At 29.2% G+C, this 49,155-nt stretch carries 38 protein-coding genes and 7 pseudogenes; 41 read left to right on the top strand and 4 right to left on the bottom strand.

Annotated features, from left to right (window positions below; translation table 11 throughout):
* The 16 genes and pseudogenes from HGAG_RS10530 to HGAG_RS11935 form a co-directional block, all read left to right on the top strand.
* The coding region (locus tag HGAG_RS10530; protein ID WP_019117943.1) for a recombinase family protein at positions 1-1,389 on the top strand (1,389 nt) is incomplete at its 5' end.
* Between the two features lie 25 nt (positions 1,390-1,414).
* The gene (locus tag HGAG_RS03490) at positions 1,415-2,170 is read left to right on the top strand and encodes a hypothetical protein (protein ID WP_019117942.1); all 756 of its coding nucleotides are present in this window, start codon (positions 1,415-1,417) and stop codon (positions 2,168-2,170) included.
* Positions 2,171-2,777: 607 nt separating this feature from the next.
* On the top strand, positions 2,778-3,431 hold the full coding sequence (locus HGAG_RS03480; protein WP_019117940.1) for a response regulator transcription factor: 654 nt from the start codon (positions 2,778-2,780) through the stop codon (positions 3,429-3,431).
* Positions 3,419-4,291 (top strand): sensor histidine kinase, encoded by an 873-nt coding sequence (locus tag HGAG_RS03475; protein ID WP_019117939.1) that lies wholly within the window; start codon positions 3,419-3,421, stop codon positions 4,289-4,291. Before HGAG_RS03480 ends, HGAG_RS03475 begins: the two co-directional genes overlap by 13 nt.
* 89 nt (positions 4,292-4,380) lie before the next feature.
* A complete protein-coding gene (locus tag HGAG_RS03470) occupies positions 4,381-5,058 on the top strand; it encodes an ABC transporter ATP-binding protein (RefSeq protein WP_019117938.1) in 678 nt (225 codons plus the stop codon).
* Entirely contained in the window at positions 5,021-7,522 is a 2,502-nt protein-coding gene (locus HGAG_RS03465; protein WP_019117937.1) for an FtsX-like permease family protein, read from the top strand. Before HGAG_RS03470 ends, HGAG_RS03465 begins: the two co-directional genes overlap by 38 nt.
* A gap of 13 nt (positions 7,523-7,535) precedes the next feature.
* Positions 7,536-7,795, top strand: a pseudogene (locus tag HGAG_RS10525) (hypothetical protein).
* A 167-nt stretch (positions 7,796-7,962) separates the two neighbouring features.
* A pseudogene (locus HGAG_RS12480) lies at positions 7,963-8,025 on the top strand (23S rRNA methyltransferase); the annotation flags it as partial.
* A 638-nt stretch (positions 8,026-8,663) separates the two neighbouring features.
* A complete protein-coding gene (locus HGAG_RS03455) occupies positions 8,664-9,185 on the top strand; it encodes a hypothetical protein (protein WP_019117935.1) in 522 nt (173 codons plus the stop codon).
* 300 nt (positions 9,186-9,485) lie between these two features.
* The gene (locus tag HGAG_RS12290; RefSeq protein WP_019117934.1) at positions 9,486-9,608 is read left to right on the top strand and encodes a hypothetical protein; all 123 of its coding nucleotides are present in this window, start codon (positions 9,486-9,488) and stop codon (positions 9,606-9,608) included.
* A gap of 309 nt (positions 9,609-9,917) precedes the next feature.
* On the top strand, positions 9,918-10,220 hold the full coding sequence (locus HGAG_RS03445) for a hypothetical protein (protein WP_019117933.1): 303 nt from the start codon (positions 9,918-9,920) through the stop codon (positions 10,218-10,220).
* A 634-nt stretch (positions 10,221-10,854) separates the two neighbouring features.
* Entirely contained in the window at positions 10,855-11,505 is a 651-nt protein-coding gene (locus HGAG_RS03435) for a response regulator transcription factor (protein ID WP_019117931.1), read from the top strand.
* Position 11,506: 1 nt separating this feature from the next.
* Complete coding sequence (locus HGAG_RS03430) at positions 11,507-12,367, top strand: sensor histidine kinase (RefSeq protein ID WP_019117930.1); 861 nt, start codon at positions 11,507-11,509, stop codon at positions 12,365-12,367.
* A gap of 52 nt (positions 12,368-12,419) precedes the next feature.
* A complete protein-coding gene (locus HGAG_RS03425; protein ID WP_019117929.1) occupies positions 12,420-13,100 on the top strand; it encodes an ABC transporter ATP-binding protein in 681 nt (226 codons plus the stop codon).
* A pseudogene (locus tag HGAG_RS10520) lies at positions 13,093-15,529 on the top strand (ABC transporter permease). Before HGAG_RS03425 ends, HGAG_RS10520 begins: the two are co-directional and overlap by 8 nt.
* Positions 15,530-15,623: 94 nt before the next feature.
* Positions 15,624-15,804 (top strand): annotated as a pseudogene (locus HGAG_RS11935) (hypothetical protein).
* 485 nt (positions 15,805-16,289) lie between these two features.
* On the opposite strand, the gene HGAG_RS03415 reads toward HGAG_RS11935, so the two are convergent.
* Complete coding sequence (locus HGAG_RS03415; protein ID WP_019117928.1) at positions 16,290-17,777, bottom strand: helicase HerA-like domain-containing protein; 1,488 nt, start codon at positions 17,775-17,777, stop codon at positions 16,290-16,292.
* Positions 17,778-18,348: 571 nt separating this feature from the next.
* Between HGAG_RS03415 and HGAG_RS11930 the strand changes: the two are divergent.
* Positions 18,349-18,657, top strand: a pseudogene (locus HGAG_RS11930) (GNAT family N-acetyltransferase); the annotation flags it as partial.
* Positions 18,658-19,092: 435 nt separating this feature from the next.
* Here the strand turns inward: HGAG_RS11930 and HGAG_RS03405 are convergent.
* Positions 19,093-20,085 (bottom strand): helix-turn-helix domain-containing protein, encoded by a 993-nt coding sequence (locus HGAG_RS03405; protein WP_019117925.1) that lies wholly within the window; start codon positions 20,083-20,085, stop codon positions 19,093-19,095.
* Between the two features lie 160 nt (positions 20,086-20,245).
* Here HGAG_RS03405 and HGAG_RS03400 point away from each other — a divergent pair, with 160 nt between their 5' ends.
* From HGAG_RS03400 to HGAG_RS03380, 5 genes are read left to right on the top strand one after another with little or no spacing between them, the layout of a single operon-like run.
* Entirely contained in the window at positions 20,246-22,000 is a 1,755-nt protein-coding gene (locus tag HGAG_RS03400) for an ABC transporter ATP-binding protein (RefSeq protein WP_019117924.1), read from the top strand.
* The gene (locus HGAG_RS03395; protein WP_019117923.1) at positions 21,984-23,705 is read left to right on the top strand and encodes an ABC transporter ATP-binding protein; all 1,722 of its coding nucleotides are present in this window, start codon (positions 21,984-21,986) and stop codon (positions 23,703-23,705) included. The genes HGAG_RS03400 and HGAG_RS03395 overlap by 17 nt, the downstream gene beginning before the upstream one ends.
* Positions 23,706-23,715: 10 nt before the next feature.
* Complete coding sequence (locus HGAG_RS03390) at positions 23,716-24,300, top strand: MptD family putative ECF transporter S component (RefSeq protein ID WP_019117922.1); 585 nt, start codon at positions 23,716-23,718, stop codon at positions 24,298-24,300.
* Positions 24,300-24,989 carry an energy-coupling factor transporter transmembrane component T family protein gene (locus HGAG_RS03385; protein WP_019117921.1) on the top strand — a complete coding sequence of 230 codons (690 nt, stop codon included), beginning with the start codon at positions 24,300-24,302 and terminating at the stop codon, positions 24,987-24,989. The genes HGAG_RS03390 and HGAG_RS03385 overlap by 1 nt, the downstream gene beginning before the upstream one ends.
* Positions 24,983-26,347 (top strand): ABC transporter ATP-binding protein, encoded by a 1,365-nt coding sequence (locus HGAG_RS03380; RefSeq protein WP_019117920.1) that lies wholly within the window; start codon positions 24,983-24,985, stop codon positions 26,345-26,347. Before HGAG_RS03385 ends, HGAG_RS03380 begins: the two co-directional genes overlap by 7 nt.
* 58 nt (positions 26,348-26,405) lie before the next feature.
* Here the strand turns inward: HGAG_RS03380 and HGAG_RS11255 are convergent.
* A pseudogene (locus HGAG_RS11255) lies at positions 26,406-26,814 on the bottom strand (relaxase family protein); the annotation flags it as partial.
* A gap of 947 nt (positions 26,815-27,761) precedes the next feature.
* Between HGAG_RS11255 and HGAG_RS03370 the strand changes: the two are divergent.
* Both HGAG_RS03370 and HGAG_RS03365 read left to right on the top strand, forming a co-directional pair.
* Positions 27,762-28,685, top strand: coding sequence for a tyrosine-type recombinase/integrase (locus tag HGAG_RS03370; protein WP_019117918.1), 924 nt, complete (start codon positions 27,762-27,764; stop codon positions 28,683-28,685).
* Between the two features lie 26 nt (positions 28,686-28,711).
* A complete protein-coding gene (locus tag HGAG_RS03365) occupies positions 28,712-29,707 on the top strand; it encodes a hypothetical protein (RefSeq protein ID WP_019117917.1) in 996 nt (331 codons plus the stop codon).
* Here HGAG_RS03365 and HGAG_RS03360 read toward each other — a convergent pair.
* Entirely contained in the window at positions 29,700-30,422 is a 723-nt protein-coding gene (locus HGAG_RS03360; RefSeq protein ID WP_019117916.1) for a methyltransferase domain-containing protein, read from the bottom strand. The genes HGAG_RS03365 and HGAG_RS03360 overlap by 8 nt on opposite strands.
* A gap of 1,158 nt (positions 30,423-31,580) precedes the next feature.
* Here HGAG_RS03360 and HGAG_RS03355 point away from each other — a divergent pair.
* From HGAG_RS03355 to HGAG_RS11540, 17 genes and pseudogenes are all read left to right on the top strand, one after another.
* Positions 31,581-32,009, top strand: coding sequence for an ArsR/SmtB family transcription factor (locus tag HGAG_RS03355; protein ID WP_019117915.1), 429 nt, complete (start codon positions 31,581-31,583; stop codon positions 32,007-32,009).
* Positions 32,010-32,083: 74 nt separating this feature from the next.
* Positions 32,084-33,328 carry an MFS transporter gene (locus HGAG_RS03350; protein ID WP_026074040.1) on the top strand — a complete coding sequence of 415 codons (1,245 nt, stop codon included), beginning with the start codon at positions 32,084-32,086 and terminating at the stop codon, positions 33,326-33,328.
* 298 nt (positions 33,329-33,626) lie between these two features.
* The gene (locus HGAG_RS03345; RefSeq protein WP_019117913.1) at positions 33,627-33,902 is read left to right on the top strand and encodes a hypothetical protein; all 276 of its coding nucleotides are present in this window, start codon (positions 33,627-33,629) and stop codon (positions 33,900-33,902) included.
* A gap of 85 nt (positions 33,903-33,987) precedes the next feature.
* A complete protein-coding gene (locus HGAG_RS03340; protein WP_019117912.1) occupies positions 33,988-34,665 on the top strand; it encodes a hypothetical protein in 678 nt (225 codons plus the stop codon).
* Between the two features lie 78 nt (positions 34,666-34,743).
* On the top strand, positions 34,744-35,511 hold the full coding sequence (locus HGAG_RS03335) for a hypothetical protein (protein WP_019117911.1): 768 nt from the start codon (positions 34,744-34,746) through the stop codon (positions 35,509-35,511).
* Positions 35,512-35,522: 11 nt separating this feature from the next.
* Positions 35,523-35,717, top strand: a complete 195-nt coding sequence (locus HGAG_RS03330) for a hypothetical protein (protein WP_019117910.1) — start codon at positions 35,523-35,525, stop codon at positions 35,715-35,717.
* Between the two features lie 424 nt (positions 35,718-36,141).
* Positions 36,142-36,738 carry a hypothetical protein gene (locus HGAG_RS03325; protein WP_019117909.1) on the top strand — a complete coding sequence of 199 codons (597 nt, stop codon included), beginning with the start codon at positions 36,142-36,144 and terminating at the stop codon, positions 36,736-36,738.
* A gap of 19 nt (positions 36,739-36,757) precedes the next feature.
* Positions 36,758-39,208, top strand: coding sequence for an InlB B-repeat-containing protein (locus HGAG_RS03320; protein WP_019117908.1), 2,451 nt, complete (start codon positions 36,758-36,760; stop codon positions 39,206-39,208).
* A gap of 165 nt (positions 39,209-39,373) precedes the next feature.
* Positions 39,374-40,327 carry a DnaJ C-terminal domain-containing protein gene (locus tag HGAG_RS03315; protein WP_019117907.1) on the top strand — a complete coding sequence of 318 codons (954 nt, stop codon included), beginning with the start codon at positions 39,374-39,376 and terminating at the stop codon, positions 40,325-40,327.
* 12 nt (positions 40,328-40,339) lie between these two features.
* The gene (gene clpB, locus HGAG_RS03310; protein WP_019117906.1) at positions 40,340-42,919 is read left to right on the top strand and encodes an ATP-dependent chaperone ClpB; all 2,580 of its coding nucleotides are present in this window, start codon (positions 40,340-40,342) and stop codon (positions 42,917-42,919) included.
* 245 nt (positions 42,920-43,164) lie between these two features.
* Complete coding sequence (gene nrdD / locus HGAG_RS03305; RefSeq protein ID WP_019117905.1) at positions 43,165-45,285, top strand: anaerobic ribonucleoside-triphosphate reductase; 2,121 nt, start codon at positions 43,165-43,167, stop codon at positions 45,283-45,285.
* Between the two features lie 657 nt (positions 45,286-45,942).
* A complete protein-coding gene (gene nrdG, locus HGAG_RS03300; protein ID WP_019117904.1) occupies positions 45,943-46,443 on the top strand; it encodes an anaerobic ribonucleoside-triphosphate reductase activating protein in 501 nt (166 codons plus the stop codon).
* A gap of 27 nt (positions 46,444-46,470) precedes the next feature.
* Positions 46,471-47,058 (top strand): LemA family protein, encoded by a 588-nt coding sequence (locus HGAG_RS03295; RefSeq protein ID WP_019117903.1) that lies wholly within the window; start codon positions 46,471-46,473, stop codon positions 47,056-47,058.
* Between the two features lie 7 nt (positions 47,059-47,065).
* Positions 47,066-47,869 carry a TPM domain-containing protein gene (locus tag HGAG_RS03290; protein ID WP_019117902.1) on the top strand — a complete coding sequence of 268 codons (804 nt, stop codon included), beginning with the start codon at positions 47,066-47,068 and terminating at the stop codon, positions 47,867-47,869.
* 186 nt (positions 47,870-48,055) lie between these two features.
* Positions 48,056-48,355 (top strand): hypothetical protein, encoded by a 300-nt coding sequence (locus HGAG_RS03285; protein ID WP_019117901.1) that lies wholly within the window; start codon positions 48,056-48,058, stop codon positions 48,353-48,355.
* Positions 48,289-48,834, top strand: a pseudogene (locus HGAG_RS12475) (hypothetical protein); the annotation flags it as partial. The gene HGAG_RS03285 and the pseudogene HGAG_RS12475, both read left to right, overlap by 67 nt.
* Positions 48,835-48,906: 72 nt before the next feature.
* On the top strand, positions 48,907-49,155 hold a 249-nt coding region (locus HGAG_RS11540), incomplete at its 3' end, for an albumin-binding GA domain-containing protein (protein ID WP_026074039.1).

Raw genomic sequence — 49,155 nt, 5'->3', positions numbered from 1 at the left:
TTACTATTAACAATATTAAGTTCAGTAGCTCAACAAGAAGTAGAAAACACCTCAGCCCATGTAAAAAAAGGACTGAAAATGAAAATGGAAAAGGGGGAGCTTATTGGCTTTCAAGGTTGCCTTGGATATGATTATGACCCTATAACAAAAAGTATCTCTATAAATGAAGAAGAAGCTAAAATTGTCAGATATATCTTTAAAAGATATTTAGAGGGCAATGGTGGCTCAGTCATTGGCAGGGAACTAGAAGAGCAAGGATATCTCACCCCTAGAGGTAAAACAAAATGGTCTGATACTACAGTGTTAGGAATAATTAAAAATGAAAAGTATATTGGCGATATACTAATGGGAAAGACCTTCACAGTTGATCCCATAACAAAAAGAAGACTAGCAAACTTTGGTGAATCTGATAAATATCACATTGAAAATCATCACGAGCCAATTATATCAAGAGAAGATTTTGAAAAGGCACAAGAGATTAGACTCAGGAGAGCACAAAATAGAAACACCATTGCTAATAAGGATAGAAAAAGAGAGAAACTATCAAGACAATACGCTTTTTCAAGTATGCTGGAATGTGGATTTTGTGGAGAAATACTTTCAAGAAGAACTTGGCACACAAGTTCAACTTACAAAAAAATTAACTGGCAATGTGTAAGGTCAACAAAAAAAGGTAAAAAATATTGCCCTCATTCAAAGGGAATACAAGAAGCGGCAATAGAAAAAGCTTTTGTTGAAAGCTATAGGCAATTATGCCATGCAGATTCAACAGTAATAGATGACTTTTTAAAAATTGTAGAAGAAGAAATAAATGATAATACTTTAGTCAAAGATTTGAAAAAGTTAGAAAACCAATTAAATAGAATCATTAGTCAAGAAAGAAAGTTAGTTGATCTTCATTTGGAAGATAGTATAGACGAAGTAGTTTATGCTAAAAAGTATAAAAAACTGACAAAACAAAAAGAAGAATTACTTGATGAAAAGAAAACATTGGAACTAACAATAAAAGATGAAAACTCTATTAAAGAAAGACTAAAGCAATTTAAAAAGGTGTTAGAGAATAGAGAAATTATAGAAGAATTTAACAGAACAGTATTTGAAAGCATAGTTGATAAAGTCGTGGTTGGCAGAATCGACAAAGACGGAATCGTTCATCCTTATGACTTAACATTCTATTTCAAAACAGGAGTTAAATATAGTCAAGATTCAAATAATTTTAAAGATAAAAGAAAAAATGCCAAAGACAATGATATTAATAAATTGTGCTCCTACAAGAATGACGAGGATAATAAATTATGTTCCCAAGCAAAAGACAACACATGTGGAGAGTGTCGTATTGATGTCAAAATGAGATTTAGTTTAAATTTTATAAAACTAAATAACTGGTAAATTATATATTAACTAAAGGATAATAATGAGCTTTTTAGAATTTAAAAATAAATTTATAAATAACGTGATAAATCAAAATAATAATATAAATATACAGAATCTTAAAAATTCTTTAAATAAAATACCTTTGATATTAAAAAATATGGAAGGGAATAGACTCATAATGATTAGGGATTTAATCTGTGATGAAACAATAGGTTTCAATTATATATCAGAAGATATATCTTGCAAATATGATTTTTTTGGAAATGAGCTCATAGTAGGAATAATATCACCTGACTGGTCTAAAGGATGGAGGAACATATCATCAAATAAATATATTTCTGAAATTATATCTGATTATATGTATTTTTTAAATCAATACGTGTATAGAAGTTATTTTATTAATATTATTGGAGCATTAGCTTTAGTATATGGTAAATCAAGCTCATTTTTTGGACAATCAATGTTTAGATACAGTCACTATAATATAGATAAAGATTATAAGAAATTTACAGATACTATCAATAGAAAATATAATAATCTTAATACGAATTATAGAATGTTTGTTTATATAATGAGCAAAATTAATGCACTTGACCCTTACGTAAATAGAGCTATTTTTTACTATTCTAAATCTTTAGGATTAATTACTAATTTATTTGAAGAAGAGGCAATTATTTGCCTAGATAATTGTATTGATATAATAATTCAGTTTATAAAAATAAAAGAGAAATTACCTACAAAAAAAGAAAAGATATGCATAGATTTCTTAAGGAAGTTTTATATATTAACGATTTAAATATTAAATACTTAGATTATATATATGATTTAAGATGCGATTTTGGTGCTCACCCTGCTAAGAGTTTATGGTGGGATTTTAATGAGATTCATATGAATAATTATGAAGATATTATATATAATGTTCGCCTCATTTTAATTAAATTCATAGAATATGAATATTCAAATAGAATAGTATTAAAAAAACCTATATCTTGGTATGAATGGTTTATGGATAATTGTGATTTAATATATGACTTTATTTGATTGTAATTGATATCATTAGAAAATTTATAATAAATACGTAATATTATTACTTAGAGACAATACTAAATTCTTCATGTAAAAGTTCGCTGACTAAATATCGTAATACAAACGCTTACCGTTAAGTCATAGTTAGATAGGGACGCATTATACAGTTTTAAATTCATAATGTTATACGGTATAAAAAGTTTTAAATTTAGTAAAGTAATTGAATAGATAGTATTTCTAAAATGCCAATAAATATTGGCAGTTGTTAAGTTATTGACCAATTTCATATTTATGTATTTAGTTAATTGAATGGTTATTTTAATAAAAATGATTTTATTCTGCTATAATTAGGGTTGTAACTGAGGGAGAGCATTTCATTGAAAAAGATATTAATAATTGAAGATGATAATAATTTAAATAAAGGACTTTCTATAGCTTTAAATAAAGACTATGAAGTTTTTTCTGTAAACACAATTAGTGAAGCTAAAAATTTTATTGATGATGCGGATTTGATTTTACTTGATATGAACTTACCAGATGGAGATGGGCTTGAAATAATAAAATATACTAGAGAAACTTCATCAATTCCTATTATAGTTTTATCTGCCATAGATCTAGAAGCATATATCATTTCAGCCATAAATTTAGGGGCAGACGACTATCTAACAAAACCTTTTTCTTTGGGAATATTAGAAGCAAAAATAAAAAGAGCCTTCGAAAAAATAGCATTTAGTGATTTAAATCTTTATAAGAAAGATGGTCTAGACTTTAATTTCAATGAAAATACTTTCTATGTAGACAATAAAAATATAGATCTCACAAGGACAGAGACAAAAATTTTATACTACATGATAAAAAACAAGTCTCAAGTTATTACTAAGGAATTACTTTTTGATTTTGTTTGGGGAATAGATGATGAATTTATTGATCAAAATACATTGAGCGTCAATATTTCTAGGATACGAAATAAATTAAAACCCTATGACCCAATAGAAACAGTCTTTGGAGTTGGATATAAATGGAAATTTTAATAGGTCTTTTAGTAATTATAATTGGAATTCTTTTATATAAATATATTACCTTGAGAAATGAAATGCTTGAACTTTCAGACTATATTGATAAGGCTTTGGATGGAAATTTAGAAATCACAGAATTTGATGAAAAGGAATTATCTAAAATAAAATCAAAGCTCATTAAGTTTTTGTATGTCAGCCAAGTAAAAGAAGCGAAAATAAATATAGAAAAAAGTAAAACAAAAGATTTAATAGCAGATATATCACACCAAACCAAGACACCCATTACCAACCTTTCTTTATACATCAGTCTTTTAGAAGATGATCCGAAAGATGAGTATCTTGAAATTATAAAGTATGAACTTAATAAACTAGAATTTTTAATTCAAAACCTAGTAAAATCTTCTAGGCTTGAATCAGATATTATTTCCTTACAAAAACATCAAGCAAATTTAAAAGACATAGTAGAAGATGTTTTGAGAGAATTTAAAGTAATATTATATGAAAAATGTATAAGCATAGATTTAAAAGCCGAAGACTTAATTTTCAATTTGGACGAAAGATGGCTCAAAGAAGCTATCCACAATTTAGTAGATAATGCTATAAAATACTCGCCCAATGGTTCTACTATTAATATTTCAATTTATAAATCTTACCTAAACTATAATCTAGACATAGAAAATGAGTGCAAAGACATATCAGAAGAAACTTTGCCAAAGATATTTGAAAGATTTTATAGAGGAAAAAATTCAGTTTCCAAGGACGGTTTGGGTTTAGGTCTATATATAGCCAGAGAAATTATAGAAAAACATGGTGGAAATATAAGAGCGTCTTTGGATGAAAATAGAATAAAATTTTCAGTAGACTTCCCCTTGTGAGAAGTCTTTTTTCTTACAAAACTGTAAGAAGTTTTGTAAGTACTTTGTAAGATGTGAATGTTAATATTAAATGTAAAGAGGTGATATATATGTTAAAAGTAGAAAATTTAAAAAGATATTATAAAACAAATGACGTGGAAGTAAGAGCTCTTGATGGAGTATCTTTCGATGTTGAAAAAGGAGAATTTATTTCTATAATAGGAGCATCTGGATCTGGTAAATCAACCCTATTACATTTATTAGGAGGACTTGATTATCCTACAAGCGGAAAAGTTTTAATTGATGATACCGACATTTATGCATTGAAAGATGATGAGAGAACAATTTTTAGAAGAAGAAATATTGGTTTTGTCTTTCAAGCATATAATCTTTTGCCAATGTTAAATGTGTATGAGAATATAATTATTCCCTTTGGTCTAGATGGGGATGTGGTAGATGAGAAATATGTTGATTCCGTAATAGACATTCTAGAGATAAGTGATCAAAAATATAAAATGCCAAACGAATTATCTGGTGGACAGCAACAAAGAGTTGCCATAGCAAGAGCCTTGGTTACTAAACCATCTTTAATTCTAGCTGACGAACCTACAGGAAATTTAGATTCAAAATCATCTTCCCAAGTTGTTTATTTACTAAAAAAGATTAATAAAGAGCTTGGAAATACTATTCTTATGATCACTCACGATGATGCTGTCGCTCAAGCTGCAGAAAAAACTTTAAGGATAGAAGATGGAAGGCTGGTGGGAAATAATGAAAGTCAAAAATAGAGCTTATATAAGAAGTCTTGCAAAAAACATTTTAAATGCGAATAAAAGTAGGAGAAATATTCTCTTATTAGCCATTGCTTTGACTTCTATACTATTTACAAGTCTGTTTTCTGTAGCCTTAGGTTTAGGAAAAAGCATGGAAACCCAAACAATGAAAACTATTGGAACAATCAGCCACGGATCTTTTAAAGAACTTTCTGACGAAGATGTAGAAATATTAACCCATGATAAGGATATAAAGGATTTTTCAGTTAGAGAGAAAGTTGGGATTCTTGATGATAAAAAAGTTATGGCAGAACTATCTTATATGGATAAGAAAGGATTTGAATGGTCGCTAATAGAAAAAGTTAAGGGGAAATTTCCTGAAAAAGAAAACGACGTATTTATAGATATAGCAACTGCAAAAAAGTTAGGTTATAAAGGAGAAATTGGAGAAGAGATAGAAGTTCCTTTCACTATAGAAAAACCTTACACAGGAGAAATTATTGAAAAGAAAAGTGATAAATTTATTATATCGGGGACTTTTCAAAATCCTATTGACTCCAATGTTGGTGTAGGTCAAATCTATTTATCAAAAGCTTATGTAGATAAATTATCCCTTCCAGAAAATAATAAAGATTTGGAGGTAATACTAAAAAATTCCTTTATGATAAGGGATAAACTTATAAAAATTGCAGAGAGAAACAGCTATAAAGTTGTAGATAATCCTGGAAATTTATCCGATAAGGAAATAAGGATTGGTGTTAACTTTGCGTATCTTTTATCTGGTGATTCTAGTTTTGATTTTAATACATTTCTACCCTTCTTATCTTTTTTGATTTTGGTAATGGTCGCAGGATACTTAATAATAAACAATATTTTTAAGATATCCGTAAATGAAGATATTAAACTTCTGGGGCTTTTAAAAACAATTGGAATGACAAAGCCACAAATCAAAAGGCTTATTCATCTTGAGTCTTTAGCAGTAGCACTTCCTTCAATAATAGTTGGAGATATAGTAGGAATTTCTATCGGAAAAATCATTTTAAACAAAATATTTGCAAATAATGATATGTTAACGGATGTAAAATTATCGCTCACGGTAATAATATTAATTATCTTATTTTCGACAGTCTTTACTTTGCTTACAGTATTTCTATCGGTGATGAGACCTGCAAGATATGCAGCAAAAGTTTCTCCAATAGATGCCAGCAAATACAACGAAACCATGATAAAAAAGAAATATAAAAGTGATAATATTTCTCTTGGCAAACTTGCTAGAAGGCAAGTATTTTCCAATAAATTTAGATTTATCTCCATAGTTCTTTCCATTAGTCTATCTGCAGTTATTTTAAATAGCGTTTTAACTTATACAGGCAATATTGATCTAGAAAAGGGAATTTCTGATGTAATCGTAACTGACTATAATATAGCAAGCCCAAAATATTTTAGATATATGTACTTAGATAGTGAGTATGGAATTGACAAAAAGTATATTGATGAAATAGAAAAACATAAGGGTTATAAAAGTGGGGGAGCTTTATACTCCTCTGGTTATGAGCACACTTATCCAAAAATTAAAATAGAAGATAACAAAGTTGCACCACTTCTATTTGGTATGGATGACTACTTAATAAACAAACAAAAATTTATAGACGGAGACTTCGATAAAGAAGAATGGCAAACAGGAAATTATATTATCATAGGAGAATATGGAGATAAAAAATCTGCATTTAAATCTGGTGATAAAATAAAAATCAATGTTAATAATAAGGTCAAAGAAGTCCAAGTTATGGGAAAAGTTGAGTATAATTTTTCAAATGGTCTTAGATATTTCCCTGTAATTAAGGAAGATATAAACGACGAATCTAGTCCTACTTTAAGTTTGGAATACATTTATATGAAGCCGAATGAGTATAAAGAGCTCACAGGAGATAAGAGTATAATGTCCTATGGATTTGATGTAGAAGATAGCGAAAAGGAAAATTTTGATAAGTTATTAAAATCTTTTGAAAATGAACCGGAATTTTCCTACGATTCAAGGGATCTTCAAATCAAATCTACAATGGAATTCAAAAACCTAATAGAATTTGCTGGTTACAGTCTATCTATAGTGTTATTCTTAATATCTGTACTGAATTTTATAAATGTTATTGCTACTGAAATTTTGAGAAATATGGTTAACTTATCAATCCTTGAAGCAATTGGAATGACAAAGAAAAATATTAAAAAATATTTGGTGAAAAAGAATTTGATTTATTCTTTATGTGGCTTAGTATTTTCTTTCATCATTATGCTTCTTGTAGATAAATTTATCTTGATGGATTTTATGGAACAGACTCAGTGGACTTCCTATAAATTTGTAATCACGCCACTTATACTTGTAAACTTAGTAAATATAATCATTGGGATAATATTTACAGGTAGGTTCTATGAAAAGCATAGCCAAAACAGTCTTGTAGATAGAATTAGAAGTTTAGAATAATAGAGGAGGTTTTATGAAAGAAAATTTAAGCAAGAAGATATTTCTACTTGGACTCGTAATATTTGTCATTTCTTACCTACTTCCAGTAGATATATTTTATAGCTGTACCACAGTCTAAGACCAACTGGACTCACATCAATGTTTGTCTGCCCAATTATTGGATTAATAGGTTTAATATTTGGGGTAAAGGAAAAGGACAGATTATTTATAGTATTGAATATTATGTTAATCTTATTACTGCCTATAGCAATGTTTGTAGGTCATCTAATATAAGTAATGCGACTAAAACAAGAAAATAATAATCTAAACAGCTCTTTTGAGGGCTGTTTTTTCTTAGTTCTAAAATGATATAATAATTATAAGATGCTTATTGATTAACATGTTCCCACATACAAGGCTTTTGAAAAAATTACAATTTTATCCATACTGACCACTCAAGCCACGTGGAGACGGTAGCACTTTTGTCTAAACTTGATGTCGATAAACACATAAGTGTTAAAATATAGCTGGATTTGACAAGTGCTGAAATTAAAGCAAAATATAAGCAAATCAAAAAGATGTACTGTTTAGATGATAGAAGTGCAGAATGAACAAAAAAATTACTAGCATTTATGATATATGTAGAAGATAAAATCAAGTAATATTGTTTAACGAAGAAATAAATCAATAATTTATTCATTTTGAAAAAGTGAGTGGATTATTGGAGAAATTTGTTTATTTTGCAATTATCATTATGACAATAATTGCAAGAGAGTATACAAAGTTTTTAATTCGACGCGGATGAATTTAATGACCTATAACATATTCAGGGTATTGATCGTAGCATTTTTAATTATATATATTTTTTGTATATTATAAAAATAATATGTGGTAAAACTATAGTGATGATCTGTTTGATGAAAGTACCATAAAAAGTAATATTTTAGTTCCCCAACGGAGGAGGAAAATAACAATGAATGGTAACGTATTAACAGATGAAGAATTGATGCTGTTAGAGCAAAATAGAAAGCTATAATCAGAGGAAAGTTAACACTGATAAATTTCTAAAAATTTTCTTAAAATAATCAATAATTCAAATTCCAGTTTGTAGAACTCAGTAAAACAAATTCTGATTGATGTGGCAATAAAGGAGTGAAATAAAATGATTTACGAACCCGAAAATCTAAAAAATAAAAGAGCAATATATGAAAAAAGAGATAAATGGCTTATCCGATTGGCCTTGCTATTTTGGGCGGTACTGCTATTTATTTATGTGAACATAGCTCCCTATGTAAAATCAACAATTGGCTTTTTAGGCGTTATCGTTGGTGGTATTGCCGTTATTAGTATTGTTTATCTCTTTACTGTATTCTTTGTTTTAATGCTTAGAGGACGTCAATTCAGAAAACTGAATAACGATATTGTAAAAGAATATCAAGAAAATAAAAACGGAGAACTCTTTTTAGAGAAACTTCTTGCAATAGATACGAAACCTAAAGAAATGCAGGATGAAATGATATGGTATCTCAATATTGCAACTGCATTTAATGTGTTAGGTAAACGAAATGAATGTATTGTTTTATTTAAACAATTAGAAGAAGTTGCAACAGAAAAAGAGAAAGAATATATTCAAAATAGAATCAAATTTGTGCAAGAACAATCAGAAAAAGACGATACTCATTAAGAGTTACAATAAAATTAACAAAGACGGGATATAGTCAGATGTATTGTACTATTCCCCATGTTATTTTTAGTGTAATATCAAGGCCCATTCAATCGTGGTAAAATAAATGGTTTTCTATACTTTAAAACGCTTGAGAGTATGGTATTGATGCCAATGAAATAAAATAACAAGATATAAAAGTGTTGAAGCAGGTGGCTTTTAGGATATTTTAAAGAAATCTTAAAAGCTATTTTTCTATTATATCTAAAGAAATATTTATGCGAGTCAAAGAAGAAATGGATAGACGATCTAATATGGTAAATGGCAAAGGAAAGAGAAGAATTAATTCAAGCAAATACACACTTTCAAGTATTGTCTACAGCTCTAAACGCAGAGATATCTAAAAGCATTAAATTAAAAGAAATAATAAAAAAGAATATTTAAAAAGCCATAACGGGTGATGGAAGTAGCCAGATAGAAGAAATCACAAACGATATTACAAAAAATATCAAAATACCCTAAAAGAATCACAATAAGAGCAAACGAAAAAGAAATACTTTTAAATATAAAAATAAAAGACGAAAAAATTATCCCATATATAAAAAACCAATACAAAGATTCAACTTACAACATTAACCTAATAAATAAAAAAGAAAAAATAAAAAATATTTCAGGCAAAGATTATCTCATATATAATCTATTAGGAAAAAAATTCAAAATATTTATGAACGAATTTTACCAAGAACGAGAAAAATGTTGAATTATCGAACTGAACTTATGCCTGAAACTGTTAGTGGTACAAAAAATGAAAATGCAGCCTATGTGTTTTCTGATTTTTATATAAGCAATGAAGATATTGAAGATAGTGAATTATCATCAATATTTGAAACATTTGCAAAGGGCGGAATTTATAAAGATTGTTGTTTTGGGAACTCATGTACACATGCACTGGTTAGACAAAAAAAGCTTATGAATAGAAATATTGAAAAATCAGAAGGGATAACTTTCATTGTAGGAAAATTAAAAGAGCCATATATAGTGCAAGTAATAGGTTAAATAAATGATGAATTGCAAATAATATTGCGACACCTAAACCAAACTAAGTTCGTGCATAAATAAATCAAATGGAGTTGGGTCTGTAAATAATTTTGTGTATCAACCTAAATCCTGACATGATATGTACCCTCTTTACTGGACAAATCAGTAAGGAGGGTATTTTTATGAAATATATCTATGAGTTTAAAAAAAACTGTATAGAATTATATAAACAAGGTAATGGTCTGATACACCTAGAGGTATCAACAAATATTACTTCCGTAACTACATAAGAAGATGGAATAATTTAGTAGAAACACATGGAATTGAGGTATTAAAGCATAAATCTCATATATATCCATAAATTTTGTAATTGTTAACCCATGAATAAAGTTGTCCGGGATTAATACCGATTTCAATTGCTACAGACCTTATTGTTTTCCTGCTAGCACTTTGCTTACTATTTCTAATTTCTCATCAGTTGTCCACTTGATATTATTTCCATGTTTTAAAATTTCTGGACCAGGAAGTTCTTCTCAAAGAGATGGTAGGTCTTTTTTATTAATTTTATATTACAATTAATTTTGTTTAATTTACTATATTATTAATGGTATACTGTGAATATGACTATTAAAATTCAATTAAGAGGATAAGAATGAAAAATATTTTAATCATAGAAGATAATAAAGAGATAGCGTTACAAATGGAAAAGTATTTGGTTAATAATGGTTATGATGTAGAGATTGCATCGTCTTTTTACGAAGCGACCTATAAGATGAATGTAGATATGGATGTGGCACTATTGGACATAAATCTACCAGATAAAGATGGTCAGCATTTGATAGAGAGATTAAAAGATAAGGACATAAGAGTTATTGTAACAACTGTAAAAAATGATGAAGATTTTATAGTTAAAGCCCTTGATCAAGGAGCAGACGACTATTTAACTAAACCATTTTCCCTTGCAATATTAAGAGCAAGAATTGATGCGGTTTTAAGAACAATACCTCTAAGTCAAGACAAAAAAATTACTCACAAGGATATCAAAATAGATTTAAATGATTCAAAAGTTTATTTTAAAGGTAAGCAAATAGAGCTAACTTCACTTGAATATGAAATCCTAGTCTTATTTATCAAAAATCCTCACAGGGTTTTCACAAGAAGCCAACTTTTAGAAATGTTTTGGGAAGATAGGGATAAGTTTGTAAATGACAATACTCTCACATCAACTATTAAGAGAATAAGAGAAAAAATTGATAGAGAAGTTATTACTACTGTCAGAGGAATCGGATATAGGATGGATTGAGATGCTATATATATTTTGGATAATAAGTCTTTTACTTCTTTATTATTTTTTAGAATCAAGAAAGAAAAATAGAATAAATGAGCTTATAGATCTGATAGAAAATATGAAAAATCAGGACTACAAAATTCCTATGAAGCAAGATGATTTTTCAATTTTGGAAGATAAAATTTATAAGCTTTTTATAGAAATAGTAGAAGCCAAAGAGACAAGCACTAGAAATAGTGAAAAGCAAATAGAATACCTAGAAGATATTGCCCATCAGATAAAAACTCCAATTACTTCTATGATTTTTTCTATAGAAAATTTAGAGTTGGACTATCCAGATAGTAGAGATATAGAGATTTTAAAAAGACAACTCTTAAGATTAAACTCTTTATCAGATATTTTACTCAAACTATCAAGCCTTGATGCAAATAAAGATTTAATGAAAGAAGAACAAATTCGTTTGGATGAATTAGTAGATTATGCTTTAGATAGCTTAGACTTAAAGAGATCTACTAGTGTAGAAAGAAGGAAGAGTTTAAAGGAAAATAGTATTTGTGGAGATTTTTATTGGCTGGCAGAAGCTATCATCAATATTATAAAGAATGCTGTTAATAGACCGACTTGTGACAAAATTGTGCTTTCATCATACAAAAATCCACTCTATACAAGCTTAATTATTGAAGACAATGGCGGTGGAATAGAAAAAGAGAATATAAAAAAAATCTTTAAACGATTCTATAAAACGCCCGACTCAAATGGTTTTGGAATTGGCCTTGCTATGGCAAAGACAATTGTCGAGAAAAACAACGGGGATATTTCTGTTTCAAATATAGATTGTGGAGCAAGATTTGAAATAAAATTTTACAATGTCACCTAAAAATCACTTTACTTTTATATGCTTACCTTGACATAAGAAAAAGGAGGCAAGTATGGAAATTTTAAAAGTAGAAAATTTAAGAAAAGAATACGGCGAGGGTAATTCCAAGGTAGTGGCCCTAGATGGAGTTGACCTTACAATAGAAAGAGGCGAATTTGTCGCTATTGTTGGACCAAGTGGGTCTGGCAAATCTACACTTTTGCATATCATAGGAGGAGTAGATAGTCCAGATGATGGCAAAGTTTATATAGATGGTAACGACATCTCAAAGTATTCTTCAAAGGAATTAGCCTACTTTAGAAGAAGAAAAGTCGGACTAATCTATCAATTTTATAATTTGATTCCCAACTTAACGGTTCGTCACAATATAGAACTTCCATTAAAACTTGATAAAAGAAAAATAAATCAAGATGAATTTTCAGATATAGTAAAAAAACTGGGTATAGAAAGTAAACTTGACTCTTTTCCAAGTGAGCTTTCAGGAGGTCAGCAGCAAAGAGTTGCCATAGCTAGAAGTCTTATCTACAATCCATCTATAATATTAGCGGATGAACCAACAGGTAATTTGGATAGAAAAAATTCTAAGGAAATAATTGAAATTTTTAAATATTTTAACAAGACTTTAAAACAGACGATTATCCTAATCACCCATGACGAAGAAATAGCCTTACAAGCAAATCGAATTATTACAATAGTCGATGGAAAAATTGTAGGAGATGAGAAACATGAATAAGAAGAATTTTCCTATTTTCATCTCATTATTTATTGTAAGTCTGTTTTTTACTGTGGTTTTTTATTACGGATATACAAATATGAAGGCTAACTATGGTTATTACATGGCTTCAAGCTTTTATCATGGAGAGATTAGAGAAGAACTTTCAAATGAAGATGTTGAAAAACTAAAGTCCATTGAAGATATAGATTTGGTCGGAAAAATGTCTCTTAATTCTGATAATGGAAAACTTGCTGACGATTTAGTAGTTATTAACTACCAAGACGAAGCAATCAATAAGATGAGGGAGTATTCAAGACTTATTGAAGGCAGATTTGCTGAAAAGGAAGATGAGATTGTACTATCTAAAAGCCTTGTAGAGAAAAACAAACTTAAAATAGGCGACAAGCTAGAACTTGATTTGGGCAAAAGGTTTTTAAATGGCGAAGAGATAGGTCCCACAAGTGCAAATACTGACAGGGAAAAATTTGAGAGACAAGGCTCTAAAAGCTTTACTTTAGTTGGTGTTTACGGAGATGTCTACAACAAGTACAGTAGACTAAGTTTTGCTCTTGGGCTACAAGATAAAATTACCACCTTCAGAACCTTTATTAAAGTTTAATTCTTTTGAAGAAGCTTATAAGAATAGAAATAAGATACAAAGTGAAATAAATAATACACTTGGTAAAAATGTTAATTTAGAATTTTCCGAAAGTCTCATAAATTATTACGGAGTGGAAAACGAACCCTTACAAAATATAATGAGCCAGGCTGTTCTTGTTCTATCAGTTCTTGGATGTATAGCGATCTTTGTGTTTTTTATTAAAAACATCTTTTGGGTTTGGGGGCTTAGGAAGATTAGAGAGCTTTCTATTTATAAGTCCATAGGATCTACCAATGGACAAATTTATCTCTTACTTCTAAAGGAAGGACTTGTTACAACTGCAATTCCAATACTCTTAGGACATCTCGTAGGATTTTTCTTTATGTATTGTTTGTATAAAAACATAACAATAGGTGAAGGAGTAAGTGCCTTTGAAGTGATGCAATTTAATCCCTTATTAAGTTTGGCAATACTTGTAGTTTCCTTTGTGATTGTGGCATTAGCCATTAAATCCCCTGCGAAAAAGATTTCTAAAATAAATATTATAGACGGCATAAGAGGAAATATAGATTTTTCAAAATCAAAGAAGAAAAGAGCCAAAGATTTTTGGAAGGAATTAAAGCTCAACAACTTAGCTTCAATAAAATCACAACGATATATTTCTGCAATAGGGATAATTATAATTTCGGTTTTTATAATCATCATAGGCATCTCAACATATTACAGAGATTTTTCGCATTACGATGCTGGCTATAATTTTTCCGTGGACTATTTTAGTGAAAATAACCAAGTCCCAAAAATATTAAAAGAAATTGTAGATAAAATTCCTAACGAGAAGTCTTATATTTCAAAAGATAAATATGTTCAAGTGGAAAATACAAATGAATTCTCAAAAAAAGCAAAGGCAGCTGGATTAGATGAAGAAGCGAGAAAGAATATTAAAAAATATAAGGCAAAGGGTATGGATGGATTTATCATCGCCTTGGAAGAAAAAGACTTAAAAGAACTTGGAGGAAAGAAGGGTGAATTTGTACTCTACAATACAATTCAAGAAGATTCTTCTATTCCAATAGCAAAGGCAAAGAGAATTCCATATTATGAAAACCCACAGACTTTAGACATTAACTTTGAAAATGATTATAAGAAGACTATTAAAATTTCAAAGACAATAACAGATTTGGGAAAATATAAGTCAAGAACAATGCCTTTTGATGTAAAAGTTTATACAGATTTTGACACTTATTTTAAACTTATGGAAGAAGCAGGTGATGAGATGTATACGGAATATGCCTATACTTTAAATATGAAGATAAAAGATTCTGATACCAAAGATGTAAAAGAATATGTAGAGGCCATGATTAGAAGTAAAATCTCACCAGAAGATCGCTTTAATATCACAACAGGTGAGGAGACCGCAAAAAATGAATATAATGATTTGAAAAGTCTAATAAAAATTGTAATAGGAATTGCATCAATCATCTTTGTACTAAATATCACCAATGGATACTCATCCATTAATTTAAGTCTTATGAGCAGAAAAAAAGAAATCGGAAGTCTCTACTCATGTGGTATGGATGTGGATGAGTTAAAGAGTATTTATCAAAAAGAATTTATTGGAGAACAGGTAAAATCCTTTATAATTTCTATTATGGTTAGCTTAGGAGTTATGTTTATAATATCGATAATCGCTTCTGATTTAAGAATGAGTACTTTAATAAAATATTATGACTACAAAAGCTTCCTAGGATTCTCACTAGTCGTCTATGGTATTAACCTAATCATCTATCATTTTTCTTTAAAGAGAATTTTAGACAGACCGACCATAGATTTAATTCGAACAATATAATTTCAAAGTAAGAGAAGTATATTAAGAAAAAAGTAAAAAATTATTTGTAGTTGGAATCGCAATTTTTGCTCCTTCTTACCTACTTCCAGTCGATATGTTTGAAAGCTATACCAGTATAAGACCAACTGGACTCACATCAATGTTTGTCTGCCCAATTATTGGACTAATAGGTTCAATATTTGGGGGTAAAGGTAAAGGACAGATTATTTATAGTGTTGAATATTATGTTAATCTTATTACTGCCTATAGCCATGTTTGTAGGTCATCTAATATAAGTAATGTAACTAAAACAAGAAAATAATAACCTAAACAGCTCTTTTATGGGCTGTTTTTTCTGCGCTTAAGAATGATATAATAGATCATAAGATGAATACTAATTGGACATATTTCCACATACGAGGCTTTTGAAAAAAATTAAATTTTATCCATACTAATCACTCCAGCCATGTGGAGAGTGTAGTGTTTGTATCAAAACTTAAAGAAAAATAATTGTAAAAACCAAGTAGTACTGAGATTTTTAGGAAATCTTGAAAATTTTTCATTTGGTTATTTAATGATTTTCAGAAATTTATCCACGGATAGGTCAACCGAGAAATCGCTAGGGTTGAGTTTCTAGATAGATATCGATGAGTTGTGGCTGTGAGATAGATATTGCAGAAATTTCAAATTTGAGATGAAAAAATTATTATTAGAAAATATCAAACACATTTAAGAATTAAGAAAATATATTAAGGCAGGACTTTGTTCCTGCCTTTTTATCTTATCGTCTTTTTTTAATGGAACCTAGGAGGCCTCTTGCGATTTCACGACCAATGGTTCTCGTAATGGTGCCGAGCATGGAGTCGATGCCCTTATCGACGTAAGTCTTTTGTCTGCGGCTGGATTTTTGTGCTTTTTCGAATTCTTTTTTTTGAGCATCAAGTTCTTTCTGTCTTTCGGCGTCTATTTTTTCTTTTTCAGCTTTCAACTTTTCTCTTTCAATTCTTTCTAAAAGAATTTCGTAGGCGGATTCTCTGTCGATAGGATCCTTGTACTTTGTATAAAGTGGAGAAGAATCAACCAAGTCTTTGTACTCCTCATCAGTTAGTGTTGAAAAGGATGAGTGCGGTGGAAGAATCAGTGCCTTGTCTGCCACAGTTGGTGCACCACTTTCATCGGCAAATGAAACCAATGCTTCTCCGGTCCTAAGATTTATGATTTCTTCTTTTATATCCATGGATTCATCTTGTCTAAATGTGTCTGCAATAGCGTTTATCGCCTTTAGTTCCTTTGGAGAATAAGCCCTTAGTTGATGGACGATTCTGTTGGAAAGTTGTGATGAAACGGATTCTGGTATGTCGAGAGGATTTTGTGTGATGAAGAAGACGCCCACTCCTTTACTGCGCACGAGACGAACGACTTGGATAATCTTGTCTTGTAAAACTTTTGGTGTGTTGTTAAATAGTAAATGCGCTTCGTCAAAGAAAAATACAAGCTTAGGTTTGTCCAAATCTCCAAGTTCTGGGAAGTTTTCATAGATTTCTGAAAGCAAGTATAGGAGAAGCATGGAGTAGAGAAGTGGATTTGAGATCAATTTCGTAGCATTTAAAATATTTACAACACCCTTACCACTTGGATCTGTTCTAATAAAATCGCCGATGTTTATCGCAGGCTCTCCAAAGAATAAATCTCCTCCGGCATCTTCAATAAACAAAAGCTTTCTAGAAATTGCAGAGAGACTTTGACTAGCCACATTGCCGTAAGTCCTACTAATCTCGTCTCTATTTTCACCGACAAAATTTATCATCTGTTTAAGATCCTTTAAATCGATTAATAGAAGACCCTCACTGTCGGCAACTTTGAAAATAATATTTAAAACCCCAGCCTGCGTATCGTTTAGGTCTAAAATATTTGCGAGCATAAGAGGCCCCATCTCTGAAACAGTAACCCTAAGTGGAATTCCTTTTTCACCGTAGATATCCCACATATTTACAGGATAATTTTTAAAATCAAAATTAGAAATACCAAGTTCTTCAAGCCTTGAATTTAATTTGTCATTCATCTTGCCAGGCTTTGAAATATTTGCAAGATCGCCCTTCACATCCGCTAGAATGGTCGGAACTCCAGCGTCAGAGAGACCTTCCGTAAGCACCTTTAGAGTTACGGTTTTTCCAGTTCCAGTAGCACCGCTGATCAGTCCGTGTCTATTTATTTTATTTAAAAGAATATAATTTTCCTTATTCCCATTACCAATCAAAATTTTGTCCATGAGAACCTCCTTTTATATTTGATTTAATTATAACATAATAAATTAATATATAGACGAAAACCTGAATATAAATATATCCTGAAAAAGATGTAAAAGAGTTATCATTTACACATTTAACAAGTAAAAAATTTCAAAATACAGAAAATTAAGACGAAAGATTAGCTAGGTTAATAAGATGAGAAAGAATATATAATTTCATCGTTGGCACTGAGTATTATAACTATTAATTAGCTTATAATCATTGATTTGTGCTAAAATAATTTTAGCCTCATCCAGATTCTCAATGCAAAGCCTTCGGATAAGAGTATTTCAATTTGCTAGTTGTGGAATTGATGAGAAGATAATTTTCATTTAAAGAGGAAGAATTCAAGGTGATAAAATGTTAACTATAAAAAATATGAGTAAAACTTATAATGTTGAAAAACTTACAGAAAATGATATTGAAACCATATACAGATTGTGCCAAGGAAATAAGTTATATTATCGTTACTGCCAGGCAGAAATAAGTAGAGAACAAATCTTAAGAGACCTTTACCTAAGACCTTAAGGAGTAAATGAAGATAATAAATATTATTTAGGATTTTTCAAAAATGAACTTTTAGTTGCTGTTTTAGATATTTTAGATGCTTATCCAGACGAAGAAACTTGTTTTATTGGCTTTTTTATGGTAAATATTTTATACCAAGGTCAAGGTATCGGATCTGAAATTATTGGAAGTGTTCTAGATTATGTTAAAAAAATAGGAAAATCAAAAGTTCGCTTAGGCATTGACAAGGCAAATCCTCAGTCAAAAGCTTTTTGGAAAAAGAATGGCTTTAAGATTATCAAAGAAGTAGAAAGATCAGGCGGAACAATTTTACTTGCAGAAAAAATACTTTAGTAGGTATTAATTAATTTAGATAAATATATATTATTTTTTTAGAGTACTAAGTTTATGTCAAGTCCATAATTTTGTGTAAAATTTACTAGCACAATATTATGGACTTTACTTTCTTACTATAATAAAAAATTAACAAAATATTAATAAAATTATAATATAGATTTAAAAACATTTTGAAATTATATTGTTTAGGAGGGGAAAATTAAAAATAGGGTTAAAATTTCTTTTAAAAGAAAAGTTTGTATCTGTAAATAATTTTGTGTGTCAACCTAAATCCTGAGATTGATGTGTACCCATAAAACTGGACACAAAATTATTTACAGCCCCTCTTCGGACTTCCTTAATTTTTTTGTCCATTTTTTAAATCAAATTTATTCAGACCACACAAATATATAAAATCATATAAAATAAATGCATATAAATAGAAAAATTAGTTTAATCACAATAATCGCATTTTAAATTATGATCCTTGCAAGCTAAATTACGAACATCACTAGGAAGTTTTCCTTTATATCTTTTGTAATAAATGGAAAATTTGCTATGGGATGTGTATCCAACAGATTCTGCAATTTCCTTTATAGGTAGTTCGGTATTTAAGATAAGAGTTTCAGCTACATTCATTCTTTTTCTTTGGGTGTATTCTGTAATGCTTTGACCATATTTTTCTTTGAACAAATTTTTTAATTTTGTTCCGCTCATTTTAGATATTTTTTCAAGGGTTTCTTGATTTACATTCATAGCGAAATGATCATCCAAGAATCTTACTACATCTTCAAGTGCTTTATTATCATCAGATTCAATTTTATATTTTTTTCTATTTAAGTAGGTATCTATTACTATACTTACCCATTCATTTGCTTTGGCTTTAAAGAAAAAATCAGCGGCAGGAGAGTTCATCTTACAATTTAATATTTCCATTGCCACTTTTTCTAAGGCCTTTGTAAGTATAATTTGATTAGTTTGAAGTAAGGTCGAATAAAAAGATTCTGGATTAATGTTAATCGATAATAGGTGTTTTTCTAAAAGTTCTCTTTTAAAGCCTATAGAAACAGCAAGATAATAAGAATTCTCGTGTAATAAAAATAGAAAGTCATCTTTTATATTATCAAAATCAAAAGTACATAAAGAGTTTGCGGTAATAGTTTGATATGGACTAAACTTTTCTCCGTTTGCACTGACAATGTAACTTGAATAAATTGAAACATAGTCTGCCATACTATAGGTACTATTTTGAATCACTTCCTCTCTGATATAAAAATCATGGACATCAATAATAAATTCATCTCCTTCATAAAACCAATATAGACCATCTGCATAATTTGAATCATTTTTATTCCAACAAAAAGTGTGCCCTGCACTTGAATACTTCTTATTGTTTTTACATTCATCTACTTTCATATAATCTTTTACAAAATCATAGTAACTCATAATTCACATATCCCTTTTAGACAATATTCCAATTAGCTTTATTAATTCAAAACTATTGTATTATTAATTATAGCCGATGTATAATAGAAAAGCAATGATAGTTATTATCAACTAAGAAAATTTATATCTAAAAGGAACATCAAAGAAAGGAGATATGATTATGAAGATTTACAAAAAACTATTTGCTTATGTACAGGATAAAAAATATCTTGGGGTTTTAGCTATAGTTTTTTCTGCTATATCTGCTGCACTTACAGTATATGGATATTATTTAATCTACAAATTTCTAGATAAGTTAATAATTAATTCAAATTTATCAGGTGCAGAGAGCTTAGCATTAAAATCTGTTATTACACTAACAAGTGGAGCGATATTTTATTTTGTTTCAGGAATGTTTTCTCACGTATTGGGATTTAGGCTTGAAACAAATTTAAGAAAAAGGGGGATTGATGGCTTAGAGAAAGCAAGTTTTAGGTTCTTTGATTTAAATCCATCTGGTCAAATAAGAAAGATTATAGATGATAATGCCGCACAAACACATCAGGTTGTAGCCCACATGATACCCGATAGCTCTCAGGCAATAGTTACACCCGTGCTTATACTTGCACTTGGCTTTATAGTAAGTATAAGGGTTGGAATCACTTTACTTGCTCTTACAATAATTGGCGGATTAATTTTAGGGGCAATGATGGGCGAGCAAAAATTTATGAAGATATACCAAGAAGCCCTATCTAAACTAAGTGCTGAAACTGTTGAATACGTAAGAGGAATGCAAGTTGTAAAAATATTTAGAGCAAATGTAGAGTCATTTAAAAGCTTTTATAAGGCGATAAAAGATTACTCAAAATATGCTTATGATTATTCCCTATCTTGTAAAAAGCCTTATGTTTTGTATCAATGGTTATTTTTTGGTTTGATTGCAATTTTAATTATTCCTATAGTTTATTTTATGACAAGCTTAGCTAGCGCCAAGGTGATTTTACTTGAGCTTATCATGATTTTATTTTTATCGGGAGTTCTCTTTGTTTCATTTATGAGAATGATGTGGTACTCCATGTATATTTCTCAAGGAAATTATGCAGTAGATACTTTAGAGGCGCTTTACAAGGATATGCAAAAAGACAAATTAGTGCATGGTAATGTCAATAATTTTAAAAATTATAATATAGACTTTGACAATGTTAGCTTTGCTTACAATGATAAGGCTGTTATTGAAAATTTATCCTTTAAATTAGAAGAAGGAAAGTCCTATGCACTAGTCGGTTCATCTGGATCAGGCAAATCAACAGTAGCAAAACTTATATCAGGTTTTTACAATGTTAATGAAGGAAGGATAAAGATAGGTGGGATTCCAATATCTGAATATTCTGACGAAGCCTTAATTAAAGCTATCTCCTTTGTTTTTCAAGACTCAAAATTATTTAAGAAGAGCATTTATGACAATGTTGCTTTAGCAAATAAAGAAGCTACAAAAGATGATGTTATGATAGCTTTAAAATTAGCTGGATGTAATCTAATATTAGATAAATTTCCAGAAAGAGAAAATACTGTAATAGGCTCAAAAGGAGTTTACTTATCTGGTGGAGAAAAACAAAGAATTGCAATTGCTAGAGCGATTTTAAAAGATTCCAAAATTATTATTATGGACGAAGCCTCAGCATCTATTGATCCGGATAACGAGTTTGAATTGCAAAAAGCTTTCAAAAATCTTATGAAGGATAAAACAGTCATCATGATTGCACACAGGCTATCTACAATTAAAGATCTTGATGAAATACTTGTTATGGATAGTGGGAAAATTATAGAAAGAGGCTCTGACAAAAAATTAATGTCAAGAGATACAAGCTATAAGAGACTGCAAGAGATGTTTAACAGTGCGAATGAATGGAGGGTTTCAAATGAAGGAGTTTTATAAAAAAAGATTTGCTCTTACAGATAAAGGAGCAAGAAATTTAAGTAAAGCAACACTGTCCTCATTTTTCGTTTATTGTATAAACATGCTTCCTGCAATATTACTAATGATTTTTGCTCAGGAAGTTTTGGAAAATATGGGTAAAAGCAAGGGCTTTTATATAGTATTCTCAGTTTTGACCATGATAGCAATGTATATTTTGCTTTCTATAGAATACGATAAATTATATAGCACAACCTATCAAGAAAGTGCAGATTTAAGAATAAGGACAGCGGAGAATTTATCAAAATTACCTCTATCTTACTTTTCTAAACATGACATTTCAGACCTAGCGCAAACAATTATGGCTGATATTGAAGGTATAGAGCATGCAATGAGTCACTCAATACCAAAGGTGGGCGGCATGGCACTCTTCTTCCCACTAATATCCATCATGATGCTAGTGAGCAATGTCAAGATGGGTTTAGCTGTAATTATCCCAACAATATTAAGCTTTATATTCATACCCTTGTCTAAAAAACATTCAGTTAAGGGACAAAAAAGATATTATGACGCCTTGAGAGAAAACTCAGAAAGCTTTCAAGAAAATATCGAAATGCAGATGGAGATTAAAGCCTATGGCTTATCAGAGGAAATGAAAGAAAAGCTGTATGAAAAAATGGATAAAAGTGAAAAAGTGCACTTAAAGACAGAGTTAGTAAATATTTTAACTATGTCTATATCTTCAATATTTAGTTTTATTTCCCTTGCTGTCGTAATATTTGTTGGCGTAAATCTAATTATTAATAAAGAGATAAGTGCTCTCTACCTTGTAGGATATTTGCTAGCTGCTATGAAGTTAAAAGACTCTCTAGATGCATCTAAAGAAGGACTGATGGAGATATTTTATTTATCGCCAAAAATTGAAAGACTAAAAGAAATTGAAAATCAAGATTTACAAGAAGGCGATGACTATGAACTAAAAAAATTTGATATTGATTTAAAAAATGTTGAATTTGCTTACAATAAAGATGAAAAAGTATTAGAAGGCGTAAGTTTTAAGGCTAAACAGGGAGAAGTCACCGCTTTGGTAGGTGCAAGCGGATGCGGTAAAACAACTATATTGAAACTTATATCAAGACTTTATGATTATGATGAAGGACAAATTTTAATCGATGGCAAAGATATAAAAGAAATATCAACAGAATCCCTTTTTGATAAGGTGTCTATTGTTTTCCAAGATGTAGTTCTCTTTAATCAAAGCGTTATGGAAAATATTAGAATCGGAAAGCAAGATGCAAGCGACGAAGAAGTAAAAAGAGCAGCAAAACTTGCAAACTGCACAGATTTTATAGAAAAAATGGACAAGGGTTTCGATACAGTTATTGGTGAGAACGGTGCTGAGCTATCAGGCGGAGAAAGACAGAGATTATCAATAGCCAGAGCCTTCTTAAAAGATGCACCGATATTGATCTTAGACGAGATAGCAGCAAGCCTTGATGTTGACAATGAGAAAAAAATTCAAGAGTCTTTAAATAATTTAATTAAAGATAAAACTGTTGTCATCATTTCACACAGAATGAAATCCATAGAAAATGCTGACAAGATAGTAGTTCTTGAAAACGGAAAAGTAGAATGTGAAGGCAAACATGAAGAGCTTTTACAAAAATCAAAAGTTTACAAGAATTTAATAGAAAAAACAAAAATGGCAGAAGAATTTATTTATTGAGGGGATTAAAATGGACAATAAAAAATTAAAAGTAAAAGATTTAGTAAGCATCGGTGTTTTTGGCGTAATTTATTTCGTCTTGATGTTTGGAATTGGTATGATGGGAATGATTCCGATATTGTTTTTAATATACCCGACAGTATTAGCCATAGTTGCAGGAACTGTTGTTATGTTATTTATGACTAAGGTTCAAAAACCATGGGCACTATTTATATTCGGCATGATATCACCACTTGTGATGTTTGCTGCTGGACATACCTACGTAGTTGTAGTTCTATCGCTTATCGTTATGATAATAGCAGAGTTAATTAGAAAAATTGGAAACTATAAGTCATTTAAATATAATATGATATCTTATGCAATCTTCAGCACATGGATATGTAGCTCTTTAATGCAAATGCTTTTAGCAAAAGAAAAATATATGGAGATGTCTTTGATGATGATGGGAAAAGATTATGTTGATGTATTAGAAAAGTTAATAACTTATCCTCACATGGCTTTAGTAGCCTTAGGTGCTTTCTTAGGAGGAATTATTGGGGCATATATAGGAAAGGCTCTGTTGAAGAAACACTTTGAAAAAGCAGGCATTGTATAATGCCTACCTTTTCTTCAAATGCTCCCTTTAATCCCAATCCGATCTCTAAGATATTAGTCGTATTTATCGCAGGCTTAACTGTTATGCATAGCATAAACATCCGTTTTGAGCTAGCGATTGTTTGTCTTATTGGTATTTTGCTTTATTTGAATGGATACAAAAAAACACTTTTCAAATGGATTATTTTATGTGGGATACTTTACTCCTTGCCTAATTTTATGGTGTTATCTGAATTAAACCCTATAGTTAAGATGTTTTTTAGTATACCTATTGTAATTAGAATGTTTATTTTACCATTTATGGCGGCAAGCTTCATGATAAAGACCTCTGATGTAGGTACAATAATTTCATCGATGGATAAGATTAAGATCTCAAAGAATGTATCTATACCTATTGCGGTTATGTTTAGATTTTTCCCATCTTTTAGGGAGGAGAAGAAAAACATTAAAATGGCTATGAAAGTAAGAGGAATAAATTTTAAAAATCCAGTCAAATATCTTGAATATGTTTCTGTGCCACTACTAATTATATCTTCGAACATAGCAGATGACATTGCAAAAGCGGCGGAAACAAAGGCAATAGAAAATCCAATTGCTAAGACTAGATATATCCGTGTAAAGATACAGCTAATTGATTTTGTTTATGTTTTAATCATTATGGGGCTTGTTGTAGGAGGCTTAATATGGTAGAAGTTAAAAATCTAAGTCTTGATTATGGAAAAGAACATATATTAGACGATATATCACTATTGGTAGCCGAGGGAGAGTGCGTGCTATTAACAGGAAAAAGTGGAAGTGGTAAGTCATCTATAATAAATTCCATCAACGGACTAGCTGTAAGGTATGATAACGCAAAGACAAAGGGCGAAATAATTATTGATGGTAAAAATATAAAAGATTTGGAACTTTATCAAATCTCAATGCTTGTCTCAACTGTTTTTCAAAATCCTAAGACATATTTCTTTAATGTTAATACTACATTAGAATTATTATTTTATTTGGAAAATATTGGTCTTGCAAGGGAAGAGATGGACAGGCGTTTAAGTGATATGCTTGAAATATTTCCTATAAAAAATCTTTTGAATAGAAATATATTTAATCTATCCGGCGGTGAGAAACAAATACTTTGCATTGCCGCTTCTTATATAGCGGGCACAAAGATCATAGTTATGGATGAACCTTCTTCAAATTTGGATATTAAAAGCATAAGTGTTTTGACAAAGATGCTAAAGATATTAAAAGAAAAGGGCATAAGCATAATTGTAGCTGAGCATAGAATTTATTATTTGATGGACATGGTTGATCGTGTATTTTTAATAGATAAAGGCAAGCTTAAAAAAACTTATGCAAGAAGTGAATTTTTAAAGTTTGATAAAAATGAATTGAACGCTTTAAGTTTAAGAGATAAAGAATTATGCAAATTAGAAGTTACTTATCTAAAAGATGATGGAGAGTATCAGATAAAAAATCTTAGCTATAAATTTACTGATGATGATTGTTTAAGTGTAAAAAACATTTCTTTTAAGCTTGGTAAAATTTATGGCATAATAGGATCCAACGGACGAGGAAAATCAAGTCTATTAAGATGTTTAATTGGTCTTGAGAAAAAATCGAAAGAAGAAATTTATTTTAAGGGAGAGAAGCTATCTAAAAAAGGAAGACTCAAAAACTCTTCACTTGTTATGCAAGACGTAAATCATCAATTATTCACAGATGAAGTATTCAAAGAGCTTAGCCTTGGAGTAAAGAATTTTGATGAAGAAAAGGCGAAAATCATCTTAAAAGATTTAGGCCTGGACGAATTTATTGAAAGACATCCTATGAGTTTATCAGGAGGACAAAAGCAAAGACTTGCAATAGCATCTGTTATGTGTAAGGATTCTCCATTTGTCTTTTTTGACGAACCTACAAGTGGTATGGATTATTCCAATATGGAAAAAATATCTGAGCTAATAAAAAAATATAGAAATAAGGATAAAATAATTCTTATAGTTTCTCATGACATTGAGTTTTTAAACGAAGTTGCAGATGAGATTTTTGAATTGTAAAAGAAAGTCGGGTCTGTAAATGATTAAATATTGTGTCCAGTTTTATGGGTACAAATCATATATCAATAATATTTCCTACTCGTTTTTTAATAGGGTTAGCTTTATTTCTAATAGCTAAACCTATTTTTTCTTTGATTTTCTCTTTTGTATAATCTTTTTTGATAGTCTTTGCTCTTGTAAATCTTTGCTTATCTTTATGGCGAAAAGCAATGTGTTTACCAAACTTAATTTCATAATCAAGAGATTTCATATTTTCTAAAAATTCTTCCCACGATTTAGACTTATTAATAGTTCTATCTATATCAAATTGCAGTTTAGACTTCCAAGAATTTCTTTTCTTGTTTTGGTCATAGTAATACCAAGATTTACCAGCAGTTTTATATTTTCTTTTGTAAGCTTCATATTATTCGTCAATAACAGATAGGTTATTATCTTTTACATAATTCATTACTTTGATATCTAATCTTAAACTCAATATAACGTATATAGATATCTTTCGTTATGACTGCCACAAAAGTTCCTAAGATCGGTATTCAATTAGTTTAGACTTTATCCTCATATCAACTTTAGGTCTTGCATTCAGTTGTAGGATTATATCTATCCAACTTATAAATTTAATAATGAGCTATTGTCTTCTTTGGATTTCATCTCTAAGTTAGTTATTAACCTTAGATATTAAACTGCTATTCTACCATTTGCTAAAATGGATTTTCTTCGTACCTTATGCATGTATATAGAATATGATTGTATTGTTGATATGAGCAGTAAGTACATATTCATACTTTCTTTGCAAAACTTTCTTGCATAGATCTATTCAAATTTGATGTGCCTGTTCTAGCGAGCTTTTTCAAGTAGCGAAATATTGAATTAGATGTCTTGATAAAATTTTTGTATTAGAATTGCATTTTTTTTTTGGTTTACTTAAATTCTAAATGAGCAGTTTGTGGATCGCAACAAAAGATAGTATCAGTATTTTTTTAACTGTTTTATCCTAATTCATAATACAATCCAAGGCTAAATAAAGTATGTTTTTTATTGGAGTATTTTTGTAACAGCCATTATTTGTTCTCCATCATATAATTATCTAAATTGCCTTAAAGTGTTACAATCTGAAAGCTTGTATTTTTTCTTTAAAATTTCAAGTTGATCATCTGAAAGTATCAAATATATTCAATTATTTCTATATCTGTTAGTCATAAAAAATCATCTTATTAAAAATATGCAAAACAAAAGACCTGTAAAATTAAGTAAAAAACTTAATTTATAGGTCTGATTTTAAAATACATTCCTTGTGAGAAATCTCCTGATTAAGTATTATTTATAATTTATGTTATATCATTATTTTAAAAGTCGCTCAAATTAAGAAATAATATGGTATCATTTTGAGTAAATATATTTTACTAGGAGAAAAGATATGAATTTAGAAAATTTGGTAGATGAATATTTAAAAGTATGTGAAAAGCAAAATAATTTAAACTATAAAACAGTAAAGTCTTATAAACTAGACCTAAAACAATACATAGTATTTTTGGATAAGGAAGAAAATTATTATAAAAAAGATATATTATGTAAATACATAGAGATGTTACATACTAAGGGGTATAGAGTGAAAACAATTAAAAGAAAGATAGCTACTTTGAAAGCATTTTTCTCATATCTTACATATGAGGATTTATTAGAATATAATCCTTTTACAAAAATAAGGTTAAGACTAAAGGAACCTGTTATTTTACCCAAAACAATACCTATAGTTTATTTAGAAAACTTATTTAAATATTTATATGATGAAAGAGATAATGCTAATAAAAATATATATAAATATAAAGTACTTTCTAGAGATATTATAATATTAGAAATATTAATAAGCACCGGAATAAGAATTAGTGAGTTATGTGACTTAAGAAGAGAACAAATTTCCTATAGTGAAAGAACGATCAGAATTTACGGGAAAGGTAATAAAGAGAGAATATTACCTGTATATAATGAAAATCTATGGAAAGAAATAAAACAATATGAGAAATTATTTGGGTTAGAAATGAAAGAATATTTCTTTGTAAATAGAATTAATAATAAATTGTCAGATCAGTCAGTTAGAAATATGATTAAAAAAATTTGTAAGAAAGCAAGTATACCAATGAATATAACACCTCATATGTTTAGACATACATTTGCAACACTCTTATTAGAAAATGATGTTGATTCCAGACATATACAACAAATATTGGGACATTCAAGCATAACAACAACACAGATTTATACGAATATAACCTCTAATAAAAAAATCGAAATAATGAAATACAAAAATCCAAGGTTAAAAATATCTATCAGTAAAGGATAATTTATTATTATGAGTGGTAGGATGAAATGAATGTATGTTATAACATAAAAAATGCATCTAGAGCTAAACAATCTGATTTAATTAAGGCTTTAAATATATATACAAAAACAGTTGATAAATTTGCCCAGACCGATACAAATCAAATTATGGATTACATTTCAAAAAAATATGACGAAAACAGAGTTATGTTTTTTTTCGTATTATATCTTAATGGAGAAGTGTGTGGCTTTGCAGAATACGCATATCTAAAGAAAAATAAAGTATTAATGCTAGATTATCTTTGTACAGAAAATAGGAATCACACACTGTTTTATAATTTTTACCAGATGATTTTTGAAGAAATAAATAAAACTTTGAATTCAAAAAAGCTATTCATAGAATTTATTGTGACCGAATTATCTTTACTTAAACACGAGACAAAGCTCATTGAAATGGATAGCAATTATTTTAGACAAATTTTATCATTTGAACAATTTCATATATTAAATATACCATACAAACAACCCTATATGGGTAAAACATTAGAGTTTTTTGAATACAGTATAGCTATAAAAAAAGCAGACTTATATGAAGAGAACTCGTATGTATATAATAAAAATTTTTATATGTCCTTAATATCAGAAATATATGAGGAACACTATTTGCAGTGGTATTTGCATTATACAGATAATAAAAATGAACTTATAGAAACGTTCAACAATATTCTCGCTTTACTCAATAATGAATATCCTCCAGAGGCTAGTGTTGAAGAAATATACTCAGTTAACTGTCGATTGTTTGATAATGGAATATGCAATCAGATAAAGTCTGAAACAATAACTTTATCTCAACAAAAGAAAAAGAATATTAGGAAATATTTAGTCTTTACAATTTGGATAGTGTTAAGTTTAAGCTCGATTTTATTATGTTATTTTCAAGATGAATTGAGTATTACCAAATATATATCAACTTTAGTAAATTCAATAACAATGATTAGTGGGATTATAACATTTCTGACAATTGTAAAAAACAACATTACTTAGTAAATTCGATTATAACATTATGGGCAAACGGATATGATAATAGCTGAAAAGAATCATCAAGTTTATAATATTTAGATGATTCTTTTTCGCTAAAACCTAGTTTATACATAATAGAAGATAGGATATGAAATCTATAAATATTTTCTATTCTAAAACCATTGTGTGATAATATTTTTTTTATATATTTTTCGCTATACATCCATAATAAGTGTTCCTGATTGTTGTAGTTATATTTTTTTAAAAAAACATCAGAGCCATAATCTTTTGTTAATAAAAATTCGGCACTATTTGAACGTTCAAATTCAATTAAAGCTTTCCCGTTTTTCTTTAATACTCTTTTAATTTCGTTAATAGAACGAATAGCATCACAATAATTTAGAACACTTCCAACACAAATAATAAATTCAACGCTATTATCTTCAATAGGTATATCTTCTAAACTTCCAACAATATAATTTGGTTGACTTTCAACATATTCACTTATAATATCCATTTGTATTAAAGTTCCTTTAACAGGATACTTGCTTAACCCAGATCCTATATTTAGACAAATTGAATTTTCATATGTATATTTATTTACCCAATTTGCAACAAATTTTTCTATTATAAGATGTGTAATATAATGCCAAGTATCATCTGCTGGCCAAGGAGTATTATTTTTATAATTTCTATAAGCTATTTTCTGAACTTTATTTCCTTCTAATAAGTCACTCATAATAATAAATTATCCTTTACTCATATTTTATATGAATATTATACATTATTATATGAATTTTACAATGCAATGAAATGGGGTTAGGACTTTCCAAATAAGTTAAAATTGACAAAAGAGTCTACTAGAAAAGCAAGTGCTATGTCAATTTTTTCTTAAGTTAATATGCACTTACTATTCTTACTAATATACAAAATAAATATATATAATGGAAAATATAAAAGAAAAAAGGATGTAGTTATGAGCTGTCCCAACATAAAAGTTAGACCTAAAAACTAACTTGAGGAGGTCGGTTTTTATGGCAAAATATAGCACAGAATTTAAAATGAAAGTAGTAAAAAAATATTAAGAATCTAGAAACTCATATAAATATTATATACCTAATAAAATTTTAATAAGAAGATGGATCAATGACTTTAAAAAGGGAATTAAAGGACTAAAATCTAAAAGAAAACAAAAATAACAAATTATAATCATCAGCAAAATTAACTATTGAAGAAGTTAATTTATTAAATGAAGAACAATTAAAAGAAAAAATAAAGAAATTATATTTAAATCCATACTTAGATATGTACAACAGTGAAATATTAAGCTATGAAATATAAAAACAACCAAAACTAAAGCTAATTTACCAGTAGAAAATAGAAAGAAGAATGCATCATAAATAAATTCCTATCCTTATGGATAGGAAAAAAAACTAATACCATAGCTAGTATATTTTTAACTCTGCTATTAGGTACAACTTTATGGGGTTACCTTATATAAATTATTTTCACTGTTTTTTATTAAGAGAACTATGATATAAAGACAAGAATTTTAATATTATAAAAAATTATTAATTTATGCATAGATTGTATATTTTTGATGAAAATAAATGATAGATATTGGAAAAAATTTAAATAAAAATTATTCTATTAATATATAAGTTTAAATTTGCTGATTAGTGAATACTGTACTAAGATAATTTACATAATATTATGGACTCTATCTAAATATTTATCTACTAATAAATTATTTAAAATTTAACAGGAATTTTGAAATAACTCTTGGATTTTAGAAAAAAGGGTTATTTTTTAATGATAAAATTTAACGTTCAAAAATATTTGACTGTAGAGTAAATTTAAGTTACAATTATAGACAATAAAGTTATGGAGGTGTAGTTTGAAAGAAGTTCATATTTTAAATTCATTAGAAGAAATTAATATTGTAAGCGATCCTTTAAGGCTTAAAATAATTATGACTTTAGGAACTAGTCCAAAAAATGCTCAAGATTTATCAGATGCTCTTGGGGTTAGTAGGTCAAAAATTCACTATCACTTAAAAATTTTAGAACAAAATAATATTATAGAAGTAGTTGATACGGAACTTATTAATGGAATAACTCAAAAATATTTTTTACCTGTAGCCAAGGCTTTTATTCCTAATAGTGAAATATTTAATAAAAACGTAGAAGAGAAGGTATTTTCTTTTAAAATTTCTAGCAAATCCTACGAATCATTCGAAAAAGAATTAAATGATTTAATAAAAAAATATAGTGAAGATGAAGGTACCCAAGAAAGTTTTCAAGTACAAATTTATAAATTATCTTAAAACCAGTAAGTTAATCCTTACTGGTAAAAAAATAGACAACTGTCAAAATAATCAAAACGTTAAATATAAGGAGAATGTTAAAAATGATTAAAAACAAAGATTTTTATGTCCTGCTCTTGGGGCGACTAATAACAAATTTTGGAGATAGCCTATATGCGATTGCATCAACTCTTTTGGTTTATAAAATGAGTGGGTCTACAATTTATTCGGGGCTTACTCTTTTTCTTACCTCATCAACAGCAATAGTTCAATTACTATTAAGTCCAATTTTGGATAAAATTAATATGAAAAAGTTTTTAATTTTATCTCAATTTTTTCAAGCAGTATTGATTTTAATTATTCCATTTCTGTATAAATTTGGAAAATTAAGTGTCTATCACATAATGATAATAATGCCATTAATTTCTCTGATTAATCAACTTGTTTATCCAGGTCAAATATCTCTACTTCCAAAAATTTTATCTGAAAAAGAACTTGTTACAGGAAATTCTTTGATGACTATGGCTTATCAAGGATCAAATGCAATTTTTGATACTCTTGCAGGTTTTATAATTTCATTGTGTGGTTTTATGACAGCTTTTTTTGCTGATTCCATAAGTTTTATTTTGACTGGGATTTTATTTTGTTTTTTATCAAAAAAACTTAGCTATTCCCAAAAAAGAGAAGAAAAATCAAAAGAAAATCTAATAAAAAATCACTTCAAATCTCTTAAAGATGGGCTTGATTTGTTTAAAGATTCAAGAATTTTTGCCCTAGTTCTTGGAATAGTTTTTATTAACTTTTCTGCTACATCAATAAATGCAGTTTTACCTGCCTTTGCACAAAATGAAATATTTTATAGTTTAATGCTTGCAGGAATGGGAGCAGGTCTTTTACTTGGGTCTTTATTTGCTGGATTTCCAAAATTAAAAAAAATTTCTCTTGGTAAATTATATATTTATGGAATGATGATTGTAGCTTTAGCTTGGATCCTTTTTTCTAATTTTCAAAATAATATAAAAATAGGAGTAGTTTTGTATGGGCTTGGATGGTTTGTTGTAGGAGTCGTAAATGTTTATGCTCAAACTATGGTTCAAATAATAGTTCCAAGCAAAAAAATAGGTTCTGCAATGGGGGCTATGGTTGGAATTTCTACTTTTATGGCACCGGTGGGCGCTTTATTTGGTGGAGTTTTAGGAGAATATTTATCAAGTTCAAAGGCTATATTTATTGGATCTTTCACTATATTTTTAGTAGCTATCTTTTGGGCATTAAATAAAAATATTAGAAAATTACCTTCAGTTAATGAATTTAACAAAGTTTTAGAAAAAATTAATTAAAAGCAAAGCCTTATTTTCATACTGATATAATGACATTCTATTTACTATGCACAAATTTAATAATATAATGAATCAAAAGAGATAAGAACGTGGCTACAACTAATTTAAACAGAAGGACAGATAAATATATAAAAAAGTAGCTTAAAAAACTTACTAATAGGTTTAAAAATATCTAAAAATTTGCAAAAAACAAGAAAAAATGAGTATGTACGGATAATTGGCTCTATGCTTTTTTGAATAGGGTGTGGAAGTAAATATTCCAATGAGAAGAAAAAAATAGAAAGTTAAGGAGAAAGTTATGTGGTTAATTTTTGGAATAAGTGCCATAATATTTGCAGTATTAAATGTGATGGCAACAATAAAAAATAAAAATGCACAAGGATATAGATTTTTGAGTTTGTCTTTAACAGCTTTAACAGTATGCGCATTATATTTTGATGGAGCTAGTCGTGTAGTCAAAGAAGACTGGGCATCTCTTATGGACATTATGCCTACAATGAGTAAAGCATTATGGGTTCTAGTAATCTTGTCTATAGCTATAAACTCTGTATCTATTTTAAAAAGAAATAACTAAAGGAAAATTGATTTTAAACCAATAATGATTTTACAAAAAATAATATTTTGAAATTTTGGATTAACGATAAAAATAAGGATAAAATATGAAAAAAATTATACTAGGATTGGTAACTGTTATATTAATATCTCTATTTATTGGCTGTGGTCTAAAAAGAGATGAAGATAATCCTTTGTCAGGAAAAGATACTGACCAAAGAATTCTTATGTGTTTGAATAAAGCTTATCCAGAACATAATTTTAAAGTTGTCAAATCATTTGATAGACAAAAAAATGAGGGAATGTTTGAAGATGATAAGGGTATAAAGTTTAAGGTTAGGGATTTGATATATGATAATATATATCACTTTGCCTGCAATGATGAATACCTTGCTACGATTTTGAAAAAAGATGATTTTTTTGATAAAGCAAAACAAATTATAGAAGATAAATACGGTCAAAAATTTATATATGATGAAAGCGTTATGGCTATAGAAATTATTTATGATGCTAATAACAAAATAACAACAGATAAGATAAGTCAAATGATTATTGAAGTTTTAAATATAGCAAAGACTCCAAAACTTATATATCCAGACAATCAAGAATTTTCTACAGGAGTTGTCAATTATTATACATTGTCAGCCTTAGGTGTTATTCAATGTTATATAGAAAAAAATCAAATTGGAGAAACAGAGTTATTTTATTTTTCTGATAGTTCTATTGATAAATCTTTGATTAAAGAAAAAATAGATAAATTGTATGAATCTGTGGATGGTAAATAGAAGAATAATCTATATTTTAGATAGGAAACTGATAGAAAAGCTGTAAATAAAAAATATATTCGAAAGGAAGTATTTACAATGGGACTTGATGTATATGCTGGGACTTTAATTCGCTATTATATGAATAATTGGAAAACTGTTATTCAACAATTTGCTGAAGATAATGGATTGAAATATGAAACTATAAGAGTTCAAGATGAAAATGGAGAAGATGACGAAGAGCTTTCTTTAGAAGAAACTAAAGAAATTGTTCTTGGATGGAAAGAAGCTATTGAAAAAGGTTTAGAAATAAATTCTAAATCGATATGGAATGAGGATTACGATACTACTCCTTATTATACAGACAAACCAGATTGGGATGCTTTAAACGCATTATTACTTTATATTGCTTCAAAATATACTCACAAAGACTTGCCAAAAACAATGGAAAAAAATATTGATATTTATAAACATCCCATTGTATCAGAATTTCTTCAAACAAAAGATTTTCGCCTATCCTTATTTGATGGAAATGGTTGGTGGCTACCTATTGATAGGGACATAATGTTTGATTATTATTTGCCAAATTCAGAAAAAAGTGTTTTGTCAACAAGCCGTTTGCTTCTTGATGAATTGAATGTATATAATTCTTTTGAATGGAAGGCTGATAGAGATACTATAATTTCATGGAGCAAAACAGAAGGCTATCCTGTTGATAAAATTTATAGCAAAGAAAAAGGATTAGAAAAAGTTTGTGAAAAGCAAATTTATAATACTGAATCTTTAGCAAAATTTGCCTTTTCTATTTTGTGGCAAGCAGCAGAATTTTCACTTGAACATGGAGTTGTTATAATTTTTGATTATTAGATTATAAGTAAGTGTGTAAATTTATTTATGAATTAGATAATTCAATAAGCATTTTAGAAGATATGGCTTGTGGCGGATTTTCTGAAACAAAACTATGGATTAAACAAAATAAAAATTCCTTATATATTAATGTAGAAAATAATTTAAAAGCAAATTTAAAACTTAGACCTTATGAATCTATAGTTTTACAAAAAATAGCAAAATAAAATTTTAAGAAATACCATTCTAAATTCTTATAAAGAATTAGGAATGGTACTTTTTTTGTAAGAAGATTATTGTTTTTAAATATAGACAAAATGGTTTTATCAATAAGCTTGATAAATTAAATATATAAAATTTACAAAGGCATTTCGTTTAAATTTTGTTATTTCTGATTATAATTTTTATAAAATTTTTTAATAAGAGTATTCCATAAAAATTATAGATATAGTATAATATATCTAATCAAATGTGACGCTATCATGATTGTGTTTTGTGGAGTTTCGACTAATAATTTAGCTAGATAAATTGGTAGCGTACATTGACTATAATCTTTCTGATTAAATATCCAAATTTACTGTTAATATTATTAAACTAGGATAAGCGATATTATATTCGGGAGATAAAATTAAATGATAAGGAGATGATAATATGATAAGGAGAAAATTTAGGAACAAGAAATTTAGTTTTCTCATGGCAATGCTCTTAGTACTATCTGGTTTATTTAATGCAGTTGCTTATGCTCAAGAGTCAGACACACGTACAGTAATTAACACTATTGTTGCCACTTCTGATACTGATAATATTCCTGGGTATGGCAAAAATATTTATGTACCGAAATTTACTATTCAAGAGGGTGCTCCAGCGAAATTTGAATATAGAACGGGCGCTTGGTATAAGAAAAATGGGGAAAATTGGGAACTAAATACAGAAAATTATTTCGTAGAAGGAACCTATAGATATAAAGTTCAAGTCCGCATTGACGGTCAGAATGGGAAAACACATGTACTGGATCAAAACGGTCTTAACATTACTGTGGATGGTAAAAGCTGGGGAAATAATGTGAATGTGAATTTGAGCAATGATGTTTCTTATTCTTGGGCAACATCTCCGGAATATGTTATTAAAGCTTCAACGGATTCTCCATTACTTTTTGTCAAAAACGGCAAATGGGACATTGGAGAAAATTTAGTAAATAAGCCTATTACTTCATTTTCTGTGGCAAGCGGAGCAAAGGGGGGGAACTAAACCATATACTTTTTCAAAAGTGTCTGGGCCAGACTGGTTGAAAGTTTCATCTGATGGTGTTGTTTCTGGTACGCCTACTAGTTTAGGTAAAAATAAGCCTCTTAGAATTCGTGTTACAGATGCATCTTCTTCAAGCAAAGAGATTCTTTTGAGTGTAGGCATAACGAAAGTTACTCCGGGTGAGAGAGTAATCATCAAGGATATTGTTGCCACTTCCAACACTAACGATATTGCAAAGTATGGTAAAAATTTTTCTGTACCGAAATTTACTATTAAAGAGGGCGCTCCAGCGAAATTTGAATATAGAACAGGAGCTTGGTATAAAAAAGTCGATGGAAAATGGAATGAAAATCCTGATAGCTCTTTTGGAGAAGGCATCCATCAATATAAAATTCAAGTGCGCATTGATGGAAATGATGGAAAGACATATGTACTGGATGAGAAAGGGATTAACATTACTGTAGATGGTAAAAGCTGGGGAAAAAATAGAAATGTCAATTTGAGTAATGATGTTTCTTATTCTTGGGCAACATCTCCAGAATATTCTATTAGTAAACCTGCAAAGACAGAAATCACTGACACTCTTATCCCTGTTTCAGATTTGAATAAGACCTACAATGAGCAAGTGCAAGAACCAACATTTGGTGGCGAATTGATACGCGATACCGATTATACTGTTTCTTATAAAGTAAAAGATGGTAGCACAGGAAACCTTGATGCTGGAAAACCTAAAGATAGTGGGGAATATGAAGTTACTGTAACTGGTACAGGAAAATATACAGGAAGCTTTACAAAATATCTTGTTATTCAAAAAGCTGGAAAAGAAGCGCCAAGTGGTTTAAAAAGTGTTGCACCTAGTGTAATCGGAGCAAGTGACGGAAAAATTACTGGAACAACTGACAAGATGGAATATCGTCTCCAAGATGGAGAGTTTGTAGAATGTTCAAATGGGGAACAATCTGGACTTCCTGCTGGAACATACGAAGTTAGATACAAAGAAACTGAGAACTATAAGGCAAGTAAAATTGCAATTGTAGAAGTTAAGGATCCTAATCCTGCTGAAAATAAGCATATTAAGGAAATTTCATTTACAATTTACAATTATGCAATAGGTAATGATGCAAATTCTATTCAAGTTAATTGTCAAACTGATGGTGTAAGACCGACAAATTATGAGCTTTTGGTATACGATAAGAACGAAGATAAATTTGTACCAGTTAAGGGAAAGTTGCAAGCAGATATTCAGTATAGGTTAAAAATCAATTTTTCGCCAAAAGATGGATATGATTTTGAAGGATTGACAAAAGAAAAAATAAAATTGGGAGCTATTGGTTCATCAATTAAATATAATGCAAATAAAAAAGAAGCATTTTTTGATATGCCAACATTAACTGTAACTCCTGAATTTAAAACTTTAAAATTTGAAACTAACGGCGGAAGTAAAATTAATTCAGTTACAAAAACACAAGATAGCACAATTGAACTTGACCAATATAAACCTACAAAAGACGGTTTTACATTTGACGGCTGGTATAAGGATAAAGAATTAAAAGAAAAAGTTACTCAAGTAAAACTTAGTGAAGATATGACAGTTTATGCTAAATGGGTAGCAAAACAACAACCACCAGCTAAAATGTTTGCTTTGAATTTTATTACAAATGGAGGTTCTGCTCTAGATACAATTATATGTCCAGAAGGAAAAGTAGTTGATTTAGAAAAATATGTACCAGCAAAAGAAGGATATATTTTTGACGGTTGGTATTTAGATGAAGGACTTAATAATAAAGTTAGTCAAATAAAAATTGAAAAAGATACATCAGTTTATGCTAAATGGACAAAAAAAGAACAACCACCAAAACCAGTAAATTATTTTACCTTAACATTTGATACCGATAAAGCAGAAGAAATAAAACCAATAACAAAAGAAGAAAATACAATAATTGATTTAAATCAATATTTACCAAAAAAAGAAGGTTTTATTTTTGATGGCTGGTATAAGGATAAAGAATTAAAAGAAAAAATCACTCAAGTAAAACTTACAAAAGATATTACAGTTTATGCTAAATGGATTGCAAAAATACCTCCTGTTGTAACTGAAGAATTTACAATTACAATAGATCCTAACGGAGGAAATTGGAATGGTGATACAAAAGCAAAAGTTATGAAAATTAAAAAAGGCGATTATATCACACTTCCACAAGCACCTAGCAAAAAAGGTTATACATTTTTGTATTGGAAAGGTTCAAACTATAAACCAGGAGATAAATATAAAGTAGAAAAAGATCATACTTTTGTAGCTCAATGGAAAAAGAATGAAATAAAAGTTAGTGCAAACAATAATTCAAAAACAAAAGCAAAAAATTCTCCAAAAACAGGAGTTAATTCAATTGCATTTGTGAGTGTAATATTAATACTTATTTCAAGTTTAGGACTTTTTGTAATAGGAAAAAAACAAAAAATAAATAAATAATTGCTTAAAAATAACAAAAATTTTTGGAGGTAGAATGAAAATTCTATCTCCTTTATTTTTTATTTATTTTATTGACAAAAATATTTTTTATAATTCTTGAAATCAAATCAAAACTTAGTATAGTAAGATTAAGGTCAAAGATGGTCAGAAATTGATGGAGGTTTTATGAAATATCAAGATTATTATGAAATATTAGGTGTAGATAAAAAAGCGAATGCTGATGAAATTAAAAAGGCTTATAGAAAGCTTGCAAAAAAATACCACCCTGACCTTCATCCTGATGATAAAGAAGCCAGCAAAAAATTTGCAAAAATAAATGAAGCTTACGAAGTTTTGTCTGATGAAAATAAGAGAAAACAATATGATATGTTTGGACAAAGTGGAAACTTTAGTCAAGGTCAAAATTTTGACCCTTCTCAATATGGTTTTTCAGATATTTTTTCAAATTTTGGAGCAGGAAACGGATCTTATACCTACACAAGTAGTACAGGAGGCTCCTCTGGATTTTCAGATTTTTTTGAAACTTTGTTTGGTGGAGGAAGAGCATCTTCAAGATCTTCTTCAACAAATTTTGGAGGATTCGGTTCAAGCTTTAAAAATGGTTTTACCAAAAATAAAAAATCAAAAATTAAAGCCAAGGTTAATATATCACTAGATGAAGCAATGAGTGGCGTATCTAGAACGCTAAAAATTAAAGATAAAGAAACAAATTCTATTAAAGAAATAAATATAAATGTTCCAAGTGGAATGACAAGTGGAAAAAAATTAAAAATTGATGGTTCAAAATATAATTTGAATGCTGATATTTATGTGACAGTAGAAATTGAGGAAGATTCAACTTACAGGCTTGATGGGCTTGATATTATTAAAAAGGAAAGAATTTCTCCTTGGGATGCCTATTTTGGCGAAAAAATTACTGTCGATAGTCCAAATGGAAAATTTAAAATAAATATTCCAGAAAAAATTGAAGCTGGAAACAAAATTAGGATTAAGGGTAAGGGCTATAAGGATTTAAAAGGAAAAATTGGAGATCTTTATATAGAAATTCTTATCGACAATCCAAAAAATTTAAGTGAAGATCAAATTGACCTATATAAAAAATTAAAGGAAATAAATTAGGGGGATATGATTATGGATTTTAACAAATTTACTCAAAAATCAACAGAAGCTATTAATGAAGCAAGTCAATTAGCAATCAAAAATGCCAACCCAGAAGTTGGCATTATCCACCTAGCTTACGCTTTGATAGAAGATTCAGATTCTTTCGTAAGCCAAGTTTTGTCTAATATGGACTTGTACAAAAAAGTACTTAACAAGATGGAAGAAAAAATGGAAAATTTGCCAAGCCAATCAGGTTCAGCAAATATTTATCCAAATACAATTTTTCAAAGAGTTTTATTAAAAAGTGAAGATTGTGCAAAGAAAATGGGAGATTCTTTTATCTCAACAGAACACATTTTCTTAACTATTTTGAATGAAAATACCGAATTAAGCGATTATTTTAAGGAGATTGGTTTAAGCGCTAAAAATTTCTCAAATGAGCTTAAAAAGGTCAGAAAAGGTCAAAAAATTACTAACGATAATCCAGAAGAAACAAACAATCCTTTGGAAAAATATGGTAGAAATTTGACCAAAGAAGCAAGAGAAGGAAAAATCGATCCAGTTATTGGACGTGATAGTGAAATTAGAAATTGCCAAAGAATTCTTTCAAGAAGAAAGAAAAATAATCCTGTTTTGATTGGTAAACCTGGTGTTGGTAAAACTGCAATCGTCGAAGGTCTTGCTCAAAGAATTGTAAATAAAGATGTACCAGAACCACTTCAAGGAAGAACAATTTTTGCTCTTGATATGGCAAGCTTAGTTGCAGGTGCAAAATACAGGGGACAATTTGAAGAAAGATTGAAATCAGTAATTGATGAAGTAAAAAAATCTGATGGACAAATAATTATGTTTATTGACGAGCTTCACACAATTGTTGGAGCTGGTAAAACAGAAGGATCAATGGATGCTTCAAATATAATGAAACCAATGCTTGCGCGTGGAGAGATAAAAGTAATTGGTGCAACAACTTTAAATGAATACAGAGAAAATATTGAAAAAGATGGAGCACTTGAAAGAAGATTCCAAAAAGTTTTGGTAGATGAGCCAAGTGTAGAAGATACAATTTCAATTTTAAGGGGAATCAAAGATAAATATGAAATTTATCATGGAATAAGAATTCAAGATCAAGCAGTAATTGCAGCAGCTGAGCTATCAAATAGATATATAACTGATAGATTTTTGCCAGATAAGGCAATAGATTTGATGGACGAAGCTTGCGCAACTGTAAGAACTGAAATTGATACAATGCCAGAATATTTGGATGAAGAAAAAAGAAGAATTTTACAAGTCCAAATTGAAATTGCAGCGTTAAAAAAAGAAGATGACGAAAAGAGTAAGAAAAGATTAGAAACATTAGAAAAAGAATTGGCAGATGCTAATGAAAGATACAAAGCTGATTTTAATAAGTGGAAAAGCCAAAAAGATTCAATAAATTCTGTAAAAGATATAAAAGAAGAAATTGACAAGGTAAAAGTTGAAATCGAAAAAGCTGAGAGAAATTACGATTTTGAAAAATTATCTGAGCTTAAATATGGAAAACTTACAGAACTTGAAAATAAATTAAAAGAAAAGGAAAAAGACCAAAAAGATAATTCTTCTATAAAAGAAGAAGTGACAGATGAAGACATAGCAGATGTAGTTTCAAATTGGACAAATATTCCAGTAAATAAACTTGTAGAAAGTGAAAGAAGTAAAATTTTGGGACTTTCAGACAAGTTGCACGAAAGAGTTATTGGACAAGATGAAGCCGTTGATAGTGTATCAGATGCAATTATCAGGGCAAGATCTGGACTAAAAGATATAAATAAACCAATCGGTTCATTTATTTTCCTTGGACCAACAGGAGTTGGTAAAACAGAGCTTGCAAAATCACTTGCAGAAGCTATGTTTGATAGCGAAAAAAATATGATTAGGATTGATATGTCAGAATATATGGAAAAATATTCTGTGTCAAGATTAATCGGTGCAGCTCCAGGTTATGTTGGCTACGAAGAAGGCGGTCAATTGACAGAAGCTGTAAGAAGAAATCCTTATTCAGTAATTTTGTTTGATGAAATTGAAAAAGCTCATCCAGATGTTTTTAATATTTTACTACAAGTTTTGGATGACGGAAGACTTACAGATAGTCAAGGAAGAACTGTTAATTTTAAAAATACAATTATAATTATGACTTCAAATATTGGTTCAACTTATTTGATAGATGGACTAAAAGAAGATGGAAGTATTGATGAAGAAAATAGAAAACTTGTCGATTCATCTTTAAGAAATTCTTTTAAACCAGAATTTTTAAACAGAATTGATGATATTGTTATGTTTAAACCATTAACATCAGATCAAATATATAAAATTATTGATCTACAAATTGCAGATATTTCAAAAAGACTTGAAAGTCGTGAAATTACAATTGAACTTAGCAAGAAGGCTCACGAATATATTTTAGATAAATCCTACGACGTAGAATATGGTGCAAGACCAATTAAAAGATTCTTGCAAGCAAATATTGAAACAAATCTAGGAAGAAAAATTATTGAAGGAAATGTAATGGAAGGCGATCATGTCATAATAGATTTAGATAAAAATAATGAATTAGAATATCAAGTTAAAAATTAAGAATAAATATAAAAAGAGAAAATTTCTTTTTGAGATTTTCTCTTTTTATTTTGTTTAAATTACCAGAAAAAATATTTTTTTTAAATAAAATTTTCAATTATATTTATTCAACGAAGTATTTTAAAGCCCAAATAATTGAAAAAAATATGCAGGCAAAAAAACCTAAAACACACAAGATATTGTGGCTCTTGTTTTAATATATCTATATATGGTATACTATAAGAGTATTAAAAAAGGAGTGCAAAATGGTTAAAGTTGTTAAAAGAAATGGTCAAAAGGTGGATTTTGACAAAGAAAAAATAAAAATAGCTATAGAAAAAGCTATGAATTCTCCAAATGGTGTTTATATAGAAAATCAAGCAGAAAAAATAGCAGATGAAATCGAAAAAAGAGCTGAAAATAAAAGAGAAATTTCAATTTATCAAATCGAAGATCAAGTTTATTATAAACTAATCGACAAAAAAAATCCTGCAACAGCAAAATCATACGAAGCTTATAGGTCAGTCCATGCTTATAAAAGAGAAGCAAATACAACAGATGATGATATAATAGGTCTACTTGAAAGAACAAATATTGATGTAATGGATGAAAATTCCAATAAAAATCCATTGATTGCATCAACCCAAAGAGATTTGATAGCAGGAGAAGTGTCAAAAGATTTGGCAAAAAGAAAATTAATTGACGCAGACCTTGTAGAGGCTCACGAAGATGGAGCAATACATATTCACGATCTTGATTATTTGATTCAACCAATTTTTAATTGCTGTTTGGTAAATATGAAAGATATGTTAGATAACGGAACAGTTATAAATGGAAAGACAATTGAAACGCCTAAATCTTTTCAAGTAGCTTGTAATGTTATGACTCAAATTATTGCCCAAATCGCCTCAAACCAATACGGTGGTCAATCAATAAATATTTCATGTCTTTCAAAATATTTGGAAGTTTCTTACAATAAAAATTATAAGTTAGCAAAAGAAATTTTATCAAATGAAGATGAGATAAAGGCAATGGCTAAAAAATTAACTCAAAGAGATTTGGAATCTGGTATTCAAACAATCCAATACCAAATCAATACTCTTATGACATCAAACGGCCAAGCACCTTTTGTGACTTTGTTTATGCACACAGACGAAAACGATCCATACTTGGACCAAACTGTAAGAATAATTGAAGAAATTTTAAAACAAAGATTACAAGGAATAAAAAACGAAGCGGGAGTTTATGTAACACCAGCTTTCCCAAAATTAATCTATGTTTTGGATGAAAATAATATAAAAAAAGAAAGCAAATATTATTACTTAACAGAATTATCTATAAAATGTACAGCAAAAAGAATGTATCCTGATTACATTTCAGCCAAAAAAATGAGAGAAAATTACGAAGGAAATGTATTTTCTCCAATGGGATGCAGGGCATTTTTGCCACCATACAAGGATGAAAATGGAAATTATAAATTTGATGGTAGATTTAATATTGGAGTTTGCACAATCAATCTTCCACAAATTGGAATCCTTGCAAAAAATGATGAAGAAAAGTTTTTTGAAATTTTAAATAAGAGAATGGATCTTGTAAAAAGAGTTGGAATTTTAAGATATGAACATTTAAAAAATGTAACAAGCGATTCATCTCCAATTCATTTCCAACACGGAGCAATAGCAAGACTTAAACCTCATCAAAGAATAGAACCACTTTTAAAAAATGCTTACGCAACAGTTACCATTGGATATATTGGAATATATGAAGCATGTAAACTTGTAAAAGGTGTAAGTCATACAAGTAAAGAGGGAAAAGAATTCGCCCTTAAAATAATGGACTTATTAAATAAGAAAAAACAAGAATGGATAAAAGAAACAGGACTTCAATTTGCAGTTTATGGAACACCAGCAGAAAATCTTACAAATAGGTTCGCCTCAATCGATAGAAAAAGATTTGGAGATATTAAAGATGTAACCGACAAGGGTTATTACACAAATTCTTTCCATGTTGATGTAAGAGAAAATATATCAGCTTTTGAAAAATTTGATTTTGAATCAGAATTTCAAGACCTATCATCAGGAGGATGTATTTCCTATGTAGAAATTCCAAATATGGCAAACAATTTAAAGGCTCTAGGCACAATTGTTGAATATATTTATAACCATATCCAATACGCAGAATTTAATACAAAATCAGATTATTGTGCAGAATGCGGTTATGATGGAGAAATGCTTTTAAATGATGATAACGAATGGTATTGTCCACAATGTGGCAATAAAGACAGGGCAAAACTAACAGTCGTAAGAAGAACTTGCGGATATTTGGGAGAAAATTTCTGGAACGAAGGAAGAACAAAAGAAATAAAAGCAAGAGTTTTGCATATATAATAAAAAAAGTCTACGGTAGTTTACTTAGATTGTAGATAAAGTTTAAATTCAAATGGATGTTATTTTGAAATAAAAATAAAGCCAAGCCCATCTCGACCGACTGAAAGGAGTGGAGAGATCTCATGAGATTTCTTCGCTCAATTAATTTGTATGATAAATGTATAAATAAAATGAATTGATTATTATTTTATAAATTTAAATTTATTATATTTGGAAAATAATTTTAAAAAATTGAAAGAAGCGAAGCTTCTTACAAGAAAAGCTCCATGCAATGGTCGGTTGCAGGGGGGTAAAAAAGTGGGTGGGTGTTAGGGGGAGGAAAAAGAGGGAGAATCGAAACTCCCCCATTTCCTCCGCCCTAACATACGAAGAATTAATTTTAGAAAGTGAAAAACTTTAGGATAAACAAAATATATAATAATATATTTCAAACTGTAGACAAACTAAATTTTACTCATTTCGACCAGATAAATAAACACCCGTTTTGCTTGTTTATACCGATTTATCGTACGTAGTGACCAGAGAAATCTCATGAGATCTCTCGACTACGCTCGAGATGGGTTGGAGCGTGATTTTATTTTTGAATTATTAATAAATTATTAAAATTACTTTTTCTACGCTGAGTCTACATTAGTAGACTTTTTTTATGGAGGATTTATGAGATACGGGCAAATTAGAAAATATGATGTGGCAAATGGTCCTGGGATTAGGACCTCCTTTTTTGTCACAGGCTGTCATGCAAATTGCAAAAATTGTTTTAATAAAGAATATATGAATCCAAATTTTGGAAATTTGTGGACAGATGAACAAACTCAAGAAATAATTTCCTATTTAAAAAAAGATGAGATAGAAGGTCTTACTATTTTGGGAGGAGAGCCTTTCGAATCGACAGAAGATTTGATTCAAATTGTAAAAAAAATTAGGGAAGAATCAGACAAGTCGATTTGGATTTTTTCGGGATTTTTGTATGAAATTTTAGTAAATATTGAAAATGCAAAAAAACTTTTATCTATGTGCGATGTATTGGTCGATGGACTTTTTGTTGAAGAATTAAAAGATTTGAGATTAAAATTTAAAGGCTCATCAAATCAAAGAACAATTGACCTACAAAAATCTTTAAAAAATGAAAAAGTAATCCTTCTAGATGGGTATAATTAGAATAGAAATAAAATTTAGGAGGATTAAATGGAACTTAATAAAAAAAGAAAAGGAGTAGGTGGAATAGTTATAGCAATAATTGCAATAATTGCTCTTGCTATAATTGTTTTAATACCTTCATATAACGGACTTGTAAAACAAAAAGAACAACTTGACGAATCCTATGCACAAGTTCAAAATGTTGTTCAAAGAAGAGCAGACTTGATTCCAAATCTTGTAAGCACAGTTAAAGGATATTCAAAACACGAAAAAGATACATTAACAGAAGTTACCAACGCAAGATCAGGAATACAAAACGCAAAAGGCCCAAAAGAATTGGCTGAGGCAAATGAACAAATGTCTCAAGCTATAAGAAGTATCAATGTAGTTGCTGAAGCCTATCCAGATTTAAAGGCTGACAAGCAATTTACTCAACTAATGGATGAGCTTGCTGGAACAGAAAATAGAATTTCAGTAGAAAGAAAAAATTATAACTCAGAAGTAAAAGCATACAATACAAAAGTTAAATCATTTCCAACAAGTATTTTTGCAAAAATGATGGGATTTGATAAGGCAGAATATTTTGAAGCCGACGCATCAGCTCAAGATGTTCCACAAGTAAATTTTGGTAGCTAGGTAGATTATGAGAAAAAGAAAGAATATAATAGTAACTATTTTATTTGCCTTTATTCTTCTTTTTCTACCTCAAAAATCTTTTGCAGATGATTTGCCACAATCGCCAAATACTTATTACTATGACGAACTCAATTTAATAAACCAAGAAACCAAAGACCATCTTACAAAAGTAAACAAAGAACTTGAACAAAAAACAGGAGCTCAAGTAATTTATGTTTCCCTAAAAGATGTAGAGGATCAGCCAATGCAAGTTGGAACAGATCTTTTAAATAAATGGAAAATTGGAGATAAAGAAAAAAATAATGGAGTTTTGATTTTAATTTCCCAAAGAAAAGGCCAAGATAAAAAAGATATTTCAATTATAACAGGCTATGGAATAGAGGGAAGATTAAACGATGGTAAGGTTGGAAGAATAATCGATGAATATATGCTAGATTATATGAGAGATGGAGATTTTTCCAAAGGAATTACAGAAGGATTCAATGCAATTGTTTCACAAATTGCAGAAGAATACCAAGTAGAATTGACTGGCGATTATGACGAATATGCTAATAGGCTAAGAGAAGATAAAGACGACGAAATAGATTTAAGAACATTAATAATAATATTTATAATTTTTATGATATTCTCAAGATTTTTCGCAAGGCGAGGAGGCTTTAGAAACGGAGGATATGGAGGCTTCGGCGGATTCGGGGGCTTTGGAGGAGGATCTTTTGGAGGATTTTCCGGAGGCTCTGGTGGATTTTCTGGAGGAGGTTTCTCCGGTGGAGGAGGCTCATCTGGAGGCGGCGGAGCTAGCAGAGGAATATAAAATAAGTAAGCAAATAGAAAACTATTTGCTTATTTTTTTGCAAATTTTTAATGATTTTAAAATTTTTAAATTTAAAATATCTAATTATTTTATTTCTTAATAAAATTCTTATAATTTAAATATTTTTACTTGACTATATATATATATATATAATGGTGGCATACAAATAATATTAAGGAGTGTAATATGAAAAATAATAAAAAATTAGTGATGGGTTCAGTCATCGCTCTAGCACTATCAGTAGGTGTTATAGCACCTAATTTAACAAAAGCAGAAGAAGCTGCTTTGGAAACAAGTAAGTTAGAAATAAAAAATGAAGCTGACAATCAAATTAAAAAAGATGTAGAAGCTGAGTTAAAAAAAGATGATATTAAAGAAGCTACAGAAAACAAAGCTGATAAAGAAGATATTGGAAAAATATTAGAAAAAAAGAGGATAAAAAAGAAGAAATTAAACCTGCAAATATTGCAAAAGTTAAAAAATTAGCACCTGTAACTCTAACTAATAATAAAAATGACGCTGAAGAATTACAAAAAGCTAAAGAATCAGCAAAGGCAAATATTAACGCTGCAGATTTAAGTGATTTTCAAAAAGCTCATTTTACACAAAAAGTAGACAATGCAGCTACAAAAGAAGAAGCAAAACAATATCAAATAGAAGCACAAGACTTAGCTACTTATATACTAGAAGTAAAATATAGCTTACCAGAACTAAAAGAAGGTCAAGATATAAACGAAATTATAAACTCATTCAACAAAGCTCTTGATAAAGCACAAGTTGATAAAGTTAAAAAATCAGTAGTAGATCCTGAAGGATTCAAAGAAGATCAAGAATTAGAAAATTTAAAAACACAAACAAAAGAAGAAATCAGTAATTTAGATTTAAGTCAAGTACAAAAAGATAAATTTAAATCATTAGTAGATGAAGCAAAAGATAAAAAGGCAGTAAATAAAGCAAAAGAAGATGCAAAAGAATTATTAGATGCAATAACTGATGCAAAACTTAATAAATTAGCACCAACTGATGATGAAGCAATAATGAAAAAAGCATTAGAATTGCTTGATAATGCTCTTACAAAAGCAGACGTTGAAGATATAGTTAATAAAATAAATAAAGAAGTAAAAGCTGCAAAAGACTTGAAAGATGCAAAAGAAAAAGCAATTAAAGATCTAAAAGAAGCAGGAATAACAAGTGATTTATACTTTAACTTAATTAATAAAGCTAAAACAGTTGAAGGTGTAGAATCATTGAAAAATGAAATCTTAAAAGCTCACAAAGAAGACGAT

The sequence above is a fragment of the Anaerococcus obesiensis ph10 genome (assembly GCF_000311745.1).
Classification (GTDB): Bacteria; Bacillota; Clostridia; order Tissierellales; family Peptoniphilaceae; genus Anaerococcus; species Anaerococcus vaginalis.
Note: the sequence above shows the minus strand (reverse complement) of the source record. Positions and strands in the feature narration are given on the sequence as shown.

Bases quoted from the DNA above. Each gene is read 5' to 3' on its own strand.
- HGAG_RS03325 (WP_019117909.1), top strand. From the start codon at position 36,142: ATGATAAGGAGAAAATTTAGGAACAAGAAATTTAGTTTTCTCATGGCA.
- HGAG_RS03385 (WP_019117921.1), top strand. From the start codon at position 24,300: ATGCCTACCTTTTCTTCAAATGCTCCCTTTAATCCCAATCCGATCTCT.
- HGAG_RS03425 (WP_019117929.1), top strand. From the start codon at position 12,420: ATGGAAATTTTAAAAGTAGAAAATTTAAGAAAAGAATACGGCGAGGGT.
- HGAG_RS03405 (WP_019117925.1), bottom strand. From the start codon at position 20,085: ATGAGTTACTATGATTTTGTAAAAGATTATATGAAAGTAGATGAATGT.
- HGAG_RS03315 (WP_019117907.1), top strand. From the start codon at position 39,374: ATGAAATATCAAGATTATTATGAAATATTAGGTGTAGATAAAAAAGCG.
- HGAG_RS03295 (WP_019117903.1), top strand. From the start codon at position 46,471: ATGGAACTTAATAAAAAAAGAAAAGGAGTAGGTGGAATAGTTATAGCA.
- HGAG_RS03350 (WP_026074040.1), top strand. From the start codon at position 32,084: ATGTTAAAAATGATTAAAAACAAAGATTTTTATGTCCTGCTCTTGGGG.
- HGAG_RS03285 (WP_019117901.1), top strand. From the start codon at position 48,056: ATGAAAAATAATAAAAAATTAGTGATGGGTTCAGTCATCGCTCTAGCA.
- HGAG_RS03340 (WP_019117912.1), top strand. From the start codon at position 33,988: ATGAAAAAAATTATACTAGGATTGGTAACTGTTATATTAATATCTCTA.
- HGAG_RS03465 (WP_019117937.1), top strand. From the start codon at position 5,021: ATGGAAGGCTGGTGGGAAATAATGAAAGTCAAAAATAGAGCTTATATA.
- HGAG_RS03475 (WP_019117939.1), top strand. From the start codon at position 3,419: ATGGAAATTTTAATAGGTCTTTTAGTAATTATAATTGGAATTCTTTTA.
- HGAG_RS03435 (WP_019117931.1), top strand. From the start codon at position 10,855: ATGAAAAATATTTTAATCATAGAAGATAATAAAGAGATAGCGTTACAA.
- HGAG_RS03360 (WP_019117916.1), bottom strand. From the start codon at position 30,422: ATGAGTGACTTATTAGAAGGAAATAAAGTTCAGAAAATAGCTTATAGA.
- HGAG_RS12290 (WP_019117934.1), top strand. From the start codon at position 9,486: ATGGCAAAGGAAAGAGAAGAATTAATTCAAGCAAATACACACTTTCAA.
- HGAG_RS03390 (WP_019117922.1), top strand. From the start codon at position 23,716: ATGGACAATAAAAAATTAAAAGTAAAAGATTTAGTAAGCATCGGTGTT.
- HGAG_RS03455 (WP_019117935.1), top strand. From the start codon at position 8,664: ATGATTTACGAACCCGAAAATCTAAAAAATAAAAGAGCAATATATGAA.
- HGAG_RS03470 (WP_019117938.1), top strand. From the start codon at position 4,381: ATGTTAAAAGTAGAAAATTTAAAAAGATATTATAAAACAAATGACGTG.
- HGAG_RS03395 (WP_019117923.1), top strand. From the start codon at position 21,984: ATGAAGGAGTTTTATAAAAAAAGATTTGCTCTTACAGATAAAGGAGCA.
- HGAG_RS03400 (WP_019117924.1), top strand. From the start codon at position 20,246: ATGAAGATTTACAAAAAACTATTTGCTTATGTACAGGATAAAAAATAT.
- HGAG_RS03365 (WP_019117917.1), top strand. From the start codon at position 28,712: ATGAATGTATGTTATAACATAAAAAATGCATCTAGAGCTAAACAATCT.
- HGAG_RS03290 (WP_019117902.1), top strand. From the start codon at position 47,066: ATGAGAAAAAGAAAGAATATAATAGTAACTATTTTATTTGCCTTTATT.
- HGAG_RS03345 (WP_019117913.1), top strand. From the start codon at position 33,627: ATGTGGTTAATTTTTGGAATAAGTGCCATAATATTTGCAGTATTAAAT.
- HGAG_RS03380 (WP_019117920.1), top strand. From the start codon at position 24,983: ATGGTAGAAGTTAAAAATCTAAGTCTTGATTATGGAAAAGAACATATA.
- HGAG_RS03335 (WP_019117911.1), top strand. From the start codon at position 34,744: ATGGGACTTGATGTATATGCTGGGACTTTAATTCGCTATTATATGAAT.
- HGAG_RS03490 (WP_019117942.1), top strand. From the start codon at position 1,415: ATGAGCTTTTTAGAATTTAAAAATAAATTTATAAATAACGTGATAAAT.
- clpB (WP_019117906.1), top strand. From the start codon at position 40,340: ATGGATTTTAACAAATTTACTCAAAAATCAACAGAAGCTATTAATGAA.
- HGAG_RS03415 (WP_019117928.1), bottom strand. From the start codon at position 17,777: ATGGACAAAATTTTGATTGGTAATGGGAATAAGGAAAATTATATTCTT.
- nrdG (WP_019117904.1), top strand. From the start codon at position 45,943: ATGAGATACGGGCAAATTAGAAAATATGATGTGGCAAATGGTCCTGGG.
- HGAG_RS03430 (WP_019117930.1), top strand. From the start codon at position 11,507: ATGCTATATATATTTTGGATAATAAGTCTTTTACTTCTTTATTATTTT.
- nrdD (WP_019117905.1), top strand. From the start codon at position 43,165: ATGGTTAAAGTTGTTAAAAGAAATGGTCAAAAGGTGGATTTTGACAAA.
- HGAG_RS03370 (WP_019117918.1), top strand. From the start codon at position 27,762: ATGAATTTAGAAAATTTGGTAGATGAATATTTAAAAGTATGTGAAAAG.
- HGAG_RS03445 (WP_019117933.1), top strand. From the start codon at position 9,918: ATGTTGAATTATCGAACTGAACTTATGCCTGAAACTGTTAGTGGTACA.